55 protein-coding genes, 1 tRNA gene and 1 pseudogene (1 of these 57 cut by a window edge) are annotated in these 54,406 nt (G+C 63.4%); 31 read left to right on the top strand and 26 right to left on the bottom strand.

The annotated features are described in order from the left end of the window. The first annotated feature begins 96 nt into the window (after nucleotides 1-96). Together MHM97_RS08770 and MHM97_RS08765 are read left to right on the top strand one after the other, a co-directional pair. Entirely contained in the window at nucleotides 97-1,314 is a 1,218-nt protein-coding gene (locus MHM97_RS08770) for an RSP_2647 family RNA methyltransferase (RefSeq protein WP_239321896.1), read from the top strand. A 10-nt stretch (nucleotides 1,315-1,324) separates the two neighbouring features. Next, complete coding sequence (locus tag MHM97_RS08765) at nucleotides 1,325-1,864, top strand: RSP_2648 family PIN domain-containing protein (protein ID WP_239321894.1); 540 nt, start codon at nucleotides 1,325-1,327, stop codon at nucleotides 1,862-1,864. A gap of 103 nt (nucleotides 1,865-1,967) precedes the next feature. On the opposite strand, the gene MHM97_RS08760 is transcribed toward MHM97_RS08765, so the two are convergent. Both MHM97_RS08760 and MHM97_RS08755 read right to left on the bottom strand, forming a co-directional pair. Continuing rightward, nucleotides 1,968-2,954, bottom strand: a complete 987-nt coding sequence (locus MHM97_RS08760) for an LLM class flavin-dependent oxidoreductase (protein ID WP_239321892.1) — start codon at nucleotides 2,952-2,954, stop codon at nucleotides 1,968-1,970. Nucleotides 2,955-3,044: 90 nt separating this feature from the next. Further along, nucleotides 3,045-3,731: a M48 family metallopeptidase gene (locus MHM97_RS08755; RefSeq protein WP_239321890.1), complete on the bottom strand. Its 687-nt coding sequence runs from the start codon at nucleotides 3,729-3,731 to the stop codon at nucleotides 3,045-3,047. A gap of 118 nt (nucleotides 3,732-3,849) precedes the next feature. Here MHM97_RS08755 and MHM97_RS08750 point away from each other — a divergent pair, with 118 nt between their 5' ends. Both MHM97_RS08750 and MHM97_RS08745 read left to right on the top strand, forming a co-directional pair. Beyond that, entirely contained in the window at nucleotides 3,850-5,007 is a 1,158-nt protein-coding gene (locus tag MHM97_RS08750; protein ID WP_239321888.1) for a sialidase family protein, read from the top strand. Nucleotides 5,008-5,243: 236 nt separating this feature from the next. Further along, nucleotides 5,244-5,609, top strand: a complete 366-nt coding sequence (locus tag MHM97_RS08745) for a hypothetical protein (protein WP_239321887.1) — start codon at nucleotides 5,244-5,246, stop codon at nucleotides 5,607-5,609. A 183-nt stretch (nucleotides 5,610-5,792) separates the two neighbouring features. On the opposite strand, the gene MHM97_RS08740 is transcribed toward MHM97_RS08745, so the two are convergent. The 4 genes from MHM97_RS08740 to MHM97_RS08725 all read right to left on the bottom strand — a co-directional run bounded on the left by MHM97_RS08740 (nucleotide 5,793) and on the right by MHM97_RS08725 (nucleotide 9,806). Beyond that, a complete protein-coding gene (locus tag MHM97_RS08740; RefSeq protein ID WP_239321885.1) occupies nucleotides 5,793-6,977 on the bottom strand; it encodes a vWA domain-containing protein in 1,185 nt (394 codons plus the stop codon). 20 nt (nucleotides 6,978-6,997) lie between these two features. Then, nucleotides 6,998-7,165, bottom strand: a complete 168-nt coding sequence (locus MHM97_RS08735) for a hypothetical protein (protein ID WP_239321883.1) — start codon at nucleotides 7,163-7,165, stop codon at nucleotides 6,998-7,000. Nucleotides 7,166-7,359: 194 nt separating this feature from the next. Beyond that, nucleotides 7,360-8,721 (bottom strand): DUF2927 domain-containing protein, encoded by a 1,362-nt coding sequence (locus MHM97_RS08730; protein WP_239321881.1) that lies wholly within the window; start codon nucleotides 8,719-8,721, stop codon nucleotides 7,360-7,362. Between the two features lie 245 nt (nucleotides 8,722-8,966). Continuing rightward, nucleotides 8,967-9,806 (bottom strand): AAA family ATPase, encoded by an 840-nt coding sequence (locus tag MHM97_RS08725; protein WP_239321879.1) that lies wholly within the window; start codon nucleotides 9,804-9,806, stop codon nucleotides 8,967-8,969. Nucleotides 9,807-9,993: 187 nt separating this feature from the next. Here MHM97_RS08725 and dksA point away from each other — a divergent pair, with 187 nt between their 5' ends. Both dksA and MHM97_RS08715 read left to right on the top strand, forming a co-directional pair. Next, on the top strand, nucleotides 9,994-10,416 hold the full coding sequence (dksA, locus tag MHM97_RS08720; RefSeq protein ID WP_005634254.1) for an RNA polymerase-binding protein DksA: 423 nt from the start codon (nucleotides 9,994-9,996) through the stop codon (nucleotides 10,414-10,416). 94 nt (nucleotides 10,417-10,510) lie between these two features. Next, on the top strand, nucleotides 10,511-11,680 hold the full coding sequence (locus MHM97_RS08715; protein WP_239321877.1) for an FAD-dependent oxidoreductase: 1,170 nt from the start codon (nucleotides 10,511-10,513) through the stop codon (nucleotides 11,678-11,680). 172 nt (nucleotides 11,681-11,852) lie between these two features. Here MHM97_RS08715 and xth read toward each other — a convergent pair whose 3' ends face one another. Beyond that, nucleotides 11,853-12,659, bottom strand: a complete 807-nt coding sequence (gene xth / locus MHM97_RS08710; protein WP_239321875.1) for an exodeoxyribonuclease III — start codon at nucleotides 12,657-12,659, stop codon at nucleotides 11,853-11,855. Between the two features lie 374 nt (nucleotides 12,660-13,033). Between xth and MHM97_RS08705 the strand changes: the two genes are divergently transcribed. From MHM97_RS08705 to MHM97_RS08695, 3 genes are all read left to right on the top strand, one after another. Then, nucleotides 13,034-13,255, top strand: coding sequence for a hypothetical protein (locus MHM97_RS08705; RefSeq protein WP_239321873.1), 222 nt, complete (start codon nucleotides 13,034-13,036; stop codon nucleotides 13,253-13,255). Nucleotides 13,256-13,336: 81 nt separating this feature from the next. Continuing rightward, nucleotides 13,337-14,401 carry a DUF6902 family protein gene (locus MHM97_RS08700; RefSeq protein ID WP_441316271.1) on the top strand — a complete coding sequence of 355 codons (1,065 nt, stop codon included), beginning with the start codon at nucleotides 13,337-13,339 and terminating at the stop codon, nucleotides 14,399-14,401. Next, nucleotides 14,398-15,381, top strand: a complete 984-nt coding sequence (locus MHM97_RS08695) for a DMT family transporter (RefSeq protein WP_239321869.1) — start codon at nucleotides 14,398-14,400, stop codon at nucleotides 15,379-15,381. The genes MHM97_RS08700 and MHM97_RS08695 overlap by 4 nt, the downstream gene beginning before the upstream one ends. 149 nt (nucleotides 15,382-15,530) lie before the next feature. Here MHM97_RS08695 and MHM97_RS08690 read toward each other — a convergent pair whose 3' ends face one another. Then, nucleotides 15,531-15,854, bottom strand: coding sequence for a HesB/IscA family protein (locus MHM97_RS08690; RefSeq protein WP_239321867.1), 324 nt, complete (start codon nucleotides 15,852-15,854; stop codon nucleotides 15,531-15,533). A 90-nt stretch (nucleotides 15,855-15,944) separates the two neighbouring features. On the opposite strand from MHM97_RS08690, the gene MHM97_RS08685 reads away from it, so the two are divergent. From MHM97_RS08685 to MHM97_RS08650, 8 genes are all read left to right on the top strand, one after another. After that, nucleotides 15,945-17,096 carry a deoxyguanosinetriphosphate triphosphohydrolase gene (locus MHM97_RS08685; RefSeq protein ID WP_239321865.1) on the top strand — a complete coding sequence of 384 codons (1,152 nt, stop codon included), beginning with the start codon at nucleotides 15,945-15,947 and terminating at the stop codon, nucleotides 17,094-17,096. Nucleotides 17,097-17,182: 86 nt separating this feature from the next. Continuing rightward, the gene (locus MHM97_RS08680) at nucleotides 17,183-17,482 is read left to right on the top strand and encodes a hypothetical protein (protein WP_239321864.1); all 300 of its coding nucleotides are present in this window, start codon (nucleotides 17,183-17,185) and stop codon (nucleotides 17,480-17,482) included. 71 nt (nucleotides 17,483-17,553) lie between these two features. Next, nucleotides 17,554-19,296: an arginine--tRNA ligase gene (gene argS, locus MHM97_RS08675; protein ID WP_239321862.1), complete on the top strand. Its 1,743-nt coding sequence runs from the start codon at nucleotides 17,554-17,556 to the stop codon at nucleotides 19,294-19,296. Nucleotides 19,297-19,406: 110 nt separating this feature from the next. Further along, a complete protein-coding gene (locus tag MHM97_RS08670) occupies nucleotides 19,407-20,717 on the top strand; it encodes an SPOR domain-containing protein (RefSeq protein WP_239321860.1) in 1,311 nt (436 codons plus the stop codon). Nucleotides 20,718-20,721: 4 nt separating this feature from the next. After that, the gene (locus MHM97_RS08665; RefSeq protein ID WP_239321858.1) at nucleotides 20,722-21,831 is read left to right on the top strand and encodes a glycoside hydrolase family 3 N-terminal domain-containing protein; all 1,110 of its coding nucleotides are present in this window, start codon (nucleotides 20,722-20,724) and stop codon (nucleotides 21,829-21,831) included. Next, nucleotides 21,824-22,621, top strand: a complete 798-nt coding sequence (locus MHM97_RS08660) for a segregation and condensation protein A (protein WP_239321856.1) — start codon at nucleotides 21,824-21,826, stop codon at nucleotides 22,619-22,621. Before MHM97_RS08665 ends, MHM97_RS08660 begins: the two co-directional genes overlap by 8 nt. Next, nucleotides 22,621-23,304 carry an SMC-Scp complex subunit ScpB gene (gene scpB / locus MHM97_RS08655; protein ID WP_239321854.1) on the top strand — a complete coding sequence of 228 codons (684 nt, stop codon included), beginning with the start codon at nucleotides 22,621-22,623 and terminating at the stop codon, nucleotides 23,302-23,304. The genes MHM97_RS08660 and scpB overlap by 1 nt, the downstream gene beginning before the upstream one ends. 88 nt (nucleotides 23,305-23,392) lie before the next feature. Further along, nucleotides 23,393-23,632 (top strand): hypothetical protein, encoded by a 240-nt coding sequence (locus MHM97_RS08650; protein ID WP_114962678.1) that lies wholly within the window; start codon nucleotides 23,393-23,395, stop codon nucleotides 23,630-23,632. On the opposite strand, the gene MHM97_RS08645 is transcribed toward MHM97_RS08650, so the two are convergent. Then, nucleotides 23,586-24,782, bottom strand: a complete 1,197-nt coding sequence (locus MHM97_RS08645; RefSeq protein WP_239321852.1) for an MFS transporter — start codon at nucleotides 24,780-24,782, stop codon at nucleotides 23,586-23,588. The genes MHM97_RS08650 and MHM97_RS08645 overlap by 47 nt on opposite strands. Before the next feature lie 86 nt (nucleotides 24,783-24,868). On the opposite strand from MHM97_RS08645, the gene MHM97_RS08640 reads away from it, so the two are divergent. Beyond that, nucleotides 24,869-25,393 (top strand): Lrp/AsnC family transcriptional regulator, encoded by a 525-nt coding sequence (locus MHM97_RS08640; protein ID WP_239321850.1) that lies wholly within the window; start codon nucleotides 24,869-24,871, stop codon nucleotides 25,391-25,393. A gap of 8 nt (nucleotides 25,394-25,401) precedes the next feature. On the opposite strand, the gene MHM97_RS08635 is transcribed toward MHM97_RS08640, so the two are convergent. The 8 genes from MHM97_RS08635 to MHM97_RS08600 form a co-directional block, all read right to left on the bottom strand. Continuing rightward, a complete protein-coding gene (locus MHM97_RS08635; RefSeq protein WP_239321848.1) occupies nucleotides 25,402-26,481 on the bottom strand; it encodes a 2'-deoxycytidine 5'-triphosphate deaminase in 1,080 nt (359 codons plus the stop codon). A gap of 163 nt (nucleotides 26,482-26,644) precedes the next feature. Next, nucleotides 26,645-26,721: transfer RNA gene (locus MHM97_RS08630), tRNA-Pro, on the bottom strand. A gap of 103 nt (nucleotides 26,722-26,824) precedes the next feature. Further along, a complete protein-coding gene (locus MHM97_RS08625) occupies nucleotides 26,825-29,134 on the bottom strand; it encodes a MerR family transcriptional regulator (RefSeq protein WP_239321846.1) in 2,310 nt (769 codons plus the stop codon). Between the two features lie 97 nt (nucleotides 29,135-29,231). Further along, nucleotides 29,232-29,534 carry an integration host factor subunit alpha gene (gene ihfA, locus MHM97_RS08620; RefSeq protein ID WP_106164605.1) on the bottom strand — a complete coding sequence of 101 codons (303 nt, stop codon included), beginning with the start codon at nucleotides 29,532-29,534 and terminating at the stop codon, nucleotides 29,232-29,234. Nucleotides 29,535-29,621: 87 nt separating this feature from the next. Continuing rightward, nucleotides 29,622-30,593, bottom strand: a complete 972-nt coding sequence (locus tag MHM97_RS08615) for a beta-ketoacyl-ACP synthase III (RefSeq protein ID WP_239321844.1) — start codon at nucleotides 30,591-30,593, stop codon at nucleotides 29,622-29,624. Nucleotides 30,594-30,608: 15 nt separating this feature from the next. Further along, nucleotides 30,609-31,736, bottom strand: coding sequence for a phosphate acyltransferase PlsX (gene plsX, locus MHM97_RS08610; protein ID WP_239321842.1), 1,128 nt, complete (start codon nucleotides 31,734-31,736; stop codon nucleotides 30,609-30,611). Between the two features lie 41 nt (nucleotides 31,737-31,777). Continuing rightward, nucleotides 31,778-31,984, bottom strand: coding sequence for a 50S ribosomal protein L32 (rpmF, locus tag MHM97_RS08605; protein WP_005623419.1), 207 nt, complete (start codon nucleotides 31,982-31,984; stop codon nucleotides 31,778-31,780). Between the two features lie 223 nt (nucleotides 31,985-32,207). Then, nucleotides 32,208-32,756 carry a YceD family protein gene (locus MHM97_RS08600; RefSeq protein ID WP_239321840.1) on the bottom strand — a complete coding sequence of 183 codons (549 nt, stop codon included), beginning with the start codon at nucleotides 32,754-32,756 and terminating at the stop codon, nucleotides 32,208-32,210. 86 nt (nucleotides 32,757-32,842) lie between these two features. On the opposite strand from MHM97_RS08600, the gene MHM97_RS08595 reads away from it, so the two are divergent. From MHM97_RS08595 to MHM97_RS08585, 3 genes are all read left to right on the top strand, one after another. After that, entirely contained in the window at nucleotides 32,843-33,313 is a 471-nt protein-coding gene (locus MHM97_RS08595; protein ID WP_239321838.1) for an outer membrane protein assembly factor BamE, read from the top strand. A 148-nt stretch (nucleotides 33,314-33,461) separates the two neighbouring features. Continuing rightward, nucleotides 33,462-34,238, top strand: coding sequence for a GNAT family N-acetyltransferase (locus MHM97_RS08590; RefSeq protein ID WP_239321836.1), 777 nt, complete (start codon nucleotides 33,462-33,464; stop codon nucleotides 34,236-34,238). Between the two features lie 62 nt (nucleotides 34,239-34,300). After that, nucleotides 34,301-36,106: an ABC-F family ATP-binding cassette domain-containing protein gene (locus tag MHM97_RS08585; RefSeq protein WP_239321834.1), complete on the top strand. Its 1,806-nt coding sequence runs from the start codon at nucleotides 34,301-34,303 to the stop codon at nucleotides 36,104-36,106. Between the two features lie 146 nt (nucleotides 36,107-36,252). Here the strand turns inward: MHM97_RS08585 and MHM97_RS08580 are convergent, their stop codons facing one another. Together MHM97_RS08580 and MHM97_RS08575 are read right to left on the bottom strand one after the other, a co-directional pair. Beyond that, on the bottom strand, nucleotides 36,253-37,008 hold the full coding sequence (locus MHM97_RS08580; protein ID WP_239321832.1) for an SDR family NAD(P)-dependent oxidoreductase: 756 nt from the start codon (nucleotides 37,006-37,008) through the stop codon (nucleotides 36,253-36,255). Nucleotides 37,009-37,100: 92 nt separating this feature from the next. Then, nucleotides 37,101-38,024 carry a GNAT family N-acetyltransferase gene (locus MHM97_RS08575; RefSeq protein ID WP_239321831.1) on the bottom strand — a complete coding sequence of 308 codons (924 nt, stop codon included), beginning with the start codon at nucleotides 38,022-38,024 and terminating at the stop codon, nucleotides 37,101-37,103. Between the two features lie 30 nt (nucleotides 38,025-38,054). Between MHM97_RS08575 and MHM97_RS08570 the strand changes: the two genes are divergently transcribed. After that, the gene (locus tag MHM97_RS08570; protein ID WP_239321829.1) at nucleotides 38,055-38,207 is read left to right on the top strand and encodes a hypothetical protein; all 153 of its coding nucleotides are present in this window, start codon (nucleotides 38,055-38,057) and stop codon (nucleotides 38,205-38,207) included. A gap of 125 nt (nucleotides 38,208-38,332) precedes the next feature. On the opposite strand, the gene tyrS is transcribed toward MHM97_RS08570, so the two are convergent. Beyond that, on the bottom strand, nucleotides 38,333-39,580 hold the full coding sequence (gene tyrS / locus MHM97_RS08565) for a tyrosine--tRNA ligase (protein WP_239321827.1): 1,248 nt from the start codon (nucleotides 39,578-39,580) through the stop codon (nucleotides 38,333-38,335). Between the two features lie 142 nt (nucleotides 39,581-39,722). Here tyrS and MHM97_RS08560 point away from each other — a divergent pair, with 142 nt between their 5' ends. After that, nucleotides 39,723-40,850, top strand: a complete 1,128-nt coding sequence (locus MHM97_RS08560; RefSeq protein WP_239321825.1) for an anhydro-N-acetylmuramic acid kinase — start codon at nucleotides 39,723-39,725, stop codon at nucleotides 40,848-40,850. A 150-nt stretch (nucleotides 40,851-41,000) separates the two neighbouring features. On the opposite strand, the gene MHM97_RS08555 is transcribed toward MHM97_RS08560, so the two are convergent. Further along, entirely contained in the window at nucleotides 41,001-41,441 is a 441-nt protein-coding gene (locus tag MHM97_RS08555; protein WP_239321823.1) for a cupin domain-containing protein, read from the bottom strand. Nucleotides 41,442-41,520: 79 nt separating this feature from the next. Here MHM97_RS08555 and MHM97_RS08550 point away from each other — a divergent pair, with 79 nt between their 5' ends. Then, nucleotides 41,521-42,939 carry a protein adenylyltransferase SelO gene (locus MHM97_RS08550; protein ID WP_239321821.1) on the top strand — a complete coding sequence of 473 codons (1,419 nt, stop codon included), beginning with the start codon at nucleotides 41,521-41,523 and terminating at the stop codon, nucleotides 42,937-42,939. A 218-nt stretch (nucleotides 42,940-43,157) separates the two neighbouring features. Here the strand turns inward: MHM97_RS08550 and MHM97_RS08545 are convergent, their stop codons facing one another. After that, nucleotides 43,158-44,492: a DEAD/DEAH box helicase gene (locus tag MHM97_RS08545; protein ID WP_239321819.1), complete on the bottom strand. Its 1,335-nt coding sequence runs from the start codon at nucleotides 44,490-44,492 to the stop codon at nucleotides 43,158-43,160. 428 nt (nucleotides 44,493-44,920) lie between these two features. On the opposite strand from MHM97_RS08545, the gene MHM97_RS08540 reads away from it, so the two are divergent. Then, a complete protein-coding gene (locus MHM97_RS08540) occupies nucleotides 44,921-45,337 on the top strand; it encodes a Fur family transcriptional regulator (protein WP_239321817.1) in 417 nt (138 codons plus the stop codon). 141 nt (nucleotides 45,338-45,478) lie between these two features. Next, a complete protein-coding gene (locus MHM97_RS08535) occupies nucleotides 45,479-46,372 on the top strand; it encodes a DMT family transporter (RefSeq protein WP_239321815.1) in 894 nt (297 codons plus the stop codon). A gap of 2 nt (nucleotides 46,373-46,374) precedes the next feature. Here the strand turns inward: MHM97_RS08535 and MHM97_RS08530 are convergent, their stop codons facing one another. Further along, the gene (locus MHM97_RS08530) at nucleotides 46,375-47,613 is read right to left on the bottom strand and encodes an MFS transporter (RefSeq protein ID WP_239321813.1); all 1,239 of its coding nucleotides are present in this window, start codon (nucleotides 47,611-47,613) and stop codon (nucleotides 46,375-46,377) included. Nucleotides 47,614-47,860: 247 nt separating this feature from the next. On the opposite strand from MHM97_RS08530, the gene eno reads away from it, so the two are divergent. Next, the gene (gene eno / locus MHM97_RS08525) at nucleotides 47,861-49,138 is read left to right on the top strand and encodes a phosphopyruvate hydratase (protein ID WP_239321811.1); all 1,278 of its coding nucleotides are present in this window, start codon (nucleotides 47,861-47,863) and stop codon (nucleotides 49,136-49,138) included. Nucleotides 49,139-49,271: 133 nt separating this feature from the next. Beyond that, nucleotides 49,272-49,871: a GNAT family N-acetyltransferase gene (locus tag MHM97_RS08520; protein ID WP_239321809.1), complete on the top strand. Its 600-nt coding sequence runs from the start codon at nucleotides 49,272-49,274 to the stop codon at nucleotides 49,869-49,871. 16 nt (nucleotides 49,872-49,887) lie between these two features. Here MHM97_RS08520 and MHM97_RS08515 read toward each other — a convergent pair whose 3' ends face one another. Next, nucleotides 49,888-50,781, bottom strand: a complete 894-nt coding sequence (locus MHM97_RS08515; protein WP_239321807.1) for a LysR family transcriptional regulator — start codon at nucleotides 50,779-50,781, stop codon at nucleotides 49,888-49,890. Between the two features lie 102 nt (nucleotides 50,782-50,883). Between MHM97_RS08515 and MHM97_RS08510 the strand changes: the two genes are divergently transcribed. Continuing rightward, entirely contained in the window at nucleotides 50,884-52,176 is a 1,293-nt protein-coding gene (locus tag MHM97_RS08510; RefSeq protein ID WP_239321805.1) for a M24 family metallopeptidase, read from the top strand. Nucleotides 52,177-52,310: 134 nt separating this feature from the next. Next, the gene (locus MHM97_RS08505; protein ID WP_239321803.1) at nucleotides 52,311-52,721 is read left to right on the top strand and encodes a hypothetical protein; all 411 of its coding nucleotides are present in this window, start codon (nucleotides 52,311-52,313) and stop codon (nucleotides 52,719-52,721) included. 19 nt (nucleotides 52,722-52,740) lie between these two features. Here the strand turns inward: MHM97_RS08505 and MHM97_RS08500 are convergent. After that, nucleotides 52,741-53,188 (bottom strand): annotated as a pseudogene (locus MHM97_RS08500) (GNAT family N-acetyltransferase). Next, a complete protein-coding gene (locus tag MHM97_RS08495) occupies nucleotides 53,185-54,126 on the bottom strand; it encodes a nucleoside hydrolase (RefSeq protein WP_239321801.1) in 942 nt (313 codons plus the stop codon). The pseudogene MHM97_RS08500 and the gene MHM97_RS08495 overlap by 4 nt, the downstream one beginning before the upstream one ends. Nucleotides 54,127-54,259: 133 nt before the next feature. On the opposite strand from MHM97_RS08495, the gene MHM97_RS08490 reads away from it, so the two are divergent. Further along, nucleotides 54,260-54,406 carry the 5' portion of a hypothetical protein gene (locus MHM97_RS08490; RefSeq protein ID WP_239321799.1) on the top strand. Its footprint extends 735 nt past the window's final position, so 147 of the gene's 882 nt are visible here — the first part of the coding sequence; its start codon is at nucleotides 54,260-54,262; its stop codon lies off the right edge, out of view.

Below are 54,406 nucleotides of genomic sequence, written 5' to 3'. Positions count from 1 at the left end.
ACGGTTGACTGACCGGCCTTAGGGGGCGCGCCAGCCCTTGGGGCGGTGATGCGTTTTCTATCTTGGGGCAGGCGGGAACTCGCGCTATGTGGGGGCATGACAGATGCTGACCTGACCCTGCCGCCGCGCCCGCGCGTGAAGATGAAACCCAAATCCAATGCCCGCGCCATCCGCCACGGCTTTCCCTGGGTCTATGCCAACGAACTTGTGACCGACCGGCGCACCAGGAAACTCGCGCCCGGCAGCCTCGCGGTGCTGGAGGATGAAGCCGGCCGCAGCCTCGGACTGGTGGCCGTGAACCCCGAAAGCAAGATCATCGCCCGGATGCTGGACCGCAACCCGGAGGCGCAGATTGATGAGGCGTGGTGTGCCGCGCGCCTGTCGCGGGCGCAGGAGTTGCGCGCCCAGCTGTATGATGCGCCGTTCTATCGTCTGGTGCACGCCGAAGCCGATGGGTTGCCCGGCGTGGTGATCGACCGTTTTGGCGACACATGCGTGATGCAACCCAATGCGGCTTGGGCAGAGGCCCATCTGGAGGCTTTGGCGCAGGCGCTGGGCGAGGTCACTGGCTGCACGGTGATCCTGAAAAACGCCTCCGGGCGCACCCGTGGGCTTGAGGGGCTGGACGATCAGAATGCGGTGCTGAAAGGCGCGGCCCCCGAGGCACCGGTGCCGGTGGTGATGAATGGCGCCACCTATATGGCGGATCTGACTGGCGGGCAGAAGACCGGCCTGTTCTACGACCAGCGCGACAACCACGCCTTTGCCGCGCGTCTGGTGGCACCGGGCGCACGGGTGCTGGATGTGTTCTCCCACGTGGGGGGCTTTGGTCTGGCGATGCTGGCGGCGGGCGCGGGGCATGCGACCTGTGTCGACGGTTCTGCTGCCGCGCTTGATCTTGCGACAGCGGGCGCCGCGGCCTCCGGCCACGGCGACAGGTTTGAAGCCCGTCAAGGCGATGCCTTTGACGTGCTGGCGGCCCTTGGTGCGGAGGGCGCGCAATTTGATGTGGTGGTCTGTGATCCACCCGCATTTGCGCCCTCAAAACAAGCGCTTGAGGCGGGCTTGCGCGCCTATGAGCGGGTGGCAAAGCTGGCGGCCCCCTTGGTGAAGCCCGGCGGATATCTGGGTCTGTGTTCCTGCTCTCATGCGGCGGATCTGACCCGGTTCCGCAATGCTTCGGCGCGCGGGATCGGCAAGGGCGGGCGGCGCGGGCAGCTCTTGCACACGGGCTATGCGGGCGCGGATCATCCGCAGATGCCGCAACTGGCCGAGAGCGGCTATCTGAAGGCCGTGTTCTTCCGTCTCGATTGAGGGCCTACCTGTGAAGCTGCTGCTGGACACCTGTGTGCTCTACCCGACGGTGATGCGCGAAATGCTGTTGGGGGCGGCGCGGGCGGGGCATTTTGTGCCGCTCTGGTCGGCGCGTATTTTGGGCGAGTGGGAACGGGCAGCGGTCAAACTTGGTCCCACCGGTGCGGCGCAGGCCAAGGCCGAGATCGCGCTGTTGAACGCGGGCTGGCCAAAGGCGGCGGTCGCGGCCAATTCTGGCCTTGAGGCGCGTCTGTGGTTGCCGGATGAGAATGACATTCACGTGCTTGCCGCTGCGATTGCGGGCCATGCGGATGGCATTGTGACCGTCAATGCAAAGGACTTTCCCCGCCAGACACTGGCGGAGGAGGGGCTGACGCGCAGCGCGCCGGATGAGCTGCTCTATGACTTCTGGCTCAAGGATCCTGAGGGTATTGAAGCCGTGGGGCAGGCGGTTCTGGCAGAGGCGAACCGGCTGTCCGGCGAGGTCTGGCAGATCCGGGCGCTGCTGAAAAAGGCGCGCTTGCCACGGGTTGCCAAGGCTTTGGCCTGACTTGAAACCCTGAGGGCAGGGCCCGACCGCGGGCGGAAGCAAAGCGCCCGCCCATGGGGGCGGTCGGGCGCTGCCCGGCCTGTCGTCCGGGCAAAACTGAACCTTAGCTGTTGCCCAAAATCTCTGCCGCGATCTCGAAGGAGCGCAGCCGCGCGTCGTGATCATGGATCTGCCCGGTCAGGATCACCTCATCCGGCTGATAGGTCTCGATCAAACGCGACAGGTCTCCGCGCACCGTCTCCTTTGATCCCGTCGCCGATATGGTCAGTGCTTGATTGACCCCCGCCAGGATCTCCGGCGTCAACACATCCGCGATATTGTCCACGGGCGCCGGCAGCTTGCCGGGCATGCCCAGACGCAGGCGGGCAAAAGCCTGCTGCATGGTGGTGCGCAGCCGCTCGCCCTCGGCATCACTCTCGGCGGCAAAGACGTTGATCGCCAGCATCGCGTGGGGTTCGGCGAGGGTCGGCGAGGGGCGGAACTGGCGGCGATAGACCTCAAAAGCCTGCTCCAATGCTTGCGGCGCAAAATGCGAGGCAAACGCATAGGGCAGCCCCAGTGTTGCCGCAAGCTGCGCGCCGTAAAGGCTCGACCCCAGCATCCAGACCGGCACCTGCGTGTTCTCTCCGGGGATGGCGCGCAGAGTGCTGCCGTCGCGCTGCGGCCCGAAATATGAGATCAATTCCTGCACGTCCTGCGGAAACCGATCCCCGGAGTCCTGCAATCCGCGTCGCATCGCACGCATCGCCGCCATATCGGTTCCCGGTGCGCGTCCCAGACCAAGGTCGATCCTTGGGCCATGGATCTCGGCCAATGTGCCAAAGGCCTCTGCCACCATGTAAGGCGCGTGATTGGGCAGCATGATACCCCCCGCGCCGATGCGCATGGTAGAGGTCGCCTGCGCGATATGGCCGATCATCACCGCCGTTGCGGCGCTGGCGATACCGGGCATGTTGTGATGCTCCGCCAACCAGTAGCGGTGATAGCCCCAACGCTCTGCGTGTTGGGCCAGATCGGCACTATTGGCAAGCGCCTGAGCAGTGGTGGACCCTTCTGGCACCGGGGCGAGGTCGAGGACGGAATAGCGCATGAAAACCTTCTCCTTGCAGGAAGGTTTAGGTAAGGATCGCGGCGGGCGGGTGCAAGGGGGCGAGGAGAATAAGAGGGCCGGACCGGCGGGTCAGGCGTCGCCCCATTTGTGTTCCAGCCGCTCCAGGGCGGCAATGCGCTCATCCGTCTTGGGGTGGCTCATCAGCCATGCAGGGGCCATGCCCGCGCGGGAGTTGGTGAGCTCTTCCAGCTTGCGAAACAGGCTCTTTTGCGGCTCCACGCCGATCCCGGCCTTGGTCAGAAGGGCGGCCGCATATTCGTCGGCCTCGTATTCATCGCCGCGCGACAGGCGCGCCGCCAGAAGGCTGGTAAGAACACCCGCGATCCACGGACCGATAAAGGGAATATAGCGCCCGATTACCATCATCAGCACCGTGCGCAGCGCGTTCTGGCCAGAAAAATCGATCATCCGTTTCTTGGCGTGGCCCAGTGCCACATGGCCCAGCTCATGCGCGATAACGCTTGTCAGCTCCGCATCCGTGATCTCGCCGTTCTGGAATTTGCGATAGAACCCACGAGTGATGAAAATGCGCCCATCGGGGGCGGCGAGACCGTTCACCGGGTCGATCTCATAGATGTAGACCGGGATGCGCGGCAACTCCAGCGCGGCGGCAAGCCGGTCGGTCATGCGTTTGAGATGCGGATCGGCCAGCTCGGTCGAGCGGGCATCAAGTTCGCGGTGGGTGCGCCAAACGGACAGGCGGTACATCACCAGCCCGTAGATCACCGCCAAAAGGATGGGAGTCAGTCTCAGCATGAACCTGATATGGGCGGGTTTCGGCTCTGCGGCAAGCGGTTCGCGTAATTTTAAAGGGGCCGCATGCCAGCGCCATGTTACCCTAGGGCATATTTCTGGCGATACAGGAGGGGGAAGCATGGATGGCACGGTCACGGTACTGGTGGGCACGACCAAGGGCGCGTTTCTGATCGACGGAGGCACGGAGCGGATCGGCTGGCACGTGCGCGGCCCCTTCTGTGAGGGCTGGCCGATCAACCATGTGGTGGGCGATGCCGAGAGCGGGACGATCTGGGCTGGTGGCGGCAGCGCGTGGAATGGGGCCGGGATCTGGCGATCAGCGGATCAGGGCGAAAGCTGGCAGGTCGCGCGCCTCACCCGAGGCACCACGGATGACTGGGCCGAGAATGATCCCGATTTTGCGGCAATGATCGGCTATGAGCCCGTCGAGCTGCCCTTTGCCAGTGATTTCCAGCAGATCTGGTCCATCGGTATCGGGCAGGGGGTGCTTTATGCGGGCACCAAACCAGCATCCTTGTTGCAAAGCCGCGATGGCGGCGAGAGCTGGACGCGTGTTGACGGGCTGAGCAATCATCCCTCGGCAGGCAGTTGGACCCCGGGCGCGGCAGGACTGGTGCTGCACACGATCCTGACCGACCGGGAGCGCCCATCGCACCTGTGGTGCGGGATTTCGGCTGCTGGTGTTTTTGCGAGCGAGGACGGCGGTGAGACTTGGGAACGGCGCAACCGGATGTCCAATGCGGAAGGCTGCGCACATCACGACCACCCCGCAGCGCCTCGCGATGGCGAGACCGGGCATTGCGTTCATAACATGGTGCGCGCTCCGGGAGAGAATGAGCTGATCTATCAGCAAAACCACTATGGGGTCTGGAAGTCGCGCGACGGTGGCCGCAGCTGGGACGATATCAACGCGGGGCTGCCTTCGACCTTTGGGTTTCCCATCCACGTGCATCCCCGCGACCCGGACACGATCTGGACGCTGCCCCTGAACGGGGATAGTGCCGGGCGCTTTCCACCGGACGCGGCAGCAGCGGTCTGGCGCTCGCGCGATGGGGGCAAGAGCTGGCAGGATTGTCGTGACGGGCTGCCGCAGGAGGGGTGTTTCTTTACCGTGCTGCGTCAGGCCATGGCAGGCGATCGACGTGACCCGGCCGGGGTCTATTTTGGCACCAATTCCGGATCGGTCTTTGCCAGCTTCAACGAAGGCGATCAATGGCAAGAGATCGCACGCCACCTGCCCACGATCCTGTCGGTTGAGGTGCTGGACCACCCCTGAGCCGCGTGCGGCCAGTGAAACAAGGGAGGTGTTGCGCTTTGCTTTGCAAATCGCGCTGGGGCGGCGGCCGCGCCTTCGGCGCGGCCGCCGCCCGGCCCAACGCTTTTGATGCAGGCTTTGCCTGTGTTGAAAGGGGCGGGAGCCTCCCCGATACCCAATGCACCGCGACATTTGTTCCGATAGCGCCCTTGCCGGGGCCGGTGTTCACTGCTGTTGACTGAGCAGGAGTTGATCCGATGAATGTCTTCTTATTGAGTGCGGCGGCGTTGGCTGCAGTCTGGTCCTTGGTGCATGGGATCGTCGGAGGACGGCAATCTGCGCGGCCCCTTGCTGCGGATCAGCAGCTCATCCCGGTTGTGCGTGAAACGGTTCTTTTGTGCTGGCATCTGGTGACCGGAGCATTGGCGCTGATGGCGCTGTTTTTGTGTCTCGGTGCGTTTGGGCGCACGGACATGGCGCTGGCGGGGATACTGCTGGCAGCCGTGACCGCAGGCATTGGCATCGCAGTGCCGCCGTTGCGCGGGGTGTCCTATGGGGTGTTGCCGCAGGGGTGGCTTTTTGTGCCAGTGGTCCTGTTGGGGGCGTGGGGGCTCTGGGGATAGCATGGGCCCTGTGTCCCTTGAGTATGTAGCAGCAAAGCTGACCTATTGTTTCGTGCGCGAAACATTGGGGCAATAGGGCTGATACTTTTTGTGGACCAGTAAACTAAGCGATCCCCAAAATGCGGGTTGCGATTTGAGAGAGCGTAGCCTTTACAATGCGTTAAGGCATATTTCTCACGTCATTCAACGTGTCAGTTCCCGCATGCCGCGCTCCAGCCCGTCGAGGGTCATCGGCACCATGCGATCCTCAAAAATCTCGCGGATCATCTGGATGGAATGAGTGTATTCCCAGTATTTCTCCGGCACCGGATTGATCCACAGATGTGAGTTCCACTGCTCACGGGCGCGCTCCAGCCAGACCTGACCGGCTTCCTTGTTCCAGTGCTCATTCGCCCCGCCGGGATAGGCGATCTCATAAGGAGACATCGACGCATCGCCGACAAAAATACATTTGTAATCCGGCCCATAGGTCCGCAGCACCTCATGAGTTGGGGTCTGCGCATCCCAACGGCGGCGATTGTCGCGCCACACCCCCTCGTAGAGGCAATTGTGAAAATAGTAGTATTCCAGATGCTTGAACTCGCTGCGGGCTGCGGAGAACAATTCCTCCACCAGCTTGATATGCGGATCCATCGACCCGCCCACATCGAGAAACAACAAGACCTTTGCGGCATTGTGGCGCTCGGGCCGGGTTTTTACATCAAGATAGCCGTTCTCGGCGGTCGAGCGGATGGTGCCGTCGAGGTCCAACTCTTCGCGCGCGCCCTCGCGGACCCAGCGGCGCAGGCGCTTGAGCGCCACTTTGATGTTGCGCGTGCCCAGCTCAACATCGCCGTCCAGGTTCTTGAATTCACGCTTGTCCCAGACCTTGACCGCACGCTGATGACGGCTTTCCTTCTGGCCGATGCGCACGCCTTCGGGGTTGTAGCCATAGGCGCCAAAGGGCGAGGTGCCGGCGGTGCCGATCCATTTGTTGCCCCCCTGATGGCGGCCTTGTTGGTCCTTCAGGCGCTCTTTCAGGGTTTCCATCAGCTTGTCAAAGCCACCCAGAGCTTCAATCTCGGCGCGTTCTTCGGCCGAGAGATGTTTCTCCGCCATTTTGCGCAGCCAGTCCTCGGGAATGTCCACGGCCTCCATCACCGCAGAGGCGGGGATCTGATCGAGCCCTTCGAAGGTGGCGGCAAAGGCGCGGTCAAATTTGTCGAGGTTGCGCTCGTCTTTGACCATCACCGCGCGGGCGAGATAGTAGAACGCCTCCACGTCATAGGTGGCCAGACCGGCCTTGAGCCCTTCCAGAAAGGCGAGATATTCGCGCAGCGAGACCGGAACAGCGGCGGCGCGCAGGTTCTCGAAGAAGGGCTGAAACATGGGGTCTCCGTCGCTTTGGGTCAGACCAGCATCCGGTGGGTGATGATGGTGCCGAACAGGCCGAGGATACCAAAGATCATGCCGTAGACAGCCCCGTATTGCAGCATATCGGCGATATTGCCGCCACGTTTGCGGGCCTTGAAGGCACCAAGGGCTGCACCAAAGAGCAATGCGAAGATCACGATCATGACGGGTCTCATTCAGATTGGGACTGACCGGTCAGAGACAGCCAGTGCGCGGAGTGGACCCCCGGGGCCGGTTTAGGGACGCGATCAAACCAGCGGAAGGGGGCGGTTGTTTCGCATATAGCTTGCGAGTCCGGGATGTGCAAAGGCCCGGTGGCGGGGCGGGGAGGATGCCGGTTCCAGCGCGGGGGCGCGGGTTACGGGCGTGGCGCCCCCTGTACGGCGGCCACCTCTTGCAGCGGGCTGGCATAGGGCACCTCGGCGCCATGACCATAGAGCCCCCACCCTAGGCTGTCGGTGCGCAGGGCAGCGGCAGCTTGCGGATCGCCGCGGAGGTCGGCCAGCTGTGCCTTGAGCATCAACAGGGTGGACAGCAGCGCGGCATTCTGGCCCCGCCGCGCAGCGGGCAAGGCGCGTTCGATCAGCGCGCTCGCGCGGTCGAGGTCACCGGCCCGCAAGGCATAGGCGGCGAGGCGCGATTCGATCAGGGCACGGTGTTTGGCGGTGTCGGCGCCGGTGCCAAGATAGGTCAGCGCGGTGCGGAAATGCGCCTGCGCCAAGGCGGGGTTGCGGATCTGTTCGGAGCGCCCCACCAGAAAATGCCCAAAGGCGCGGCGGTGGTCGCGCCAGCCGAGGTCCCGGGCAATGGCAGCGGTGGCATGGGCGGCGCGCCTGCGGTCAGCATCGCTGGAGCCAGCCCCCAGCGCGGTTTCAACCGCCGCCACCCAGGCGGGGGGCGTGGCTGGCAAGGGGGCAGGGGCCTGCGTGCGGCCCCGCGGATTGAGCCGGTCGAAGATCGCGGGAAGACGGGCGGCCACCTGCTGGCGTGTCATCCCGGTGTGCAGGGCCGGGTCATATGTCGCACGCAGAATGAGCATGTCAAACCCGGTGAGCACCGCATGCACATTGTCATCGTTGAACACGGAATCCGGCAGGCGATAGAGATCGTTCAACGGTCCCAGTGCCTGTGCAAGCTCTTCGTGCAGGCAGTCGCGCAGTTCCTGCGGGCTGACGTCATTGGGCACAAAGATGGCGAGCCGGTCCCGGCTGCGCAGCTCTTTCCAGTCTGTCTGCGGCGCGCGGCGGTTGTGACGGAACTCTTCCATAGAGCTGACATTGGGCACCACGAAACAGGCGGCCTGGGGCAGCAGGCGCTGAATCCGGTGGCGCGGCACGGCCTCGATTGTGATGCTGGCGGTGCCCGGCTCCTGGGTCATGCGGATGTCGAGGCCGGCCTCGGCGCGCAGCCGTGCCAGAAGTGCTGTCAGATCCGGTTGCATCGTGACCGTCGGCTGCCCGGTGATCGCCACCCGCACCGGGCCCTCGAACCGGGTGAAGACCGGCAGCGGTGTTCCGCCTTCGAGCTGAAAATGCAGATCAAGGAAGTCCCGCGCCATGTCGCTGTTGGCACGGTGGGCCGGCGTGGCGGCGCGGGTGGGAAAGGTGCGGATCGGGGGCAGCGTCAGCGTGGTCGAGGCCGAGGAGGCGCGCGAGGGCGGAGATCCGGCCGTGTCACATCCTGCCGCCAGCAGTGCCAGCGCCAGACCGGCCAGGGCCATGGGTCTTGTGACCGCCGCCAGAATCCGACGTGTCCGTGCGGCTAAAGAAAGTAAAATCGTCAATCGAACATGCCCCGCATCGCTGCCAGACCGGCAGCCCCGGTAGAGTATGACAGTCTTTGCAGAAAATTGAGGCAAGAATTTGAAACAACCGCGCCCCGCCCGGTCTCGGGGCGGGGGCACCCTTCTGTCTGGGGCTGAAACGGCTCTGCCCGGGGCGGAAACGGTGGAACCCCGGGGGCAGCTCAGCGCCCGCGACGGGCCATGAAGGCGAGGCGCTCGAACAGATGCACATCCTGCTCGTTCTTCAGCAGTGCACCATGCAGTTTTGGCAGCGCATTGGCACCATCACGCTTCAGATCCTCGGGGCTCAGGTCCTCGGCCAGCAGGAGCTTCAGCCAGTCGATCACCTCGGAGGTGGAGGGCTTTTTCTTCAGGCCCTGCGTCTCGCGGATTTCATAGAACTGCGTCAGCGCGGCGGACAGCAGGTCGCCCTTGATGCCGGGATGATGCACCTCGACGATCTGGCGCATGGTGTCGGCATCGGGAAAGCGGATGTAGTGAAAGAAGCAGCGGCGCAGAAATGCGTCGGGCAGCTCTTTTTCATTGTTGGAGGTGATGATCATCACCGGGCGGTGCTTGGCCCTGATGGTCTCGCCGGTCTCGTAGACGTGGAACTCCATCTTGTCGAGCTCTTGCAGCAGGTCGTTGGGGAACTCGATGTCGGCCTTGTCGATCTCGTCGATCAGCAGCACGACCTTCTCATCCGCCTCGAAGGCCTCCCAGAGTTTGCCCTTCTTGATGTAGTTCCTGACGTCGTGAACGCGCTCCTCACCGAGCTGGCTGTCGCGCAGGCGCGAGACGGCATCATACTCGTAAAGCCCCTGCTGGGCGCGGGTGGTGGATTTCACGTTCCATTCGATCATGCGCAACCCAAGCGCGTCGGCAACCTGCTTTGCCAGCTCGGTCTTGCCGGTGCCCGGTTCGCCCTTGACCAGCAAGGGGCGCTCCAGTGTGACGGCGGCATTGACCGCGACTTTCAGGTCCTCGGTGGCCACGTAATCCTTAGTGCCCTGAAATCTCATCAACTCTTCCTCCGGTTGCGCCTTAGTATTGCCGAATTGATCTGCCAGGGTCCGGTATAATCACAGCGCGCAACTATTGTGTAGTGACATTCGCGGCGCTTGGGATTAAACGCTGCGGCATGGGGGAGCTATGATGCTTGGAAAGATTGAAGAGACCAAGATTATGGGCCAGACCGAAGGAGCCGAAATGAAGCAGGACGTGTTTCTGCCGGAGGACTATCGCCCGGCCGAAGACGAGCCGTTTATGAATGAACGGCAGATGGAGTATTTTCGCCGCAAGTTGCTGAACTGGAAAGCCGAGCTTTTGGATGAAAGCCGGGATACCATCGAGGGCCTGCAAGAAAACACCCGCAACATTCCCGATGTGGCAGACCGTGCCAGCGAAGAGACCGACCGGGCCCTCGAGCTGCGCACACGCGACCGTCAGCGCAAGCTGGTGGCCAAGATCGACGCCGCGATCCGCCGGATTGACGAGGGAGAATATGGCTATTGCGACGTGACCGGAGAGCCGATCTCCCTGAAACGTCTCGACGCGCGCCCGATCGCCACCATGAGCCTTGAGGCGCAGGAACGGCATGAACGGCGCGAGAAGGTCCATCGCGACGACTAATTTTACAGTCATCCACAAGTTTATAAAGCGCCGGGCCTTTTGCTCCGGCGCTTTTTTGTTATGAGCTTGCTCTTGGCAAGCGGGCATTGGGTGCATGGATTTCAAGGATATCAGGATAACGGTCATCGGTGCCGGGATTGGCGGGCTTGCAGCGGCCTACCTGTTGCAGCGCCAGGGGGCGCAGGTGACGGTGCTGGAGCAGGCCGAGGAAATCTCCGAGGTCGGGGCCGGATTGCAGGTCACGCCCAATGGCGTTGCAGTGCTGAAGGCGATGGGTCTGGCCGATGATCTGGCCTGGTGTTCGCAGCGCGCCCGCGCCGTGGTGCTGCGCCATCACCGGGAAGGGCGCGAGGTGCTGCGGCTGGATCTGGATCAATACGCCCATGATCTGCGCTATTATTTCGTGCACCGCGCCGATCTGATCAATCTGCTGGCGGATGCAGTGCGCCGCTCCGGCGTGCAGCTGCGCCTGTTGCAAAAAGTGAGCACGGTGGTGCCGGGCGCACGTCCGAAGGTGCAGCTTGGCAATGGCGCCAAATGCGGCGCCGATCTGGTGATCGGCGCGGATGGGCTGCATTCCCGGGTGCGGCCGGTGCTCAACGCCGCAGGGGCGCCAAAGTTTACCGGACAGGTGGCGTGGCGGGCAACGGTGCCAAACCGGTTTGATCTGCCGGCCGAAGCGCAGGTTTTTATGGGGCCGGGGCGGCATCTGGTGGCCTATCCGTTGAAAGACGGCTCTTTGGTCAATCTGGTGGCGGCGCAGGAGCGGCGGCAATGGGCGGAAGAAAGCTGGAGCCACGGGGATGACCCCGAAAATCTGCGGCAGGCGTTTGCGATGTTCGGCGGCCTTGCGGCGGAGATGCTGGCGGATGTGCGTGATGTGAAGCTCTGGGGGCTGTTTCGGCATCCGGTGGCGCAGGTGTGGGGGCGTGATGGCGTGGCGCTTCTGGGGGATGCGGCACATCCAACGCTGCCCTTTATGGCGCAAGGGGCCAATATGGCGCTCGAAGATGCCTATGCCTTGGCGGATTGCCTGTCCGCTGCGGATGATCTTGAGGCGGGACTGGCGGCCTATCAACTGCGGCGCCGGGCCCGGGTGGCCAAGGTGGTGGAGGCGGCCAATGGCAATGCGTGGAAATACCACCTGCGCCCGCCACTGAGCTGGCCTGCTCATCAGATCCTGCGTGTGGCAGGGGCGCTTGCGCCGCAAAAAATGGTGAGCCAGTTTGACTGGATCTATCGCCATGACGAGACGGCGCGCTAATCACTCCTGAATTTGAGGAGAGGTTTCGCTTTGGGCGTTGCCCAAAGCGACCAGCGCCGCGCAGGCGCGCCCGAAGGGCGCGCCTGCGCGGCGCTCGGCCCAACGGGAGCGGGCGCATTTTTAATGCTGTCCGCGACGGGCGGGAGGGCGCCCGCTGTGCGCGATTTTTGCGTCAGAGATCCAGGTCAATCCAGATCGGAACGTGATCAGAGGGTTTTTCGCGTCCGCGAATGTCCTTGTCGATCTGGCAGTCGCGCAGCAGATCCGCTGCCTGTGGTGTCAGCAGGACATGGTCGATGCGGATGCCGTCATCGCGGTTCCACGCCCCTGCCTGATAATCCCAGAAGGTATAGTGGCCGGGGCCACGGGTGCGGGCGCGGAAGGCTTCGGTAAAGCCGAGGTTCACGATACGCTGAAACGCGGCGCGGCTTTCGGGGCGGTGCAGGGCATCCTCGCGCCAGGCCTCGGGGCGTTTGGCATCCTCGGCCTGGGGGATGATGTTGTAGTCGCCCGCCATCAGCGCCGGCATCTCCTCCGCCATCAACTCGGTGGCGCGGGCCTTCAGGCGCTCCATCCAGCCGAGCTTATATGCATATTTCCCCCCGGCAACCGGCGTGCCGTCATCGTTCAGTTCGACCGGGTTGCCGTTGGGCAGGTAGAGACCACAGATACGCAGGGCCTGTTTGCCCACCACCGTTGCCTCGATCCAGCGCGCCTGTTCGTCGCTGTCATCCCCGGGCAGGCCACGACGGACATCCTCCAGCGGCAGCTTGGACAGGATCGCTACCCCGTTGAAGCTCTTCTGGCCGTGGGTTTCCACGTTATAGCCGCGCTCCTCAAAGATCTCCCGGGGGAAGGCTTCGTCGACGGATTTGATCTCCTGCAGCACCGCCACATCGGGCTGAGCCTCGTCGAGCCAGTCGGCTAGGGCGTTCACACGGGCCTTGATGCCGTTGATGTTGAAACTGGCGATCTTCATGGCGGCCTCCGAATTGAACGTGCTGCGATGTCTATCGCCCAAAACTTCGCCCCCCGCAAGGCGTCCCCCGGCACCGCGGCGCGGGCAAAGCGCAGATACCCGGTTTGCGAGAGAATCACCCGTTTAGATCCCGCTTAGCAAGAATGCACGCACAACCTGTCGGTGCTTCAATTTGTTTTGCAGTTTTGTAGTTGTGGGTAATGCTGTGGATTTTCTGTGGGCAAGTCCGAATGCATCCCGAAATCAATTTATTGTTAATCGAAATTAATGTAAGGTTTATTCTCTATTTTTGGCGCATCGCAATTTAATGCTTGATTATTTTTGGAGGGCTGGCAGCTTTTAATTATCGATTTATCCAGATGAGGAGAAAAATCATGGGTGCTTTGAAAAAGACTGTTGTCGTGTCCGAAACCGTTTCCGGTGCTTTTGCGGGTGAGAATGTGGGCCTGGTCAGTTCGACGTGCCTCGGTGGTGAACATGAGGGCGCACATGTATCCCTCTACAGCTCCACATGTATTTCCACATCCAAGGGTGATCTGCACGCCGGCGACGATACCCATATGGTGTCTTCGACCTGCCTCGATCCGGTGAAGTAATTTACCATCCCCGGCCGGGATGGAGGTGTGATCCAGTTTCCGGCCGGGGCAAATTTCATTTTCCGAACATCGGGGGCTGTCATGGGGCAAGTGCTTTCATTTTCTTTGGCGCGGGCGCGTAAACCTGAATCCCCAATCCCGGGACTCCTCGAGAGTTTTGGTTCATTTCGCAAGGATCGTCTTGATGTTCTGTGGTTGAAAGAGAATGCAGAGCTTCTGAATGTTTTAGAAACCACAGGTAGTAAAATAAAAAGTGAAGTAATGGAGCCGTTGTTTCCTTTTTATGAAGGAAGCCTGCGGCATCTGAATTTCTTTCGCCAGTATTACCGGTTCATTCTCTCGATTTGCCTGGATCTCGAGGATCTCGGTCTGCCGGGAACGCGTGGTGAGGTCATGGCGGATTGGGTGGCGCGCCGGGCGGTCGGGGTCAGTGAAATGTCCGATCTGCAACGGGCGGAGGCGCGCAGGCTCCTCGCGCGCAGGGGGATCGAGCTGGCTGGCGTGGACGGGCTCGACGACCGGTTGCGCGCGTTCATGCGCCAGAGCGCGGAATTTGCGGTGCCCAATCGCAAGGCCGCCTATGAGCTGACGCATGTGGTCTTCTACCTGACCGAATACGGGCGCCGGCCGCTGCAGCTGGAGCCGGAGGAATGGCAGAGCCTGCTGTTTGCCGGGCTGGTGGCCTATCTCGATCAAGATGTTGATTTGCTGTCGGAAATCTGCATCGCAATGCGGTTCTGCAACGAGACGCCACCCGCGGAGTGGCAGGCCTGGCTGGACCGTCAGCTGCACGGGTTTTCCCTCACCCCGACCCGCGGATGGGTCGGCAACGATGACTACCATCCCTACCTTATGTGCAACTGGTTTCAACTTGTGGTTGGACGCACGGCCTTTTCTGATGCAGACTGCGAAGGGTCGGTAGTGATTGAGGGGCCGCATAGCCCCGGTGCGTTACGGGGGGTGTCGATGGCGCTTTATACCTTGTTGGACCAGGCGCCAGGAGACTGGCAAAAGATCAAGAGCACCTTGTGCCAGGCGTTGAGTGCCGAAGAGAGCGAGGTTCTGGCGCAGGCCGAGGCCAGCACGCCGGCGTTCGAAGCCTTCTTTGAGACCTTCGCGCGATTTGGGCAGGTTGGGCCGCAATGAGTCCGGTCGCCTTTGGGGTTCTGGCGGTTCTGATCTACACCGGCCTGATTGCCGGTGCCGATGGGATCACCAAGTTGATCGCCACGGGGTTTGCGCCGGCGCAGCTGTTTGCCGTCTCCGGCCTGCTGGTGGCGGGGTTCTGCCTGGTGGCCAGCCGGATGCAGGGACATCCCGAGCGCCTTCGGACACAGTGTCCGCGCGCGATGGCGGTGCGGGCGGTGGCAACCGTTCTGGCCTGCACCAGCTTCTACTTTGCCTTCCGGTATCTGGCCCTGGCCGAGGTGTTTGTCTTTGTCGCGCTCATGCCGTTGATGGCGGCGGTGCTGTCCGGTCTGATCCTGAAAGAGCGCATCCGGCCTGCGGTCTGGCTGGCGATCTGCCTCGGCGGCATCGGGTTGCTGGTGATGCACCCGGGGGTGCATATGGGCGCGTTCACCGGCTCGGCGATGGCGATGGCCGGCATGAGTTTCGGAACCCTGTCCATCGTCATGGCGCGCTATATCAGCCGCTATGACGGCAATGTGCTGGCGCAGGTGTTCTATCCGAACCTGACGCTGGGGCTGGTGATGCTCTGCATGCTGCCCTTTGTCTGGAAGCCGATGACGGCGACGGATCTGGCCTGGGTGGGCGCCTATGCGGTGTTGCTGTTTGGCGCGCGCTGGCTGCTGGTGCTGGCGCTGCGGCATCTGCCTGCCTATACCGTGACACCGTTGCTGAACCTGCAATTTGTCTGGATGGCGTTGATCGGGCTGGTCGCCTTCGGCGAGGTGCCGCCGGTGACGACCTATCTGGGCATGGCGGTGGTCGCGGCCTCCGGTGTGTTCCTGGTGTGGGACCAGGCGCAGGCCGCGCGCGCCGCGGCACAGCCTAAGCCACGCCTGCCCGCAGTGCCCGGCGGTGGTCGGCGGCGGACGCAGGCGCGCAATATCGTATCCACGGGCCGGGCGCGGCGCCGTGGCACCTGGCGGGCCGGGCGCTGAGCGTCAGCCGGTCTGCGCGTTTGTCTGTGACTGCGATCAGCGCCCGAGCGACGGTTGGTCACGCGCTGGATATACGGACCACATCCTGTCCTGGCGGCTGAGGTGCCCGGGCACCTCAGCCGGACCCAAGCCGTGGCGGCGCAAGCGCGTTACATCGAAAACGACGTGCCGCAGCCGCAGCTGGAGGTGGCGTTGGGGTTCTCGATCGTAAAGCGTGCGCCGATCAGTTCCTCGGTAAAGTCGATCACCGCATTCTCCAGGAAGGGCAGGGAGATCTCGTCGACGACGACCTTCTGACCCTTGCCTTCGAGCACGAGGTCGTCGGAATTTGGCGTGTCGAGCGCGATTTCATACTGAAAGCCCGAGCAGCCGCCGCCTTCGACCGCGATGCGCAGGGCCTGGCCCTGATCCGCTGCGCCGATTTCGGCGAGCCGGTCAAAGGCGCGATCCGTCACTTTTGGGGGCAGTTGCATGCTGGTTTTCTCCGATGGCGTGTTGCAGCGTCAGGTCAAATATAGAAAGGTGCGCGCGAGGCGACAAGATTTGCCGGGGAAAAGAAACACATGTACGCGCCCTATGCCACCATGCCCGACCGTTCGCGCGGGCGATCCGTTTCCGAGGAAGAGAGCAGTTTTCGCTCGCCGTTCCAACGGGACCGGGACCGGATTATCCATGCCAGCGCCTTTCGGCGGCTAAAGCACAAAACACAGGTCTTTGTCGAGCATGAGGGCGACAATTACCGCACCCGTCTGACCCATTCGATCGAGGTGGCGCAGGTGGGGCGTACCATTGCGGGGGCGCTGGGGCTCAATCAGGAGCTCACCGAGGCCGTGGCGCTGGCACATGATCTGGGTCACACGCCCTTTGGCCACACCGGCGAGGATGCGCTGCACGAGATGATGGCGCCTTACGGCGGCTTTGACCACAATGCGCAGGCGATCCGCATCGTGACCGCGCTGGAAAAGCACTACGCCGAATTTGATGGGCTGAACCTGACATGGGAGACGCTGGAGGCGATTGCCAAGCACAACGGCCCCGTGGTGGGCGAGCTGCCCTGGGCGCTGGCGGCCTGCAACAACGGGATCGATCTGGAGCTGCACACCCATGCCAGCGCCGAGGCACAGGTGGCGGCATTGGCGGATGACATCGCCTATAACCACCATGATCTGCATGACGGGCTGCGCGCGGGCCTGTTCAACGATGACGATGTGTGCAGCCTGTCGATCATCGCGCCGGCCTATGCGGAGGTGGATGCCAAATACCCCGGCCTCGACAAGAACCGCCGTCGTCACGAGGCGCTGCGCCGCTTTTTCGGTGTGATGGTGAGCGACGTGATCGACACATCAAGGGCCAAGATCGCCGCCTCCGCTGCGCAGTCGGTCGAAGAGATCCGGGCGCTCGATCATGCGGTGGTCACGTTCTCGGACGAGGTCTGGGCCCAGTTGAAGGAACTGCGGGCGTTCATGTTCACGCGCATGTACCGCGCGCCTTCGGTGATGGTGGTACGCGAGCGCGTCGCCGTGGTGGTGAAGGCGCTGTTTGCCTATTACCTCAAGAACACGATGGCGATGCCGGAGCGCTGGCACGAGGAGATCGGCCGGGCCGAGACCGAAACGGATCGGGCGCGGATCGTGTCGGACTATATCGCCGGGATGACGGATCGCTTTGCGCTGCAACTCTATGACCGCTTGGCGCTTGGCGAGTTGGCCAGCTGACCGGGCAACTGGCGCTATCATGACGTGCCGCTGGCCCTATGCGCGGCGCGCGTGCTGTTTCACATGCAGGAGCGAAAGGACCGCTCATGCCGTGTTGGATTGTGACATTCGAGGACAGTGACGGCGTCTCGGCGCTGAGGACCGATCCGGCGCGCCGTGCCGCGCATATCGCATTTGTGCGCGCCTGCCCGGGATTGCAGATCGGCGGCCCGCTGGCCCTGACGCCGATGCAGGATTTTCCCGGCGCCATCTGGACCGTCGAGGCCGAGACCCGGCAGGATGTGATGCGGCTGATCCAGCGCGATCCCTATTTCGTGGCCGGGCTGCGCCGTCCGGTGATCCGCAGGGAGACAGAGCAGGACCCGCTGGTCCGGCTCCTGCGCTGAGCCGCTTCGACGGTTGACCCTGAGCGCGCCCCTCGGTATCCGCAGAGGCTGATACCTATGGGACGCCAGATATGAACCTCTTTACCGATATTCGTACGCTTGTGATCGACAGCCTCGCGGCCATGACGGCTGAGGGCACGCTGCCGGAGGGGCTCGATTTTGCCAATGTGACCGTGGAGCCGCCCCGAGATGCGGCGCATGGCGACATGGCGACCAATGCGGCGATGGTGCTGGCGAAACCCGCCAAGAGCAAGCCGCGCGACATTGCCGAGGCGCTGGCCACAAAGCTGGCGCAGGATGCGCGCATCACCTCTGCCGAGGTGGCGGGGCCGGGGTTCCTGAACCTGCGGCTGGATCTGACGGTCTGGCAAAGCGTGCTGGGCAAGGCGCTGCATGAGGGCGAGGCCTATGGTCGCTCCGACATGGGGCAGGGCAAGAAGGTCAACGTCGAATATGTCTCCGCCAACCCGACGGGGCCCTTGCATGTGGGCCACACCCGCGGTGCGGTCTTTGGCGACGCGCTGGCGAGCCTGCTGGACTATGCAGGCTATGACGTCACCCGCGAATACTACATCAATGATGGCGGCGCGCAGGTCGATGTGCTCGCCCGCTCCGCCTATCTGCGGTATCTGGAGGCCCATGGCCAGACCGTGGAATTCCCCGATGGCACCTATCCCGGCGAATACCTCAAGGACGTCGGCGCGGCGCTGAAGGAGAAATTCGGCGATACCTTTGTCGGCCAGCCCGAGGATGTCTGGCTGGAACAGGTGCGCGCGTTTGCCACCGAGATGATGATGGATCTGATCCGTGCGGATCTCGGCCTCTTGGGCGTGAAGATGGATGTCTTCTATTCGGAGAAATCCCTCTATGGCACCGGGCGGATCGAAGCGGCGCTGGAGAGCCTGGAGGCGAAGGGGCTGATCTACGAGGGCGTGCTGGAGCCGCCGAAGGGCAAGAAACCCGACGATTGGGAGCCGCGCGAGCAGACCCTGTTCAAGTCCACCGAACACGGCGACGACGTCGACCGTCCGGTGAAGAAATCCGATGGCGCCTGGACCTACTTTGCGCCCGACATCGCCTATCACTATGACAAGGTCAGCCGCGGTTTTGACATGCTGATCGACATCTTTGGTGCCGATCACGGTGGCTATGTCAAACGGATGAAGGCGGCGGTGTCGGCGCTGTCCGATGGTCAGGTGCCGCTGGATATCAAGCTCTGCCAGCTGGTGAAGCTGTTCAAGGACGGGCAGGAATTCAAGATGTCCAAACGGGCAGGGACCTTTGTCACCCTGCGCGATGTGGTTGATGCCGTCGGCTCGGATGTCACCCGGTTCATGCTGCTGACACGCAAGAACGATCAGGGCTTTGACTTTGATCTCGACAAGGCGCTGGAGCAGTCCAAGGACAACCCGGTGTTCTACGTGCAATATGCGAATGCGCGGATCTGCTCGACCCTGCGCAAGGCGGGCGAGGCGGGGATCGCCTGCGATGATGCGACGCTGAACGCGGCGGACCTGAGCCTGCTCACACATGAGGCGCAGCTGTCGGTTGCGCGGAAAGTCGCCGAGTGGCCGCGCCAGGTGGAGATCGCCGCGCGCACCAATGAACCGCACCGGATCGCCTTCTTCCTCTATGATCTGGCGTCCGATCTGCACGGGCTGTACCACCTTGGCAAATCTGAAGAAAGTTTACGATTTGTTAATGAGAGCAGCCAATCGGCAACACATGCCAATTTGGCGCTGGCGCGGGCTGTTTCCATTGTCATTTCCGCCGGGCTTGGTATTCTTGGCGTCAAACCGGCGCAGGAGATGTGACACCAAAGTCACCCGAACCGCCGGATCGAGGCAGATCAAGAGACCCGATGCACAGTGGCCCCGCCGGATTTCAGGCGGGCCGCCTGTGACACAAGGGCAGTGAGGCGGATATGGCATATTTTGCACAGGTGGGCGCCAGCGCCCCCTCTTCAAATGGCGATGGTGATAACGGGGGCGTGGCCTTCGATCCGTTTTCCTCTCATCAATACTCTCGCGCGGCAGAGCCCGCGCCAGCCCCGGCGGACCCCATGGTCGAGGCGGCGGTGCCGGAAACACCCTATCCCAGCTTTGGCCTCAGCCCGTCCCCATCGGTAAACGTCGGAACCTTTTCCGGCGCCGGTGCCGGTGGCGGCTCCGCGGGCGCCTATGCGGCGGCGGATGGCTACCCGGATGCGGGGTATGACTATGTCGGCGACTATGGCGATGGCTATGGCGGCGACGAGGAAGAGCTGTTTGCCCCGCAAGCGGGCCGCGGAGAGCTGGGCCGCATGGCCGCGTTCCTGGGCGCTGCAGCCTCGATCGCGCTGGTGGTGAGCATCTCTGTCTGGGGCTACAAGCTGATCATGCGCGATGTCTCTGGCGTTCCCGTGGTGAGCGCGGTGTCCGGCCCGATGCGGGTGGCGCCCGAAGATCCCGGTGGCGAGCTGGCGGATCATCAGGGGCTGGCGGTGAACGCGGTCGCGGCCAACGGCATCGCCGAGGATCCCGCCGACACGCTGCGGCTTGCCCCGCAGGCGATTGCCCTGACCGAGGACGACCAACCCGTGCCGACCCTGACCGAAGCGGCCGAAGAAGAAGCGGCGCTGGAAGCCGCGGCGGCCGAGGTTGCGCAAACCTCCGAGACGCCCGAAGCGGATGTCTCTCCGATCGAGCAGCGCAGCAACGATATCGACGCGCTGGTGGCGTCCCTGACCGACGGGGCGGTGCCGCTTGAGGATCTGCGCGAGACCTCTGCGGCGATCGTGCAGCCGGAACCGCTGGACGGTGCCACGGTGGCCTCGATCGATGCGACCAAAGTGCCCGCAGCCGTGCGCAATGCCCCCGGCGTGCGCGTCACGCCGCGTCCGCTTGTCCGGCCGGCCCGTTTTGCGCCTGCTCCCGTGGCCGCAAACGAGAGCGCTGCGCCGCAACGCAGCGCCGCGGCGGAGGTCGACCCCAAGAGCCTTGCCGTGGGCACCCGGCTGGCACAGCTGGGCGCTTATGAGAGCGCCGAGGTTGCGCGCAGCGAATGGACCCGGATCAGCGGCAAATTTGGCGAGTTCTTTGACGATAAATCCCGCGTGGTGCAGCGTGCCGAGAGCGGTGGCCGGATTTTCTACCGTCTGCGCGCCCATGGGTTCGAGGACCTGTCGGACGCGCGTCGCTTCTGCTCGGCCCTGGTGGCGGGCAATGCGGATTGTATCCCTGTGACGATGCGCTGAGCCGATGCGGTTTGGCGCGACGATCCTCGACGCAGAAGGTCTGCGTCTGACGGCTGATGAAAAGGCGCTGTTCCGCGAGGCAGCGCCTTTTGGCTTTATCCTCTTTGCCCGCAATATCGACAGCGCCGATCAGCTGCGCGCGCTGTGTGATGATTTTCGCGCGGCGGCGGGGCATGACTGTCTGATCACCATTGATCAGGAAGGAGGCCGGGTGCAGCGGCTGCGCGCGCCGCTTGCGCGCGAGTGGCGTCCGGCGCTGGATCATGTGGAGGCAGCCTCTGACCCGATGCGGGCGATGTATCTGCGGGCCCGGCTGATTGCGGCGGAACTGCACGACCTTGGCATCGACAGCAATTGTGCGCCGCTGGCGGATGTCGCGGGTGCGGGGACGCATCTCTTCTTGCGCAATCGGTGCTACGGGACCGATGCCGCCGATGTGGCCGCCATTGCCCGCGCCTGTGCCGAGGGGCATCTGGACGGGGGCGTGGTGCCGGTGATGAAACATATCCCCGGACATGGGCGCTCCACCATGGACAGCCACCATGATCTGCCACATGTGACAGCCTCAGCTGAGGTGCTGCGGGCCGAGGATTTTGCTGCCTTCACGCCGCTCAACGACCTGCCGATGGCGATGACGGCGCATCTGGTTTACGACGCGTTTGATCCGCGCCCGGCGACGCTCTCGCCTGTGATGATGCAGGTGATCCGGCAGGAACTGGGCTATGATGGTCTGGTGATGACGGATGACATCTCGATGAAGGCCTTGTGGGCACCTGAGCTTCAGCAACCAGAACAACGCCCGAGCCTGGGTGGGGACGAAGCGCCCTCCCAGGGGGAGGGTCGGGCGCTGTCCGGCCTGCGGCCAGACGATCCAGATATGGCGGCCGGGGTAATTGCGAGGGCATCCCTCGATGCAGGCTGTGATGTTGCGCTGTTCTGCAACTCCTCGCTGGCGGCGCGTGCTGCCGTTGTGGAGGCTGCCGGCCTGATGACTGACGCCGCACAACGGCGCGCCGAGGCGGCTCTTGCCTGCCGCCAAACCCCTGCTGCGCTTGACACCGAGGCGGTGGAAGCGGAACTATCTGCCCTCATGGGCGGACAGGTATATGGCTGACGAAGACTCGCTATTTCCAGAGGACACACTGACGGTCGAGGAGCGGCTCGAAGCCGAGGCGCTGATCGTGGATGTGCAGGGCTTTGAAGGGCCGCTTGATCTGCTGCTGACGCTGTCGCGCACGCAGAAGGTGGATCTGCGCCAGATCTCGGTTTATGAGCTGGCGCGCCAGTACCTGACGTTTGTGGAAAAGGCCAAGGAGCTGCGCATCGAGCTGGCGGCCGACTATCTGGTGATGGCGGCCTGGCTGGCGTTCCTGAAATCCCGCCTGCTGCTGCCCCCGGACCCCGAAGAGGAAGGCCCCTCAGGTGAGGAACTGGCCGCACATCTGGCGTTTCAGCTGGAGCGTTTGCAGGCCATGCGCGATGCGGCGGCCCGGCTGATGGCGCGGGACCGGCTGGGGCGCGATTTCTTTGCGCGGGGACAGGCCGAGGATGTGCAGCGCATCAAGACCGTGACCTATACGGCGAACCTCCTCGACCTGATGCAGGGCTATGCCCGCATCCGCACCAAGGATGAATTCCGCCCCTTTGTGATGGACCGCGACAGCGTGTTCACCATGGAAGAAGCCCTGGAACGCATGCGCGGTCTGCTTGGCTTTACCGGCAGTTGGACCGATATGCTGAGCTACCTGCCGGATGGCTGGCACAGTGATCCGGTCAAGCGCCGCTCGGCGACCGCCGCCACATTCGCCGCCTCGCTGCAACTGGTAAAGGAGGGCAAGATGGAAATCCGCCAGAGCGAAACATTTGCCCCGATCCAGCTGCGCAACCGGCCAGAGGAGAATTGATGGACGACCAGACCCAGAGTGACGCGCAGCAGTCGCCGCGCCGTGACAGCGACAGCCTGTTTGACGCTCCCCCCATGGCGGAACAGGAACGCATGGTGGAGGCGGTGCTCTTTGCCAGTGCGGAGCCTGTGACCGTGCGCGATCTGATGTCGCGTATGCCGCATGGTTGCAACCCCGGCGAGGCGTTGGAGCATCTGCGCAAGCGTTACGAGGGGCGCGGCGTGCGGGTGGTGCAAGTGGGCGAGGCCTGGGCGATGCGCACGGCCCCGGACCTTGGCTATCTGATGCAGAAGGAAACGGTGGAAAGCCGCAAGCTGTCGCGCGCCGCCATCGAGACCCTGGCGATCATTGCCTATCACCAGCCGGTGACCCGGGCCGAGATCGAAGAGATCCGCGGCGTATCGGTGTCGCGCGGCACCATCGACCAGCTTCTGGAGATGGAGTGGATCCGGCTCGGGCGGCGCAAGATGACACCGGGGCGGCCGGTGACCTTTGTGGTGACGCCGGTCTTTCTGGATCACTTTGGTCTGGAGAGCGCGCGTGATCTGCCGGGGCTTAAGGAACTGCGCGCCGCCGGGCTCTTGGAGAACCGCCCACCACCGGGCGCTTTCCCCATCGGTCAGGGCGACAGCGAGGACGAACGCCGCGACGAGGAACAACCAGAGCTGTTCGACGAGGACTGACGCATGTGCGCGATGCCAAGAAATCGCCGCACTCCGCCCCTATATGGAAGAGTGCAGTTGATATCACAGCAACCCCAGCGAGGTTTTTATGGGATTTGACCGGATCGCCAATATGGTCCTGCGCCGCCTGATCGGGCGGGCGGTGAACGCGGGCGTAAACGCCGGGATCAACGCTGTCGCCAAACGCGGCGGCGGCAAGAAATCAAGCCGTGGCGATCACCCGCCGCAGCGCGCCGAACGCACCCCGGAGGAACAGGCCGAGCGTGAGCGCATCCGGGCCGTCAGGCAGGCGCGTCGGGCACGTCGGGCGCAGCGGGATCAGTCCTGAAGGGGAGTGTGCGGCGCAGGCTGAGCGCCTCGATCGCGGCAATGGTGGTCAGCGCGGCTGAAATCAGCACACAGCCAAGGATGCCGAGGGCCTGAAATCCAATCCCGCCGACAAACGGGGCTGCAAAGACGCTGAGATATGTGGTGGTGGAGTAAAGCCCCATGATGGCGCCGCGCTGGCGCACATCCAGCACCGTCAGACGCGCCACCAGCAGGTTCAGCCCAAAGTGCTGGAAAATCCCCCACAGAACCGCCAGTGCAAGAAACAGCGGATAGCTGGCACCAAAGACGCCCATCGCCACGTAAACAAGGCTGAGCGCGAGGAAAACCGGCGTTGTGGCCCGCGCTATCCCGACCCGGTCCAGAAGCGGGTCAAGAAGCACCGCGCCGCCAAAGCCAAGCCCATAGATCAGCGGCAACAGCCCCGCCTGACCGGTGCTGAGACCAAGGGTGACCGTGGCATGGGCGCCGGTGTAGGAATAGGTCACATAGAAGCTGAGCATCAGCCCGACAGAGGCCAGAATGCCCCGTCCCATCCCCGGAACCCTGAGCGCGCTCAGAGGTGAGCTTGCCGATCCTCCCGGCTCGTCCAGACGTGCCAGCGGGGCACTGAGCCCCCAGACCAGCGCACAGAGCGCGGCGAGCGCGCCGTAGACCATGCGCCAGCCCACCAGTTCCGCGCTCCACGCGGCAAGGCTGACGCCCAGCACCAGCGACAGTGTCCAGCCGGTGAGAACCGCGCCCACCACACGGGCCTCGCGGCCCTTTGGCGCGATCACGGCGGCCATGGTGTAGATCGATGGCAGTGCGGCCCCCCCGGCAATCCCACAGAGCACCTGTGCTGCGATCAGGGCGACCAGCGTGGGGGCCAGTGCGCTCGCGACAAAGCCAAGTGTCAGCGCGGCGAGGGCCATCCGCAACAGCCTGCCTGCACCGATGCGGTCGCCTATGGGCGCAAGCATCAGCGCCGCCGCCGCCACCCCAAGCCCATAGCCGCTGGAGGCCCAGAGCACCTGCGCCGGGCTGGCCGCAAGATCCGTCCCCACCGTCTGCACCAGCGGCGACAGCAGCAGCGCATTGGTGCCCACGATGGCAATGGCACACATCAATGTGGCGATAGAGATCCAGAGCGGCGGGGCAGAAGGTGACATGAGAGGTCTCGATTGATGTTGAATTTCATTCGGCAGTTTGGCCTAATCGGTGAAACTCATTCTGTGAAGATGTTAAAGGCCGAGAGATGGAAAAAACAGAGACCATTCGGAGCAGCTCCCGTTCCAGCCGGGGTATTGATGCCCTGGACCGAAAAATATTAGGCGCGTTGAGCCGCGACGCGACCCAATCCTATGCCGCCATCAGCGAGCAGGTCGGCCTCTCGGCCCCGGCGGTGCATGAGCGGGTGAAACGGTTGCGGGCGTCGGGCGCGATCAAGGCTACCGTAGCACAGATCGACGGCGCGCAGGTGGGCAAACCCATTCTCGCCTTTGTTCATGTCGATACCATCGGCTGGGGCAAGACCCGCGAGATTATCGCGCTGGAGCAATTTCCCGAAGTGGAGGAGATCCACTCCACCACCGGGGATACCTGCCTGATCATGAAGGTCCGTGTCGCAAGCCCGCATGCGCTGGAGGGGCTGTTGTCCAGGATCTACGACATTGAAGGCGTGCGCGGCACCAGCACCTATCTGACACTGTCGACGGTGCTGGAACGCGCGGCGCAGGCCGATGTCACGGTAGATCTTGAAAGCACCAGCTACCCGCGTTGATCTGGCGGTTACTCCGGCGCGCGGAAATGTTTCGACAGTTTCAGCCCCTGGCCCTGGTAGTTGGAGGCAATGCCCGCGCCATAGAGCTGTTGCGGCAGCTCGGCCATGCGCTCATAGACCAGACGGCCCACCACTTGCCCGTGTTCGAGCACAAAAGGCGCCTCGTGGCAGCGCACTTCTAGCACCCCGCGAGAGCCGGCACCGCCCGCTTCGGCATGACCAAAGCCGGGATCGAAAAAGCCCGCGTAATGCACTCGGAACTCGCCCACCATCGCAAGATAAGGCGCCATCTCAGCGGCGTATTCGGGCGGGATATGCACCGCCTCGCGGCTGACGAGGATATAAAACGCGCCCGGATCAAGGATGATCCGGCCCTTGTCGCTGCGCACTTCCTCCCAATAGTCGCGGGGGTCATAGGCGGCGATCCGGTCGAGGTCGATCACGCCGGTGTGCGGTTTGGCGCGGTAGCCCACCAGATCGGTGCCGGGCAGGCGCAGATCGACGGAAAAGCCCAGCCCATCCTCGATCACAGCCTCGCCATCCACCAGCGGGGTGTCGGCGTGCAGCTTGGCCAGAGCGGCGTCGTCCAGCACCGCCTGACCGTTGCGAAAGCGGATCTGATTGAGGCGCATGCCGGGACGCGCCAGAACGGAAAACGACCGCGGGCAGATCTCGGCATAGAGCGGGCCGGAATAGCCTGCGCGGATGCGGTCGAATTCTTCGCCGCCATCGGTGATGGTGCGGGTGAGTAGGTCGAGCCGCCCGGTGGAGCTTTTGGCATTGGCCACGGCGGTGACGTCTGAGGGCAGGTCCAGCGATTCCATCAAAGGCACCACATAGACGCAGCCCTTTTCCAGCACCGCGCCATCGCTGAGGTCGATGCGGTGCATTTCAAACTCTTCGAGGCGCTCGGCGACGCTGCGGCCCTGACCGGCGAGGAACGATGCGCGCACCCGGTAGGCAACGGTGCCCAAACGCAGATCGAGGCTGGCGGGCTGGATCTGGCCCTCAATCAAGGGGGCGGCGAGTTTGACCTCGTCGCGCGCGAGCATGGTTTCGATCGTCTGGCTGGGCAAAACACCGGTCATATGCCGTTCCCCTGATGGCGTCCCTGTCCCGAGGGATGCTGACGCATATTCTGTCGTGCCACAACATATGCGATGCACGCCGCGAAATCTTTTGGAAAACCAACGGCAAAGCAGGTGGCGGATACACAAACGCCCGAGCGATGACCGCTCGGGCGTTTTGTTATGGTCGGGCTAGCAGGACTCGAACCTGCGACCTTCCGTCCCCCAGACGGACGCGCTACCAGGCTGCGCCATAGCCCGTTGTTGGAGCTTTCTACTGCTTTTTGCGGCAGGGGCAAGAGGCGAATTTGATTTTTTCACGCTTTTTCAAGGCACCTCTGCACCGCCTGTCCGTGCTGTGGGATCAGCGCGGGGGCAGGCAGGCGCGCAGGTCTTCAACGATTGCAGCAAGTTCGGCACGGGCGGCAGGGGGCAGGCCGGACAGCGCCGACAGACGCGCCAGGGGACCCTGCGCGGCACCGGCGCCGGAGAGGCCAGGGAGCGGCGGATCGGGCGCGTCCACAACGCGGGCCCTTAGGGGGGCGTCTACCTGATCGTGCAGGCTCTCGGCGCCGGCGTCCTCTGTGGCGTCCTCGGTGGGGTCCTGATCGGGCGCGCCGTCCGGGAGGGCCTCTAGGGCATCGGTGTCGGAGCTGGCGTCAGGATCGGGCACTGTGGTCTCAGTGTCCGGCACGTCCTCGGCAGGCGTCTCTGCGGCCAAGTCCTGATCGCGCGGTTCTGCGCTTGTGTCCGCAGGGGCGGCAGCGGCAGGCACGCTCTGCTCCGGTGTGTCGTCGGTGTCGATATCGGTGCCGGCGGATATGTCCTCGGTCGGAGCGCTGTCGCCGGGCTGCACCTCCGCTGCATCCAGGGGGGCTGCTTCCACAGCAGTATCGTCCGCAGCGGCATCCGGCACCGGACCGCTGTCTGCGCCCAGATCGACCTCGGACTGAGGCTCCGGGGGCACCCCGGCAGATACGGCCGCCATGGCCTCGGCAATCTCCGAAACCGTGCGGGTGTCGGCATTTTCGCCCTCGTCAGGGGCATCCGGCTCCGGCGTCTGGCTGGGCGCGGAGGCAACAGGGGCCAGTCTGGCGGAGGCCAGAGTGTCAGAGGTTAGCGCGTCGGAGGTCTCGGTCGCGGGTGCGGATGGCTCTTCAGCCTGTGGCATGTCCGGCGCGTCGGTCTCGGCGGCGGCATCAGATGCCTCTATCCCGGCGCTGTCTGGCGCCGAGGGGGCGGAAGAGGGGGCCGGTGTCGCCATCGACGGTACGGGCGGTGCCCCGGCCTCAGTGGCCACGGAAGGCGCGGCGTCGTCGGGTGCAGCGCTCTCTTCGATCCCGGCGGTGGGGTCGATCCCGGCGGTGGGGTCGATCCCGGCCGTGGCGCCTGGCGTTGCGGCGCTGTTATCGGCTTGGGGCAATGAGGGGTGCGGCGGCGTCTCGTGCGGCGCGTCCGTGGCCATCGGCGCGCTGTCCGGCGCGGAAGGAGCCCCTCCGTCATCGTCGGATGGGTCTGTCTCAGCGGATGCAGCAGGCGCTGCGGGGGCGGAGAAGAAATCAGGCTGGCCATCCGCCGCCTGCGCCGGGGCGGATGCCGCCGGAGGTTTGGGCACAAGGCGCGCGGTCTCTGCGGCCTGTGTTGCCATGTCGCGGGACGGCGGCGGCGTGTCAGGCAGATCAAACGGCATGGCGATCTGCCCGCCGCGTGAGGGCGCGGGCGCGGCTGGCGGCGGTGTGCCCGTGTCAGCCTCGTTGTTCGCGTCGGTTGCGCCAGCGACGTCAGGGGCTGCGGGAGTGGATGCGGACTCAATCTCGGCGGTCTGCGGCGGTGTCGGCGCTGTGTCCGGGGCAGGCGATGGCGTGACCTCAGGCTCCGCCGGGGCGGTCGGATGCGCGCTGGTCTCGGTGGGCTCCGCAGCCTGCGTTGTCCTTGCGCTGACCTCGGGAGAGGCCGCGGGGGCGGCGGGATCCGCGGCGATGGGCTGGTCCGGTTCTGCTGATGGCCCCTGGGGGCCCGGGGGGACGGGGGCCACGGCGGCATCGGGCGCCTGCGGCTGCTCTGCGCTGGTGGCGGCGGGCGGCGCCTGCGCGACGTCAGCCTCGGTCCCATCCGGCGCGGGGCTGCTGGGGGCCGCATCAGGACGCACGGTGGCGGGCGCGGGGGCCGCCGGTCCGGCATCGGACGGGGGGGCGGCTGGTGGCGTGGACGGCGCTGCCGACGGTGGCTCAAAGGGGGGCGGCGTGGGCGGAGCGGCCTTGCGCGGCGGCGGTTCCGTACCTTCCGGCGGATCGCGATCCAGGGCGCTTCGACGCGGGGCTTTCTCTGCGGGATCAGAGGCTTGATCCTCGTCCGCCCATTTGCTGACCGGTTTGGCCTCGACCGGCTCCTCTTCGGGATCGAGCGATTTGGAGAGCGCCTGAACATGCTGCACGCCCTTTTCGCGGATCAGTGCCTGCGTGTCCTTGATCGACAGCCCTTCCTCGTGCAGCAGGTGCTGGATGCCGCCCAACAGCAGCATGTCGGAGGGACGATAATAGCGCCGCCCGCCGGCGCGCTTCACCGGTTTGACCTGGTTGAACTTGCTTTCCCAGAACCGCAGCACATGGGCCTGGATATCCAGCCATTCCGCGACTTCGCTGATGGTGCGAAAGGCGTCAGGGGACTTGGACATTGGGGCGACCTTCTACTGTTCTGGGTGCGAAAGCTCCGCACGGGTTGCGGCCCCAAAGGGGGCCGGTTCTGATTGGCGCTCGCTATCAGATCTCGGTTTATTTGCGGTTACCGTCGGCGACCCGGTCCTTCATCAGATGCGAGGGCCGGAAGGTCAGCACCCGACGCGGCTGGATCGGGACCTCTTCACCGGTCTTGGGGTTGCGCCCCACGCGGGCGGATTTATCCCGCACGCTGAAGGTGCCGAAAGAGGAGATCTTCACCTGCTCGCCCCGCACCAGCGCGTCGGACATGTGTTGCAACATGCTCTCGACAAGCTGAGCGCTTTCGTTGCGCGACAGGCCAACTTCGCGAAACACGGCTTCGCTCAAATCCATTCTCGTAATCGTCTTTTCAGTCATTGCCATCCCCGTTGTTTTCAAAAACAATAGGGCGAGGGGAATTTCCCTGTCAATATCAATGAATTGGAAGGCGCGGTTTCGGCCGTATTACCAACGCAAAACCACGGCACCCCACGCCAGACCGCCGCCGATGGCTTCGGTCACGATGAGGTTGCCCGGTTTGATCTGGCCACGTTCGACCCCGACCGAGAGCGCCAGAGGAATCGAGGCAGCAGAGGTGTTCCCGTGATCCTGAACCGTCACGACCACCTTGTCCATCGACAAGCCCATCTTCTTGGCGGTGCCCTGGATGATGCGGATATTGGCCTGATGCGGCACGATCCAGTCCACATCCTCGGCGCTGGCCCCGGCGCGCGCCAGCGCGGTATGGGCGGTGGCGGCGAGTTTTTCCACCGCGTGGCGGAACACCTGGTTGCCCTGCATGCGCAGATGGCCGGTGGACTGGGTCGACACGCCCCCGTCCACGTAAAGAAGGTCCTTGTAGCGCCCGTCGGAGTTCAGGTCGGTGGCCAAGATGCCACGGTCGTCCGCGGTGCCAGCGCCGTCCTGCGCCTCCAGAAGCAGCGCCCCCGCGCCATCGCCGAACAGCACGCAGGTGGAGCGGTCGGTCCAGTCCATGATGCGCGAGAAGGTCTCCGCCCCGATCACCAGCACCCGGTCGGCCTGACCTGATGCAATCAGCGCGTTGGCATTGGACAGCGCATAGACAAAACCGGCGCAGACCGCCTGTACGTCGAAGGCAAAGCCGTTGGTCATGCCCAGCTGCGACTGCACCATGGTGGCGGCAGAGGGAAAGGTCAGATCGGCGGTGGAGGTTGCCAGGATGATGGCATCCACCTCCGATGCACTGCGCCCGGCGGATTTCAGTGCCGCTTCGGCCGCGCGGGTGGCCATCTGCGAAGTGGTCTCATCCTCCGCGGCAAAGTGACGGCGCTCGATGCCGGAACGGGAGCGAATCCATTCGTCGGACGTATCCAGCGTGGCTTCGAATTCCGCGTTTTCTACAATGCGTTCTGGGAGGTAGTGCCCTGCGCCAATCACAACTGCGCGTCGCGTCATTCGTTTCCCTGCCTTTTACTTCGTGTGCCCGGCCTCAGAATCGCCGGGCTCGTCTGCGTCGGTGGACGCTGCGTCATCTTGGGCAAGCTCTACGGCGGATGCAACCCGGGCCGCGAGCTTTTCCGCAAAGCCCTGTTCAGCAAGAAGAAACGCGAGTTTGACCGCGGCCGACACGCCGGTCGCATCAGCGCCGCCATGGGATTTGACGACGGTGCCGTTCAGCCCGAGAAAAATCCCGCCATTGACCCGTCGCGGGTCGATGCGCTTGGACAGGCGCGACAGCGAGGTATAGGCCAGAAGCGCCGCCAGACGCGACAGGACGGAATATTCGAACGCCTCGCGCATCGCCGAGCGCAACAGGCTGGCGGTGCCTTCGCCGGTCTTGATCGCCACATTGCCGGTAAAGCCGTCGGTAACGATCACATCGGCGATGTCGCCGGGAATATCGCTGCCCTCGACAAAGCCGACAAATTCGAAGTTCGCCTTTTCCGCGTTCTGGGCGATGAGGCTATAGGCCTCTTTCAGCTCGGCGCGGCCCTTGTGCTCTTCGGTGCCGACATTCAGCAGCCCGACGCGCGGGCAGGGGATGTCCATCGAATTGCGGGTATAGGAGGTGCCCATCAGGGCGTATTGCAGCAGATCCTCTGCATCGGCGCGCACATCGGCGCCGACGTCGAGCATGACGTTGAACCCCTGCGGATTGCGCGAGGGCCAGAGAATCGCGATCGCCGGTCGATTGACGCCAGGCAGCTTGCGCAGGCGCAGCATCGACAGCGCCATCAGCGCGCCGGTATTGCCGCAGGAGACGACGCCAGCGGCCTCGCCATTGCGCACCGCTTCGAGGGCCGACCACATAGAGGTGCCCTTGCCGTTGCGCATGACCTGGCTTGGCTTGTCTTCCATCGTGACGACGTCGCGCGCGTCACGGAGTTCCACGCGGCCCTTCAGGTGCTTCCTGCGGGCCACGAGTGGTTCCAGCTGTTCGATGGGGCCATGCAGAAGAAACCGGATGTCCGGATTCTTGCGGGCGGATTTGGAGATGCCAGAGACCACAACTGCGGGTCCGGCATCACCACCCATGGCGTCCACCGAAATCACGGTGCGGCGGGCATCTGCCTGCGATGGAGCGGTGTTACCCGTCATACGACTGCGTGCCTGCCTGGCATTCGTGATCCCGTTTTGGCTCAGGCTGCGTCTTCGTCCAGGTCGATCTCGTCGGCCTGTGCAACGATTTCCTTGTCGTCGTAGTGACCGCAGGAGGGGCACACGTGGTGGGGACGACGCAGTTCACCGCAGTTCGAGCATTCGTTCGGGTTTGCAGCAACCAGGGCATCGTGCGCGCGGCGGTTGTTGCGGCGCGATTTGGATACTTTGTTCTGTTGGACAGCCATGTCTCAACCTTTGTCTAACTGGGGCCGTCAGGCAGCAGGAGCCGTCGGGCGCGTTTCATGTTTCCGTGTCAATCGGTCTGACGGGCGGTGTGACGTGCGTGTAGGCCGCAGCCGTCCCGATGTCCAACCAAAAATTCCGATGAGCGCGCGAAAATACTGCGAATCTGCTTTTGCGCAAGCGGTTTTTTGGCTGAGTGCGGTGTCGCAGGCGCGGCGGGCGCGTTCAGTTGTCCTTGTCGCCCGGTTTCAGCAGATCTGCAAGCCCGGCGAAGGGGCGGGTGTCCTCATCGGTCATCGGGGTGGTGCCGGGTTCGGCATGCAGATGCTGGCCGAGTTCGGCATCCGCCTTGCGCGGGTACTGTGGCAGGTTCAGGGCGACACTTTCGACCATGACCTCAAAGGGGTCGATGACATCGCCGAGCTGTTCGATACTGTCATCTTCGCCCATTTCGACCTCGCTGGCCTCCGGCACCGGCAGATCGGCCAGGAACAGCCGTTCGACCGTCGTGTCGATGCGGGTGGTCACCGGCTCCAGCGTCACCACGCAGGGCTGCACCACGGTAAAGCCAAGCTTGCCGGAGAGCGTCCAGTCGCGTTTGCCGCGGGCCTTGATCTCGCCTTCAAAGCGCAGCTTGCGCAGGGTCTCGACGTCCAGTTCGCGTGCCAGCTCTGCCAGGACGCCGGCCTCGGGTGCCAATGTGAAGGGCACCGGGCGGTTCTGGGGCAGGTCGGCCACCCGCTTGGCGGTCGGGGATGTCGGGTCTGAACTCACGTGCGTACTTTCATTTCTTGAACCACAGGCCCGGTTTAGGTAATCGGGACTTCAGTCTTAATCAAGCCGATGGGCAGGGGATGCGCATGTTTGCAACACCGAAGACCGTTAAATCCGTGCTGCGGACCGCGTTACTGGTCGGCTCCGTTGTCGTCGTGACGGCCTGTACGGCGCAATATCGCAAACATGGCTGGGTGCCCGGTCCCGAATTGCTGAACGAGGTGGTGGTCGGCGTCGACACCCGCGACTCGGTGGCGGAAACCGTCGGGGAGCCCACCATCGACTCTCTGGTGGATGACAGCGGCTATTATTATGTGACCTCGCGGATGAAATTCTATGGTGCCAAGGCGCCGCAGGTGGTCTCGCGCGATCTGGTGGCGATCACCTTTGACGGGCGCGGCGTGGTGGACAGCGTGCAGCGCTACACGCTGGAGGACGGCCGCGCGATCCCGCTGGAGCGCCGGGTCACCGATTCGAGCTTGCAGGACAAGACCTTCCTGCGTCAGCTGATCGGCAACCTGGGCAACTTCAACCCGGGCAGCTTCCTGCAACAGTAACGCGGTTCACGCCGCCCCTCAGGCGTGAAATCCGGCAGCAGGGGGTGAATTCGTCACTCGAGCTTCACATGTGTCATGATAGCAAAGCGCAACATCTCGTCCCGGACGGGATGGTTGCGACGGAAACATGAGCAGACGCGAGCACATAATGGCGATTCCCTCCCGCTCTTCCCGCCCCACCGACAGTGATGATGACGGCCTGTTGCTGAGCAAGGGGCGATACCGTGCCCGGCTTGCAACGCGCGCTGCGGATGTTGCCGCTGTTCAGGCGCTGCGGACGCTGTGTTTTCGCACCGCGCAAATCGACCGCGACGAGTTTGACGACACCTGCGCTCATGTTTTGGTCGAAGACATACGCAACGGGGCATTGGTGTGCTGTTTCCGCATGCTGGTTCTGGAGGGCGGTGCTGAGGTCGCGCGCACCTATTCGGCGCAGTATTACGATCTCTCGGGGCTGCAGGATTTTGAGGGGCGCATGGTGGAAATGGGCCGGTTCTGCATCCATCAGGGCTGGAACGACCCGGACATTCTGCGCGTCGCATGGGGGGCGATGACCACCTTTGTGGATCGCGAAGACATCCAGATGCTGTTTGGCTGTTCGTCGTTTGCCGGGACCGAGACCGAAGACTATCTGGATGCCTTTGCGATGCTGAAACATCGCCATCTGGCCCCCAAACGCTGGCTGCCCCGAGTAAAGGCACCCGATGTGTTCCGCTTTGCCGCACGGCTGCGCCGCAAACCTGACGCCAAGAAAGCGATGCTCCGGATGCCGCCCTTGCTGCGCACCTATCTGATGATGGGCGGCTGGGTCAGCGATCACGCGGTGGTCGACCGGCATATGAACACGCTGCATGTGTTCACCGGCCTTGAAATCGGTGCCATCCCGCCCGCCCGCAAGCGCCTGCTGCGTGCTGTTGCGGGCTAGGCGCACCTTGTGCATCTCATGATACGTTGACGAAGGCAGCGGCGCGGTTTAGCTCCGCTCCTATGGCACGTATTCCTCTTTTGCAGATGTCCGGGATTTCGCTGACCTTTGGTGGCGATCCGGTGTTTTCCGACCTCGACCTCGTGGTGCAGCCCGGTGACCGGGTGGCGCTTGTGGGGCGCAACGGGTCGGGTAAATCGACCTTGATGAAAGTCATGGCCGGTCTTGTGGAGGCGGATGCCGGCTCCATCGTGATCCCGCCCGGCAATTCCGTGGGCTATATGGAGCAGGACCCCAAGATGGAGGGCTTTGCCACGCTGGGGGATTTTGCCGCCTCTGAGCTGGAGCCCGGCGAGCTTTATAAGGTGGAGCGCGCGGGCGAAGGGCTGAAGTTCGACCCCGCCCGCCCGGTGGAGACCGCTTCGGGTGGGGAACGTCGTCGCGCGGCGCTGGCGAAACTCATGGCCGAGGCGCCCGAGCTGATGCTCTTGGACGAGCCGACCAACCACCTTGATATTGAAGCGATTTCCTGGCTGGAGAGCGAGCTCGCCGCGACGCGCGCCGCCTTTGTGCTGATCTCGCACGACCGGGCGTTCCTGCGCGCACTCACCCGCGCCACGCTCTGGGTGGACCGCGGTCAAGTACGCCGTCAAGACAAGGGGTTTGAGCATTTCGAGGCGTGGCGCGACAAGGTCTGGGAAGACGAGGATATGCAGCGCCACAAGCTCAACCGGCTGATCAAATCCGAGAGCCGCTGGGCGGTTGAGGGGATCTCGGCCCGGCGCAAACGCAACATGGGCCGGGTGCGCGCCTTGCAGGATCTGAAATCCGAACGCGCCAGCCAGATCAAGCGGCAGGGCGCGGCGGCGATGGAGCTGGAGGCGGGGCCAAAATCCGGCCGTAAGGTGATCGAGGCCGAGGGCATCGCCAAGAGCTTTGGCGACAAGCAGATCCTCAACCACTTCTCCCTCACAGTGCAGCGCGGCGAGCGCGTGGCCTTTGTCGGCCCCAACGGGGTGGGCAAGACGACGCTGTTGAAGATGCTGTTGGGGCAGGAAACCCCGGATGAGGGCACGGTCAAACTGGGCACCAATCTGGAAATCGCCGTGTTCGATCAGACCCGTGATCAGCTCGATGGTGATTCGAGCCTGTGGGAGAACCTCACCGCCGATCCGTTGATGGGGGTCTCCGGCAAGGCGGATCAGGTGATGGTGCGCGGACAGCCCAAACATGTGGTGGGCTATCTGAAGGAATTCCTTTTTGATGAGCGCCAAGCCCGCGCGCCGGTGCGTTCGCTTTCGGGCGGTGAAAAGGCCCGGCTGCTGTTGGCCAAACTGATGGCGCGCTCGTCGAATATGCTGGTGCTGGACGAGCCGACCAACGATCTCGACGTGGAGACGCTGGACCTGCTGCAGGAGCTTCTGGACGCCTATGACGGCACCGTGCTGCTCGTGAGCCACGATCGCGATTTTCTGGATCGTGTGGCGACCACGACGGTGGCGATGGAAGGGCAGGGGCAGGCCACGGCCTATGCGGGCGGATGGAGCGACTACCTCGCACAGCGCGCGCCGGTTGAGGGACCCGAAAAGGTCGAAAAAACAAAAGCCTCTAAGCCGAAGCCAAAGGTCGAAACGCCCAAAGAGGCGCTCAGCTTCAAGGAAAAGCACCGGCTTGAGGCGCTGCCCGACGAGATTGACCGGCTGGAAAAGGAGATCGCCAAGCTCGAAGAGCTGATGGCAGATCCGGAGCTGTTCACACGCGAACCGGTGAAGTTCAAGAAAGCCACTGAGGCGCTTGTGGAGCGTCAGGAAAAACTGGCCGCATCCGAAGAGGAATGGCTGCTCTTGGAAGAAAAAGCGGCCGGATGAGGTGTTTCGCTTCGGGCTTTGCCCGAAGCGACCAGCGCCGCGCGCGCCCCTGCGGGGCGCGCGCGGCGCTCGGCCCAACGGGATCGATCCGTCCCTTTGGGGCGGTGAGGACGGGCGGGAGGGTTCCCGCCGTTGACAGCTGGGCGTCAACGCATCCGCAATGCACCGTCGAGGCGGATCACCTCGCCATTCAGATAGCCCATTTCGACGATAAACCCGGCCAGATGCGCGTATTCCTCCGGCTGCCCCAGTCGAGCGGGGTTTGGCACATCGGCGGCAAGCTGGGCTTGTGCCTCTTCGGGCAGGCCCGCCAGCATCGGCGTCATGAAAATCCCCGGCGCAATCGCCATCACCCGAATCCCCGAAGAGGCCAGATCTCGTGCCATGGGCAGGGTCATGCCCACGATACCACCCTTTGAGGCCGCATAGGCAGCTTGGCCTTTCTGACCGTCAAAAGCGGCGATCGAAGCGGTGTTGATGATGACGCCTCGCGCGCCATCTGCTTCGGGGCTGTTTTTTGCAATCTCTGCCGCCGCCAGACGCGAAACGTTGAAGCTTCCGACCAGATTGATATCGACGGTTTTCTGAAACGCGCCAAGGGGATGCGGGCCATCGCGGCCAACTGTCTTGATCGCGTGGGCGATGCCGGCGCAGTTCACAGCCGCGCTCAAGCCGCCCATTTTCTCCACCGCCAGCGCGATTGCAGCCCCAACACTGTCCTCGCTGGTCACATCGGTTTCAGCAAAATGCGCACCGATGCTTTCGGCGATTTTGGTGCCGCGATCAACATCACGGTCCAAAATGGTCACCTCAGCGCCCGCACTGCGGAAATGACGGGCGGTGGCCTCGCCCAGACCGGATGCGCCGCCAGTGACCACGGCGCGTGTGGTTGCGAGTTTCATCTGTCCCGCTCCTCCCATGAAATGAACATGCGTTCAAATAACCACGGCAAGAGGAGACTGTCCAGTGCTGTCCCGGGCTCCTGGCCCTTGGATCAGGTGCCCATCAGGTTCAGGTCGATCGAGGCCAGAGGCGCAAGTCGCCGCCCCAGCGGCGGCCAATAGACCCACGTCCCACCGAGCCGTTCGAGACGGGCGCCGGTCCCCAGTTTGAACCGTGCGAGCCCGCTGGCATCCTCGGTGTTGATCACCCCAAGATCGAGCTGGCGAATGCCCTTGCTGGCGAGCCAGTCCATTGCACTCCACATCAACAGGTTATGCGCCGACAAAACCCGCCCGCGGTCCGTGCTGTGGGCAATGTGATAGGTGGCGCCATCGCCATGGGTGAGCACCAGAATGCCCGCCACCGTCTCGCGCCCCTCATGCGCCTCAAACAGCTTGGCCGCGCCGCGATTGGCCTCGCCGTAGGCCAGGGTCAGCGCGGTGGGCCAGCTGCGATAGCGGCGTTTCTGCTGTTGGGCGGCATCCGCGCGCAGGAGCCAGTGATCGGGGGCCATCGGCATATTCTGCCGGATGATCCGCAGCGGTTGCGTTTCGGCATGAGACAGGCGGTTGCGCCATTTCTGCTCAAGCCCGCGGCGTCGCAGCGTACGATCCGGATGGATATCCAGAACCCCGACACTGGCCGGAGTCATCAGGGGCAATGCCCCGAGGCGCGCAAGCTCGGGCACCGGGCGCTCCGGCGACAGGATCACCGGGGTGCGCCGCAGCCCTTCTTCCTGCAGAATTTCCAGCAGGCGCGCGGGTTTGTGAAACTCCGCCCGGTTGATCATCGCAACCGGCAGGCCCCAGATCTTCCGCCGCAGCACGAGCATATCCTGCATGCGGTCCAGATGCATTGGGGGCTGCCCGAGCATCTGCAGAGCGCGCGAAAACTCGGTCGATTGCGGGAGCGCGCGGATGGTTTCTGTACGCTTCAGGGTGCGGGGCATGACAGCTGCGGAGCCAAGATCAAACATGACGCCATTAACAGGATGGAAACCTAATTCATGGTTAATGAGAGCATGAAAAAGGCCGTTAAAATCTACGGAAAAACCGCCCCCGGCGCGCGCATGACAAAATGCGCGGCGCTGCTGATCGCCACGGTTCTGTCAATCCCAACCTTTGTCATCCTGACGTTGATCGATTTCGCCTTCCTCTAACGCGGAAGCCGAAAGGTGCGAAATCACAGAGCACATTCTGCTAACCCCAAATATCCTGGGGTGAATGGGCCGTAGGCCAAGAGGGGCATCGCCCCTCCTGACAGGTATTGATCTGTGATGAAGGCTCAGCCGTCGAGCTGCACCAGCGCGTGGCGTTTTTTGCCCGCAGAGAGCTTGATCGGCGACGCAAGCGCTGCCGCGTCGATCATCAACCCCGCATCCGTAAGCGGCGCATCATCGAGCTTTGCGCCATTCTCAGAGATCAGCCGCTTGGCTTCCTTGCCGGATTTGGCCAGACCTGATTTTACAATGATCTGCACGATCGACATACCGTCGCCCAGCTCTGCAGCCGAGAGCGACAGGGTCGGAAGGTCATCGCCAACGCCGCCTTTCTCGAACACTTCGCGCGCGGTGGCCTCTGCGGCTTTGGCGGCTTCGGCCCCGTGCAGGAGCGTCGTGACCTCATTGGCGAGGATGATCTTGCCCTCGTTGATCTCGGACCCTTGCAGCGCGCCCAGACGGTCGCATTCCGCAACCGGCAGCTCGGTATAGAGCTTCAAGAACCGCCCCACATCGGCGTCCGTGGTGTTGCGCCAGAACTGCCAGAATTCATAGGCGCTCAGCATCTCGTCATTGAGCCAGATCGCGCCACCTTGAGATTTGCCCATCTTGCGCCCGTCCGAGGTGGTCAAGAGCGGCGACGTCAGGCCAAAGATCTCGTGATCCAGCACCCGGCGTGTCAGGTCGATGCCGTTGACGATATTGCCCCATTGATCCGAGCCGCCCATCTGCAGAACGCAGCCATAGCGGCGGTTCAGCTCGAGGAAGTCATAAGCCTGCAGGATCATGTAGTTGAATTCGAGGAAGGACAGCGACTGCTCGCGATCCAGGCGCGATTTCACGCTTTCAAACGACAGCATCCGGTTCACCGAGAAATGCCGCCCGATGTCGCGCAGGAACTCAAGGTAATTGAGATCGTCCAGCCACTCGGCGTTGTTGAGCATCATCGCGCCGGTCTCGCCGTAGTCGAGGTATTTGGCAAATACCTTCTGCATGCCGGCGATATTGGCGTCGATCTGCTCGGGCCCCAACAGAGGGCGTTCGTCCGAGCGGAAGGAGGGATCGCCGACCTTGGTGGTGCCGCCACCCATCAGGGTGATCGGACGGTGGCCGGTCTTTTGCAGCCAGCGCAGCATCATGATGTTCAGAAGGTGACCCACATGCAGCGACTGCGCCGTGGCGTCATAGCCGATATATGCCGTCTGCGTACCGCTCACCAGCGCCTCATCGAGACCCTGATAATCGGTGCAATCCGCCAGGAACCCGCGTTCCATCATGATCGCGATGAAGTCCGATTTCGGATGGTAGGTCATAGCATGCCTCGGCTTTTGAATATGCAAGCGGCTGTATAAATCGCATCGCGAAGGGTTGGAACCTGTTTTCGGGACAAAATGCGCGGTGTAATATGTCTGCCAACGGGCGGGACGGCCCGGTTTTGCAAGGAAGAGTGCAGAGATGGGCAGAGCCATATCCAAGTCAGGCCCGGTGCGGGCGTTGGGGGCGATGAGCGGGACATCGCTCGACGGGGTGGATGTTGCGGTCCTGGAGACCGACGGACAGGCGATTTTCGGCTTTGGCGAGACGGGCTATCGCGCCTATTCAAGCGCGGAACGTGAGGTGTTGCGGGCGGCCCTCGGCCAATGGAGTGGCGATGCGGTGACGGCTGCGGCACGGGTGGTTGAAGCCGCGCATATCGAGGTGATGAAGGATCATCTGGATGTGGATCTGATCGGATTTCACGGCCAGACGGTGGCCCATGCGCCGCGCTTGCAGGGCACGCTTCAGGTGGGCGACGGTGGCTCCCTGGCGGAGGCACTGGGGCGACCGGTGGTTTGGGACTTCCGCACTGATGATGTCAGTATGGGCGGCGAGGGCGCGCCGCTGGCGCCGTTCTTTCACCACGCTTGCGCGCGCTACATTGGTGCAACGGAGCCGTTGTGTTTTCTGAACCTCGGCGGGGTCGGCAATCTCACCTATGTCGATCCGCGGGTGGAGTGTCCCGAGGATGCAGGCGCCTTGCTGGCGTTTGACACAGGGCCTGCCAATGCGCCGATCAATGATTTCCTGCAGGCGCGTCTTGGCCTGCAGATGGATGAGGGCGGCAAGGTGGCCAGTGAAGGTGTGGTCGAGAATGGCGCGCTGGAGCTGTTTCTGGCAGAGCCCTATTTCTCAAGGATGCCGCCGAAGTCTCTGGACCGAAATGATTTTCCGGAAATGATTGGCCTTGTGACCGAGTTGAGCGATGCGGATGCCACCGCCACGCTTACAGCCATGTGCGCCGCTGCGGTGGCGCAGGGGATGGACCATTGCCCGGAGGCCCCTGCAAAGGTGCTGGTCACCGGTGGGGGGCGGCACAATCCGGTGTTGATGGAAATGCTCAGCGTGTCGCTGGATTGCCCGGTGGAGCCAGTGGAGGCGGTTGGGTTGGATGGCGATATGCTGGAGGCACAGGCCTTTGCCTATCTGGCGGTGCGGGTGGCGCGGGGCATGGCGACCTCCGCACCCCGCACAACCGGCGTGCGCGCCTGCGTCGGCGGCGGCATTGTGACGGTGCCAGAGGGTTGGGCTTCGCGCGCCAGTTAATATGTTTCTTAGATGCGGGGAGGCTCCCGCCCGTCGCGGGCAGCATATGAAATGCACCCGCTCCCGTTGGGCCGAGCGCCGCGCAGCCGGAACGGCTGCGCGGCGCGGGTCGCTTCGGGCTTTGCCCGAAGCGAAATACCTCAGGCGTGGTTAGTTGCGTGGAATGTCAAAGCCTTCGGGCGCGAGGGTGAAGCCGGAAAACTCAAACCCCGGCGACACCGTGCAGCTGACCAATGTCCACGCGCCAGTGCTGCGTGCGGCTTGCCAGTGATCTTTGGGAACAATCACCTGCGGGCGGCCCTCCCGCAGGTTTGGGGTCAGGAGGTGATCTCTGGCGGGGCCTTGGTCGGTTTCTGAAAGGGAGAGGATGAGCGGCGCGCCTGCGTGATAGAGCCAGATTTCCGTGGCATCGACCCGGTGCCAGTGGCTGCGCTCGCCTGCGCCAAGCAGGAAGTAGATGCAGGTGCCACAGGGCCGAGACGAGGAACGATGGGTGTCTTCGCCGACGTCCTCAACCCAGGTCTGGCGGTACCAGCCGCCCTCGGGGTGACGTTCCAGTCCAAGGATCTGGATAATCTTATCTGCGCTCATGTCCTGCGTCATGCACTTCGGCTCCGGAGTTGGTGTGATTGCGGGTGGTAATTCGGGTGGGGCGGCATATGTTTGGCCCATGACCCTCGATATCCCGTTTGACAATACATATGCGCAACTTGCGCCCGAGTTCTACAGCCGGCAGGCGCCAACCCCGGTAAAGTCCCCTCGGCTCATTGCCTTCAATGACGCGCTTGCCGCCAGGTTGGGGATCACCCGCGGGCGCGATGAGGAACTGGCTGACATCTTTGGCGGCAATGTGGTGCCCACGGGGGCTGACCCGTTGGCGCAGCTTTATGCGGGGCACCAGTTTGGCAGCTACAACCCGCAGCTTGGCGATGGGCGCGCGGTGCTTTTGGGCGAGGTTGTGGGCACCGATGGCATTCGCCGTGATATCCAGCTTAAAGGCTCGGGTCCCACGCCTTATTCGCGCAATGGCGACGGGCGCGCATGGCTCGGCCCGGTTCTGCGGGAATATGTCGTCTCTGAGGCCATGCACGCGCTTGGCATCCCGACCACGCGGGCGCTGGCGGCCGTGGAAACGGGCGAGACGGTCTGGCGCGAGGGCGGCTTGCCCGGGGCGGTTCTGACCCGCGTGGCGCGGAGCCATCTGCGCGTGGGCACCTTTCAGATCTTTGCCGCGCGCGGCCATCACGAGGCGCTGCGGACCCTCACGGACTATGCCATTGCACGCCACTACCCGGAGGCGCAGGGGCCGATGGGGCTGTTGCGAGCAGTGCGGGATGCACAGGTAGAGCTGATCTCCGCGTGGATGGGCGTGGGGTTCATTCATGGCGTGATGAACACGGATAACTCCTCCATCGCAGGGGAAACCATCGATTACGGCCCCTGCGCCTTTATGGATGTCTATCATCCGAACCGGGTGTTTTCCTCGATTGATCGCACCGGGCGCTATGCCTATGCGAACCAGCCGCAGATCGCGGTCTGGAACCTCGCTCAGCTTGCCACGGCGCTGATCCAGCTGGAGGATGATCCCGAAAGCGTGCTGGATGAAGCAACCGAAATCGTCCATGCCATGCCGGATCTGTTGCAGGAAGCCTGGCTGCGCCGGTTCTGTGCAAAGATCGGCATCGGCACTGTCGCTGAGGGCGATTTGGAATTGGTGAGCGATCTGCTGCAAGTGATGGCACAGGGGCAGGCCGATTTCACCAATAGCTTCCGCGCGCTGTTGGAGGGACATGCCCGCGATCAGTTTCTTGAGCCTGCAAGCTTTGACGCCTGGGAGGCGCGCTGGAAAGAGCGTATAAAAAGTGAAACTGATACCCAAGCGCGAATGGCGCGCGCCAACCCGGTTCTGATCCCGCGCAATCACCGGATCGAGCAGATGATCGCCTCGGCGGTGGCAGGTGATTATGCCCCGTTTGAGCGCCTGATGACCGCATTGGCGTCGCCGTTTGAGACCAGCGAAGAATTTGCAGACCTGCGCCGCCCACCTGCGGAGGATGAGGTGGTGCAGGCGACGTTCTGCGGCACCTGAGCAGACGGGTCTGCCCTGCCAAGGCAAGAGGTTTTGCGCCGCGTTCCGCGTCGCCCGGGGGCGCAGGCCGCGCCTTTGGCGCGGCCTGCGCGGCCCAACGCTTTTGTTGGCGCTTTAGCGCCTGTGAAAGGGGCGGGAGAATGCCCGGGAGGGAGGCTCAAGATCCACGGATCTTGAGCCTGCGCGACGTAGTCGCGCTGCTCGAAAGAGCGCTTCGTTCAGGACTGGCGCCGACGCCGCCCGCCACCGCCAGCGGGGTTCCGGGCTTCGCCACCACCGGGCTGACCGTCGGGTTTGCCCCCGCCAAAGCGACGGCGCCCACCACCGGGTTTGCCGCTGCCTTTGCCACGGCCACCACCGCCACCGGGGCGACCACGTCCGCCACCACCACGTGCGGGTTTGGCGGCCGGATCGGGCAGTTCTTCCCAGGCGCGGCCCGAGGCCACGGGAATGGTGATGTTCATGGTCTTCTGGATCGCCTTCAGATCGCCGATCTCATCCGGGGCACAGAAGGCCACGGCCTGACCATCCTTGCCCGCACGCGCGGTGCGGCCGATCCGGTGCACATAGGCGTCCGGCACATTGGGCAGCTCGTAATTGTAGACGTATTTCACATCCGGAATATCCAAGCCGCGCGCGGCCACGTCGGTGGCCACCAGCACGGTGATCTCGCCTGACTTAAAGGCCTTCAACGCCCGCTCGCGCTGGCCCTGGCTTTTGTTGCCGTGAATCGCCGCCGCCTTGAAACCTGCCTTGTCCAGCACCTTCATCAGCTTTTCCATGCCGTGTTTGGTGCGGCCAAACACCAGCGTGCGCTCGCCATCATGTTTGGCCAGCAACTCCTTCAGAAGGCTGAGTTTCTCTGCCTTGGCAATGAAATGCACGGACTGGGTGACCTTGGCGGCGGGCTTACCCGGAGGGGTCACCTCAATGCGCACGGGGCTCTTGAGATAGGCATTTGCGATCTCGTTCATCTGCTTGGGCATCGTGGCCGAGAACAGCATGGTCTGGCGCTTTTCGGGCAGAAGCGCTGCGATCTTGCGCAGGGCGTGGATAAAGCCCAGATCAAGCATCTGGTCGGCCTCGTCCAGAACCAGAAAGTCACAAGATCCCAGATCCAGCGCCTTGCGGTCGAGAATATCCAAGAGACGTCCGGGGGTGGCGACCAGAATGTCGGTGCCACGGGACAGCCGGTTGATCTGTGGATTGATGGAGACACCCCCCACCACCAGCCCGGTCTTGAGCGGGCTGCCTTCGGTGAGGCCACGCAGGGTTTCGGCGATCTGGTTTGCAAGCTCGCGCGTCGGGGCAAGGATCAAACCGCGCACGGTCCCGGCGGCGGGCTTGTGGCCATATGCCAGCATCTGCGCCACCAGCGGCACACCAAAGGCCGCGGTCTTGCCGGTGCCGGTCTGGGCGAGACCCAGAACATCCTGACCGTTCAGGGCATGCGGAATCGCGCGCGCCTGAATGGGGGTGGGAGTGTTAAAGCCCATGGCTTCCATGCGGGTGTGCAGGTGCTTGGGCAGGTCCATCGTGGAAAATTCAGTCATTCAACGTCCTCTCAACGGCTGCCGCCCGCAGGCGCACAGCCGTTTCGGGGGCAGGCGTTCAGCCGTACCTCCCGATCATTCAGTGGGGCGGAGACCTCAGACCCGGACGGCCGCATGCCGTCTGGCCGATCTCTCGCAACTAGCCCCACGCGTGATCTTGGAACCATGGCATCCCTGATCAGCCCCCGATATGTCTGTGACGTCCTGCCGGGATCCGGCCGGAGATCACGCGCCGGTCCCTTGCGGGGCGGCGTGGTCACGGGGCTCTGCTCACGCGGCAGAGGGTATGCCTGAAGGCCAAATGGCGGCCCGTGCGGTAAATGTCAATGACCTGTTGTGTGACTTGGCTGTTTTCGACGGGGGTTGCATTCGCTAAAAAGAAGCGCCAAGCAAGGACCCCCGCATCGAGTGACAGGGATAAGACAGGCATGACCGACACGATCATTTCCCGCTGCGAGGCGCAGGGCCTGCGCATGACCGGACCGCGCCGGACCATTGCCCGCGTCCTTCAGGAAAGCCTCGATCACCCCGATGTCGAAGAGCTGCATGCCCGCGCCAACGCCATCGATAACGGGATTTCCCTCGCCACGGTATATCGCACGGTGAAACTGTTCGAGGAATCCGGCATACTCGACAGGCTGGAGTTCGGCGATGGGCGCGCGCGCTACGAGGATGCGGACCGCGACCACCACGACCACCTGATCGACCTCAACACCGGCGCGGTGATCGAGTTCTGCGACCCCGAAATCGAGGCGCTTCAGGAAAAGATCGCCGCAAAGCTGGGCTATCGCCTGAAGGGTCACAAGCTGGAACTCTACGGCGTTCCGATCAAGAACGACGGCTGATCGTCGCCCTTTCATCACGAATTGTCATGGCTGGCGTCACAAACTCTGGTGAGGCCGCGACGTTTTCCGGCTTGCGTCAACCGGTCGCATCGCGCGATGCCGAAGCAACCCCGACTTCGCCGCCGTATGAGGATGCACCCCATGGACAACGTTAAAGGTATTCTGCTGCTGCTGGTCGCCATGGTGGGGTTCACCATCGAGGACCTGTTCATCAAGCAGCTGTCCGGCGGCTTGCCGGTGGGACAGATCCTGATCCTGATCGGACTGGGCGCCGGGGTGGTGTTCTTCCTGGCCCTGACGGTGCAGCGGCAAAGCCTGCGCAATCCGGCAGCCTGGCGGATGATGCCAATCCTGCGGGCGCTGGCAGAGGGTGGGGCGGCGATGAGCTTTGCCACCGCGTTGGCGCTGGTGGATATCTCCGTGGTGGCGGCGGTGTTTCAGGCCACGCCCCTGGCGATCACCATGGGGGCGGCCCTGTTTCTGGGCGAGCAGGTGGGCTGGCGCCGCTGGAGCGCGATCTTTGTCGGCTTTGTCGGGGTGCTGCTGATCATTCGTCCCGGTCTCGAGGGGTTTGAGCCAAACGCGCTGCTGGTGCTGATCTCGGTGCTTTGTGTGGCGGCGCGGGATCTGATGACCCGGCGCATGAATGTCAGCATCCCGTCGTCGATCGTCAGCGTGCAGGCCTATGCGGCGGTGGTTGTGGCAGGGGCGCTTCTGTTGCTGCTCACAGGCGAGCAGATGGTCGCGCCGACCTCGTTCGAGTGGGGCATGCTTGCCTGCGGCACGCTGTTCGGAGTCATTGCCTATTACGGTATCGTCACCGCGACGCGGATCGCCGATGCGGCGGTCATCACGCCGTTTCGCTACTCGCGCCTGGTGTTTTCGATGATTGGCGGCGCGATCGTGTTTGCCGAGCGCCCCGATGCGATGACATTGCTGGGGTCGGCGCTGATCATTGCCACCGGGCTCTATACCTTTGTGCGTGAACGGCGTCTGGCCCGTCGCGCCGCGCGGATGGCGGTACAGCCCGCCTGATCTCAGGCGGGTGCGGCGATCAGCCGCCCGCGTGCCGCAGCGACACCGATCACCATGCAGAGGGTGGTGAGCAGGAAATATACCGCGATCCCATAGCCTTGTTTGTCAAAGCTGATGCCAAGATCGATCAGCAGCCCGGTCAGGCCTGGCCCGACGGCGGTACCAAAGACCATGACCGCCATCACGAGTGACTTGATCGCGCCGATGCTGCGGGTGCCGTAGACTTCGGCCCAGAACGAACTGGGCAACACCGAATGCGCCCCGACCGAGGCGGCCATGCAGAAGAACCCCGCAGCCATGCCCACGCCGCTGGAGACGGTGGCAAAGATGACGAAGGCCGCGACCAGGGGCAGCTGATAAAGCGGCATCAGCCGTGTTGCGCCCCAGCGGTCCAGCGCCCAGCCCGCCACCAGCATGGAAACGACCGACATCACGGTGAAAAAGGGGAAATACGCCACCAGTTCCAGAAGGGTCCAGCCTTTCGTAGTCGCGAAATGGAGCTGGTGAAAGAAGAATGCCGTTGTGAAGGCCGCGGGTCCCAGATTGGACGGCACCATCAGCCAGAACACCGGCGAACGCAGGGCCTCCCAGCGGGTCCAGTGGCGGTTGTCCATGCCGGTGCTGCTGACATCCTCTGAGGAGGATTGCGGCGTGCGTTCCTGTGAGAGCAGCCGCACCAACACGGGCGCGCCCATCAGGCAGACAGCGGCGCTGACCAGCCAGAGCGTGCGCCAGTCCAGTATCGTCATCAGTGCCACAAAGATCAGTGGCAAGAGGGCCTGGCCGAGCGATACGCCAAGGGCCGCAATCGACAGCGCCCGTCCGCGCGTGGCGACAAACCACCGCGCCATGGCGATGATCGCCAGGTGGGTGCTCATGCCCTGACCAAAGAACCGCAGCGCGAATATCGACAGTGGCAAGACCCAGTAGCTGTGATTGAGCGCCATCAGCACACAGGCCGCCGCCAGTCCACAGAGCACAAGCGCACCGAGCTGGCGCACCCGCAGAATGTCCGACAGGCCCCCCGCCGCCACCATCACCAGGGCCGAGGCTGTGGTGCCCACCATATAAAGCCCGCCCCAGCCCGCATGGCTGAGACCAAACTCCGTCTGGATCTGCCCGGCAAAGACCGAGATGAAAAAGGTCTGCCCAAAGCTCGACAGGAAGGTCAGCAGCACACCCGCCGAAAGATAGGGCGCGTTGCTGAGAAGAAATTCGTGGAATCGGACGGGTTTGGACATGCGCGCATGCTTGACCTGTTAAGGATCGGGCGCAAGGGTGAGCGCTATCACTCCGAGGCTTCCCGGTCCTGCTGCGTCATTTTTGTCGTGGCCTGCAGGGCGGCAATCGGTGGGCTGGCGAAAATTTTCCAATGTTAGGGTTAAACCTCTCGAAATACATCCGTTAGCGATAACGCCTCCGGTTTACTTTTTACACGGGCTTGCTATGACCGGGGGCAAATCGTGTCACAGTGAGGGACCATTTGCGATGAGCACCATTATCGACATCCACGCCCGCGAGATCCTCGACAGCCGGGGCAACCCCACCGTCGAAGTCGACGTCGTTCTCGAAGACGGCACCATGGGCCGCGCGGCGGTGCCGTCTGGCGCATCGACCGGTGCCTATGAGGCAGTGGAAAAGCGCGACGGCGACACGTCCCGTTACATGGGCAAGGGCGTGCTTGAGGCGGTTGCGGCCGTCAATGGCGAGATCGCCGATGAGCTGGTCGGCTTTGATGCCACCGAGCAGGTCTCCATCGACCGTGCGATGATCGAACTCGACGGCACCGACAACAAGAGCCGTCTGGGCGCAAACGCCATCCTCGGCGTGTCGCTGGCGGTGGCCAAGGCGGCAGCCGATTTCACCACCCAGCCGCTCTATCGCTATGTCGGCGGTACCTCGGCACGAGTTCTGCCGGTGCCGATGATGAACATCATCAACGGTGGCGAGCACGCGGACAATCCGATCGACATTCAGGAATTCATGATCATGCCGGTCTCTGCGGAGAACATCCGCGACGCGGTGCGCATGGGCTCCGAGGTGTTCCACACCTTGAAAAAAGAGCTGTCGGCGGCGGGCCTGTCCACCGGGATCGGCGACGAGGGCGGCTTTGCGCCCAACATTGCCTCCACCCGCGAAGCGCTTGATTTCATTCTGAAGTCCATCGAGAAGGCCGGCTACAAGCCCGGCGAGGACATCTATCTGGCGCTCGATTGCGCTGCGACCGAATACTACAAGGACGGCAAATACGTCCTGTCCGGCGAGGGCAAGACCCTGACCTCGGAAGAAAACGCCGCCTATCTGGCCGCGTTGGTTGCGGATTACCCGATCATCTCGATCGAGGACGGCATGTCCGAGGATGACTGGGACGGCTGGAAGGCGCTGACCGACCAGATCGGAGACAAGGTGCAGCTGGTGGGCGACGATTTGTTCGTGACCAACCCGGTGCGTCTGGCAGAAGGCATCGAGCGCGGCTGTGCCAACTCCATGCTGGTGAAGGTGAACCAGATCGGCTCGCTCACCGAGACCCTGCAAGCGGTCGATATGGCGCATCGCGCGCGCTATACCAACGTGATGTCGCACCGCTCGGGCGAGACCGAGGACGCCACCATCGCCGACCTCGCCGTTGCAACCAACTGTGGTCAGATCAAAACCGGCTCGCTGGCGCGGTCTGACCGGCTCGCGAAATACAACCAGCTGATCCGCATCGAGGAAACCCTCGGCGAGATCGCGGAATACGCCGGTCGTTCGATCCTCAAGGGCTGAGCATCCCGCCTTTGACCGTGACGGGCGCCCCGGAGAGATCCGGGGCGTTTTTCGTTTTAGGGCAGGGGGTTGTGCTGGGCTCTTGTGGTGAACTAGCCTGTGGCAACTGACCTTTGACCCGTTGGAGGACCCGATGACCCTGCCTGATGGAATCACCGAGCTTGCGCCCGGTAAGATCGCTTCGGTGGTGACCTATCTTGAGATGACGCAGCGCCCCGAGCCGCGCGCGGTTCCGGATCTGCCGGAACTGAGTGTGCAGCTGCAGGACGCGCCCTCTGCCGAGGCCTATCTCAACCTCTACCGTTTGGTCGGGGAGGAATACCTGTGGTTCTCGCGGCTGATGATGGAGCCCTCGGCACTGGAGGCGCATCTGGCATCGGACAGCGTCGAAGTCTGGACGGTGCAGAAGGATGGCACCGACCTCGGGCTGCTGGAACTGGAATGGATGCAGGACGGGGCCTGCGAGCTGTCGTTTCTGGGGCTGTCGCCTGCCTTGACCGGCGGTGGCGTGGGCCGGTGGCTGATGGAGCATGCGCTGGAGCGTGCGTTCAAGCGACCGATCTCGCGGTTCTTTGTGCACACCTGCACCCTCGACAGCGCGCCGGCGCTGGCGTTCTACATCCGGTCGGGCTTTGTGCCCTATCGGCGCGCGGTGGAAATCGCGGACGATCCCCGGCTGACCGGGCTGATCCCGGAAAGCTGTGCGCCGCATGTGCCGCTGGTGCGGGTCTGACCGGACCCAAGCAGTGTCAGCGCGACAGGAGGCTCCTGTAAAGGCGGGTTGCCGCGTCGGACAGAGGGCGGTTGGTCTGATGGGCCAGATAGTAGCCATTGCGCGGGTGCGGCAGTTCCGGCAGCAGCGGCACCAGCGCCCCGCTACTGAGTTCGAAATCGAGGAGATGGCGGCTGCCGAGTGCAATGCCATCGCCCTGTAGCGCCCGGCCGATGGACTGCGCATAGGTGCGGCATGGAAGGGTTTTCCACCCCGCCAGGTTGGGCAAGCCCGGCCAGTTCTGCCAGTTGGTCCAATCTGGCGAAAGACGGTCGAATGTCAGCAATGGCGGTGCGGTTTCGGGATCGTGATCGGCCAGACACCGATCCGGGCGCATTTGGGCTGCGACCTCCGGGGCGGCGACCGGCAGCATGACATCGGCAAACAGCGAAACGCAGTCCATGCCCTCCCAATGGCCATTGCCGTAGAGAATGGCGAGGTCGTTGCCGCCATCCAACAGCGCCCCGATCTGATCCGTGGTGACCATTTCCACCGGCGCGGCCTCGGCCGAGAGGCCAAAGCTGCGCAAACGGGGGGTAAGCCAGAACAGCGAGACGGCGCTGTTGGCGGCGATCCGCACTGCCGCATCTGGGCGCTGGATCAGGTTCGAGAGAGTCATTTCGGCAAAATCCAGCAACAGGCTGGCGTGGTCGCGCAGGCTCTCGCCCTCGGCGGTGAGCCGCAGTCTGCGCCCGTCGCGCAGGAACAGGGCGCGGCCAAGATGGGCTTCCAGCTGCTGGATGCGTTTGCTGACGGCGGTCTGCGACACCAGCAGCTCCTCCGCCGCACGCGAGAAATTCATGTGCCGCGCGGCGGCCTCAAAGAACATCAGCCCGTCCAGAGGCGGCAGGTTCCGGCGATAGTTTTTCATAACCATAGGTTGGGAAAATGGCCGGGAATTTGGAATTTCACAAGCCCCGCGTGCTGCGTCAGACTGGCGCCAAGCAAACGCACCTTGAGAAGGATCTGCCCGATGGCAAATTTCGACTGGCACGCAGAACGCAGCGACCTGAGCGGTATTGCGCTCCTGGACCGGGCACCGGAGAGTGAGGGGATCGACCTGAAGGCCGTGCGTCTTTACCGGCTGGGGCAGCTGCGCAAGGAAATGGCAAAGCGCGGCGTTGGCGCGGTGATCCTGTCGGATCCGATCAACATCCGCTACGCCACCGGCACCCGCAACATGCAGGTGTTTTCCATGCGCAACGCCCCCTCGCGCTATCTGCTGGTGACCGAGGCCAAGACGATCCTGTTCGAATTCACCGGCTGCCTGCATCTGGCAGATGGATACGAGACGGTGGACGAGGTGCGCCCGGCGATGACCGCCTCTTTTGTGGCGGCGGGGCCGGAGATTGCCGAGCGGGAGCGCAAATGGGCCCGCGAAATGGGTGATCTGATTGCGTCTCTGGTGGGCAAGGGCGCCATCGTCGGCATGGAGCGGATGAATGCGGGCACCGCCATTGCGATGAAGGAGGAAGGCTTTACCATCGTCGATGCGCAGGAGCCGGTGGAGATGGCCCGCGCGATCAAATCCGACGAGGAGATGAAATGCGTGCGCGCCTCCTTGCGGGCGACCGAGGTCGGGGTGCACAAACTGCGCAATGCGCTGCGCCCGGGGCTGACGGAGAACGAACTCTGGTCGGTGCTGCACAAATCGGTGATCGAGCAGAATGGCGATTATTGCGAGACCCGGCTGCTGAACGCGGGCGAGCGCACCAATCCCTGGTTCCAGGAGACCGCCAACCATGTGATCGGCGAGAACGAACTGGTGGCGCTGGACACCGATGTGGTGGGCTGCCACGGCTATTATTCCGATTTCTCGCGCACGTTCCACGCCGGTCCGGGCAAGCCGACCGACACCCAGCGCGCGCTCTACCAGACGGCGGTGGAGCAGGTCTATCACAACATGGGCATCCTGAAGGCGGGCATGAGCTTTCGCGACTACGCAGACCGCGCCTGGGACATTCCGGCGAAATACTACGCCAACCGCTACTACCTGTCCTCGCATGGCTGCGGCATGACGGGGGAGTATCCCTACCTCTACCACCACGGCGATTTCCCGGATGCGGGCTATGACGGGGTGATCGAGGCCGGCATGACCATCTGCGTCGAAAGCTACATCGGCGAGGAGGGCGGTCGCGAAGGCGTCAAGCTGGAACAGCAGGTGCTGGTGACCGACAGCGGCATCGAGCTTTTGTCCGAATTTCCCTTTGAGGAGAGCCTGATGGACAGCGGATTTGATGCCCCTTTCCCGCTGCCGAAAATCTAGGCGATCCGGCCACAGGTTGCGGGGCGGCAGGGCGCCTGTCCCCCGTGATATATCTTTTGTAACGACTTTATGACACGCTTGACGACGTCGCAAATCAAGAACTGCGACACCTCGTAACCTTTTGGAGGTGTGTCATGTTTCGAGTGAACCGCCTGTCAGCCGCGCTGATGGCAAGCCTGATCGGCGCGGCGGTTGTGCAGGCACCACAGGCAAATGCAGGCTGGAGCCGGGTTCCCGGCGGGCTGCGATTGGATGGCGAGATCAACGCGGTCGATTTCGGCGCTTTCCTGCATCATTTTGAAGCCGCCATGCTGGAAGAGCCGCGTTATGCGCCGATCGCCATCTGGTTGGCCGGGAGCGGCGGCGATGAGGCCGCAGCCAGGCGAATTGCGGGCATTCTGGCCGTGGCGCAGGATCAGGGGGTCCGTCTGGCCACCGTCATGGCCCAGGGCCACGCCTGCGACGGGGCCTGTTCGATCCTGTTCGCCGTCGGGGATGAGCAGATCGCCTCTGCCAGCGGCACGCGCCTGATTTCCGGCAACTGAGCGGCGCCGGGCGCGCGGACTACAGCTTGCGGCTCATCAGCACGTAGCGCTCGCGCGCCTCGAACCGGGCGCGGGAATACAGTTTGACGGCGGCTTCGTTGTCGCGGTCGACTTCCAGATGCAGCGCATGCACGCCGGCCTCGGCGAGGGTGCGGGGCAGGGCGTAGAGCACTTCGGTGGCGATGCCGCGCCCGCGCACGGCGGGGCGAATGAAGAATTCGTCGATCATCCCGTCAAGCCCGCCAAATTCCACCGACCAGGTGAAGGTCACGATGATATAGCCGATCGGCGCGCACCGGCCCGATCAGGTAGATCGCCCCATAGGGGATCCCCTCAAGGAGCGGCAGCAGCGCGCCGCGTCGCTGCTCATCCGTGCTGTCGATGCCCTCTTCGGCGTGAAACCCCTGGACCAGCGTCAGCAGCTTTTCCAGGTCTTCGGGACGGGCCAGATGCAGCGAGGCGCTCATAGCCGCCCCAGCCGTTCGGTCAGCAGGGCAAAGAACCCATCTGCGTCGACCTCACCGATGAACAGCGCATTGGCCGGGCGATCCGTGACGCCCCACCAATCGGCAACCGTCATCCCAAGCGTCAAAGCCGAGGAGGTTTCAACCTCGACATTGATGTGACGACCGGAGAACAGCTCTGGCCGGATCAGATAGGCGATCACGCAAGGGTCATGCAGCGGCCCCCCTTCGGAGCCGTATTTTTCAACATCAAACCGTTCAAAGAAATCAAGCATCTCCGCAGTGAAACTGCCGACGCGGCTGCCAAGGTCGCGAAAGGCCTGAACCCGTGCGCGCGAGGTCAGCGCCTTGTGGGTCACATCGAGCGGCATCATGGTGACCCTGACACCGGAGGCCAGAACCTCCTGCGCCGCCTCGGGGTCGACGTAGATGTTGAACTCGGCGGCGGGGGTTATATTGCCAACCTCGAAATAGGCGCCCCCCATCAGGACGATTTCCTGAACCCGATCAATGACATCCGGAGCCTTGCGAAAGGCCGCGCCAATATTCGTCAGCGGCCCGAGCGGGCAGAGCGTCACGGTTCCGGCGGGCTCGGCGCGCAGGGTGTCGATAATGAAGTCGACCCCATGCTGGTCCTGCAAGGGCATGGTGGGCTCAAACAGGTCGGGGCCATCGAGACCGGTGCCGCCATGGACGTGCTCGGCCGTGACAAGCGCACGTTCCAGCGGCGCATCGCAGCCGGCAAAGACCTTGACCTCGGGCCGGTCTGCCACCTCGCAGGTGATGCGGGCGTTCTTTTGCGTCAGCGCCAGCGGCACGTTTCCGGCCACCGTGGTGATCCCCAGCAGGTCAATCTCGTCAGGAGAGCCAAGCGCCAGCAGGATGGCAACCGCATCGTCCTGTCCGGGGTCGGTATCAATGATAATCTTGCGGGGGGACATGGTCGGTTGATGCTCCTCGGCTTGTTGCGTGGACCCTCGCAGCCCGGGTGGGATTTGTCCACCTGCGGAGGAGGCAGACAAGCCGGAAAACGCCTGATACTAGTGACACGACAATCGCGAGAATACGGAAACCATGGCCCGGCAGTATTTCCTTCATCTTGGCGCCCATCGCACGGGCAGCAGTTCGTTTCAGCTGTGTCTGCATGAAAACAGGGCCAGTTTGCAGCAGCATGGCTATGCGGTCGCCTTTCCGGCGCGGGACGGTATCCGCGCCGGGAAA

This window comes from Epibacterium sp. Ofav1-8 (genome assembly GCF_022348185.1).
Lineage (GTDB): Bacteria > Pseudomonadota > Alphaproteobacteria > Rhodobacterales > Rhodobacteraceae > Epibacterium.
This window is presented reverse-complemented; position numbering and strand designations above follow the sequence as displayed.

Bases quoted from the DNA above. Each gene is read 5' to 3' on its own strand.
- MHM97_RS08750 (WP_239321888.1), top strand. From the start codon at position 3,850: ATGGATGGCACGGTCACGGTACTGGTGGGCACGACCAAGGGCGCGTTT.
- MHM97_RS08665 (WP_239321858.1), top strand. From the start codon at position 20,722: ATGCGGTTTGGCGCGACGATCCTCGACGCAGAAGGTCTGCGTCTGACG.
- MHM97_RS08735 (WP_239321883.1), bottom strand. From the start codon at position 7,165: ATGATCGTGATCTTCGCATTGCTCTTTGGTGCAGCCCTTGGTGCCTTC.
- rpmF (WP_005623419.1), bottom strand. From the start codon at position 31,984: ATGGCTGTCCAACAGAACAAAGTATCCAAATCGCGCCGCAACAACCGC.
- MHM97_RS08520 (WP_239321809.1), top strand. From the start codon at position 49,272: ATGACCCTGCCTGATGGAATCACCGAGCTTGCGCCCGGTAAGATCGCT.
- MHM97_RS08550 (WP_239321821.1), top strand. From the start codon at position 41,521: ATGACCCTCGATATCCCGTTTGACAATACATATGCGCAACTTGCGCCC.
- MHM97_RS08695 (WP_239321869.1), top strand. From the start codon at position 14,398: ATGAGTCCGGTCGCCTTTGGGGTTCTGGCGGTTCTGATCTACACCGGC.
- MHM97_RS08540 (WP_239321817.1), top strand. From the start codon at position 44,921: ATGACCGACACGATCATTTCCCGCTGCGAGGCGCAGGGCCTGCGCATG.
- tyrS (WP_239321827.1), bottom strand. From the start codon at position 39,580: ATGACCTACCATCCGAAATCGGACTTCATCGCGATCATGATGGAACGC.
- MHM97_RS08640 (WP_239321850.1), top strand. From the start codon at position 24,869: ATGGAAAAAACAGAGACCATTCGGAGCAGCTCCCGTTCCAGCCGGGGT.
- MHM97_RS08730 (WP_239321881.1), bottom strand. From the start codon at position 8,721: ATGGCCCTGGCCGGTCTGGCGCTGGCACTGCTGGCGGCAGGATGTGAC.
- MHM97_RS08535 (WP_239321815.1), top strand. From the start codon at position 45,479: ATGGACAACGTTAAAGGTATTCTGCTGCTGCTGGTCGCCATGGTGGGG.
- MHM97_RS08740 (WP_239321885.1), bottom strand. From the start codon at position 6,977: ATGTTTCAGCCCTTCTTCGAGAACCTGCGCGCCGCCGCTGTTCCGGTC.
- MHM97_RS08560 (WP_239321825.1), top strand. From the start codon at position 39,723: ATGGGCAGAGCCATATCCAAGTCAGGCCCGGTGCGGGCGTTGGGGGCG.
- plsX (WP_239321842.1), bottom strand. From the start codon at position 31,736: ATGACGGGTAACACCGCTCCATCGCAGGCAGATGCCCGCCGCACCGTG.
- MHM97_RS08700 (WP_441316271.1), top strand. From the start codon at position 13,337: ATGGGGCAAGTGCTTTCATTTTCTTTGGCGCGGGCGCGTAAACCTGAA.
- MHM97_RS08545 (WP_239321819.1), bottom strand. From the start codon at position 44,492: ATGACTGAATTTTCCACGATGGACCTGCCCAAGCACCTGCACACCCGC.
- xth (WP_239321875.1), bottom strand. From the start codon at position 12,659: ATGAAGATCGCCAGTTTCAACATCAACGGCATCAAGGCCCGTGTGAAC.
- MHM97_RS08685 (WP_239321865.1), top strand. From the start codon at position 15,945: ATGTACGCGCCCTATGCCACCATGCCCGACCGTTCGCGCGGGCGATCC.
- MHM97_RS08715 (WP_239321877.1), top strand. From the start codon at position 10,511: ATGGATTTCAAGGATATCAGGATAACGGTCATCGGTGCCGGGATTGGC.
- MHM97_RS08660 (WP_239321856.1), top strand. From the start codon at position 21,824: ATGGCTGACGAAGACTCGCTATTTCCAGAGGACACACTGACGGTCGAG.
- MHM97_RS08755 (WP_239321890.1), bottom strand. From the start codon at position 3,731: ATGCTGAGACTGACTCCCATCCTTTTGGCGGTGATCTACGGGCTGGTG.
- MHM97_RS08760 (WP_239321892.1), bottom strand. From the start codon at position 2,954: ATGCGCTATTCCGTCCTCGACCTCGCCCCGGTGCCAGAAGGGTCCACC.
- MHM97_RS08495 (WP_239321801.1), bottom strand. From the start codon at position 54,126: ATGTCCCCCCGCAAGATTATCATTGATACCGACCCCGGACAGGACGAT.
- MHM97_RS08575 (WP_239321831.1), bottom strand. From the start codon at position 38,024: ATGTTTGATCTTGGCTCCGCAGCTGTCATGCCCCGCACCCTGAAGCGT.
- MHM97_RS08570 (WP_239321829.1), top strand. From the start codon at position 38,055: ATGGTTAATGAGAGCATGAAAAAGGCCGTTAAAATCTACGGAAAAACC.
- MHM97_RS08635 (WP_239321848.1), bottom strand. From the start codon at position 26,481: ATGACCGGTGTTTTGCCCAGCCAGACGATCGAAACCATGCTCGCGCGC.
- MHM97_RS08680 (WP_239321864.1), top strand. From the start codon at position 17,183: ATGCCGTGTTGGATTGTGACATTCGAGGACAGTGACGGCGTCTCGGCG.
- MHM97_RS08505 (WP_239321803.1), top strand. From the start codon at position 52,311: ATGTTTCGAGTGAACCGCCTGTCAGCCGCGCTGATGGCAAGCCTGATC.
- dksA (WP_005634254.1), top strand. From the start codon at position 9,994: ATGAAGCAGGACGTGTTTCTGCCGGAGGACTATCGCCCGGCCGAAGAC.
- MHM97_RS08645 (WP_239321852.1), bottom strand. From the start codon at position 24,782: ATGTCACCTTCTGCCCCGCCGCTCTGGATCTCTATCGCCACATTGATG.
- eno (WP_239321811.1), top strand. From the start codon at position 47,861: ATGAGCACCATTATCGACATCCACGCCCGCGAGATCCTCGACAGCCGG.
- MHM97_RS08770 (WP_239321896.1), top strand. From the start codon at position 97: ATGACAGATGCTGACCTGACCCTGCCGCCGCGCCCGCGCGTGAAGATG.
- MHM97_RS08670 (WP_239321860.1), top strand. From the start codon at position 19,407: ATGGCATATTTTGCACAGGTGGGCGCCAGCGCCCCCTCTTCAAATGGC.
- MHM97_RS08625 (WP_239321846.1), bottom strand. From the start codon at position 29,134: ATGTCCAAGTCCCCTGACGCCTTTCGCACCATCAGCGAAGTCGCGGAA.
- ihfA (WP_106164605.1), bottom strand. From the start codon at position 29,534: ATGACTGAAAAGACGATTACGAGAATGGATTTGAGCGAAGCCGTGTTT.
- MHM97_RS08530 (WP_239321813.1), bottom strand. From the start codon at position 47,613: ATGTCCAAACCCGTCCGATTCCACGAATTTCTTCTCAGCAACGCGCCC.
- MHM97_RS08555 (WP_239321823.1), bottom strand. From the start codon at position 41,441: ATGAGCGCAGATAAGATTATCCAGATCCTTGGACTGGAACGTCACCCC.
- MHM97_RS08725 (WP_239321879.1), bottom strand. From the start codon at position 9,806: ATGAGATTTCAGGGCACTAAGGATTACGTGGCCACCGAGGACCTGAAA.
- MHM97_RS08650 (WP_114962678.1), top strand. From the start codon at position 23,393: ATGGGATTTGACCGGATCGCCAATATGGTCCTGCGCCGCCTGATCGGG.
- MHM97_RS08745 (WP_239321887.1), top strand. From the start codon at position 5,244: ATGAATGTCTTCTTATTGAGTGCGGCGGCGTTGGCTGCAGTCTGGTCC.
- MHM97_RS08590 (WP_239321836.1), top strand. From the start codon at position 33,462: ATGGCGATTCCCTCCCGCTCTTCCCGCCCCACCGACAGTGATGATGAC.
- MHM97_RS08615 (WP_239321844.1), bottom strand. From the start codon at position 30,593: ATGACGCGACGCGCAGTTGTGATTGGCGCAGGGCACTACCTCCCAGAA.
- MHM97_RS08705 (WP_239321873.1), top strand. From the start codon at position 13,034: ATGGGTGCTTTGAAAAAGACTGTTGTCGTGTCCGAAACCGTTTCCGGT.
- MHM97_RS08690 (WP_239321867.1), bottom strand. From the start codon at position 15,854: ATGCAACTGCCCCCAAAAGTGACGGATCGCGCCTTTGACCGGCTCGCC.
- scpB (WP_239321854.1), top strand. From the start codon at position 22,621: ATGGACGACCAGACCCAGAGTGACGCGCAGCAGTCGCCGCGCCGTGAC.
- MHM97_RS08580 (WP_239321832.1), bottom strand. From the start codon at position 37,008: ATGAAACTCGCAACCACACGCGCCGTGGTCACTGGCGGCGCATCCGGT.
- MHM97_RS08515 (WP_239321807.1), bottom strand. From the start codon at position 50,781: ATGAAAAACTATCGCCGGAACCTGCCGCCTCTGGACGGGCTGATGTTC.
- argS (WP_239321862.1), top strand. From the start codon at position 17,554: ATGAACCTCTTTACCGATATTCGTACGCTTGTGATCGACAGCCTCGCG.
- MHM97_RS08585 (WP_239321834.1), top strand. From the start codon at position 34,301: ATGGCACGTATTCCTCTTTTGCAGATGTCCGGGATTTCGCTGACCTTT.
- MHM97_RS08510 (WP_239321805.1), top strand. From the start codon at position 50,884: ATGGCAAATTTCGACTGGCACGCAGAACGCAGCGACCTGAGCGGTATT.
- MHM97_RS08595 (WP_239321838.1), top strand. From the start codon at position 32,843: ATGTTTGCAACACCGAAGACCGTTAAATCCGTGCTGCGGACCGCGTTA.